The following is a 56,490-nucleotide window of genomic DNA, read 5'->3' on the forward strand; positions in this document are numbered from 1 at the left end:
GGCCCCGCCCGCCCGGGCCCCCCCCCGCCGGCGGGCCCCCCCCCCCCGGGGGGGGGGCCGCCCACCCCCCCCCCCCCCCCGGGGGGGGCGGGGGGGGGCCCCCGCCGGCCCCCCGCCCCGCTCCCGTCTGTCCGAACAAGATCCCGCTCCACTTTCGCTCGTCCTGAACAAAAGTAGCGGGGATTGATGGAAAACTTTTGGCGTCAAACTCTTCTCTTTGGTCGCGGGCGCAAATATCGTCTCGCGTAGAACCTGGCCAGGCTCTCGTCCCTTCCAGCGACCTCCTCAGCCTCCTCCCGAGGCTGGGGAGGACCCGCGTCCAGAAGAGAGGCAGTCAGGACATGAACAACACATCGCACGGCATGAGCCGTCGCCGGGTGCTCGGCACCATCGCCGGGGCGGCGGGCGCCGTCGCCACCGCCGGGCTCGCCCCGTCGGCCGCCTTCGCCGGCAACGGGGTGCTCGTCCCGACCGGCAAGCGGGGCATCATCCTCTACAGCGTCCGCGACCGGATCAGCGCCGCCCCGGACGCCACCGGCGTGCCGTACGGGTTCGAGCGGGTGCTCGCCCGGCTCGCCGAGATCGGCTACAAGGAGGTCGAGTTCGCCGGGTACACCCAGCACGCCTCGATCCTCGGCCGCCAGATCACCCCGGCGGAGATCCGCAAGATCCTGGACGACAACGGGCTGCGCGCCAACGGCTCGCACGCCTCCGTCCCGGGCACGATCACCCCGGACACCATCGCCGCGTTCGAGCAGACCCTCGACACCGCCGAGATCCTCGGCATGACGCACATCGGCACCGGCAGCGACCCGACCGGCAGCAACTACCAGGCCGACTGGGACGCCGCCGTGGACCGGTGGAACACCTTCGGCGAGATGGCCGCGGCACGTGGCCTGAAGCTCTACACGCACAACCACGACGCCGCGTACGACTTCCTGCGCGACAGCGGCCCGCTGGACGCGCAGGGCCGGCCGACCCGGTCCTCGGGTGTGCGCAAGCTGGAGTACTTCATCGCGCGGACCAACCCGGAGTGGGTCTGGTTCGAGATGGACATCTACTGGGCGCACGTGGCCCAGCACCGGTTCCGCAGCTACACCGACCCGGACGGGGTGACCCAGACCAGCGTCTTCGACCCGCTGGCCGTGGTCGCCGCGCAGACCAAGCGGTTCCCGCTGTTCCACGCCAAGGACGGCACGTACGACCCGGCCAGCGCGGCCGGGTACGAGATGGTGCCGCTCGGCCAGGGCGACATCGACTACGGCACCTTCTTCGCGAACATGGGCGCGAAGGGTTACCACAACCCGATGTGGGAGCAGGACAACGCACCGGGCGGCGCCGCCGACCCGGGCCGGTCGCTGCGCTACGCGGAGATCAGCTACCAGCACATGTCGGGTCTGCGGGGCTGACGGACTCGACACCGGATCGCAGGGGGCCGCACCGGGGAACCGGGGCGGCCTCTCGCGTCACACGGTCGTGACGGCGGTGTGGCACATTCGGGGGGAGGTGATCGTGATGACGATGGTCGGACCGGAGACCGCCGACCAGGCGCGGCTGCTGCGCCTGCTGCGTGACGACGGCCCGCGCTCGCGGGTCGAACTGGCCGACGCCCTGGGCCTGCCCCGGGCCCGGTTCACCGCCGAGGCGGACCGGCTGGCCGCGCAGGGCCTGGTGGAGACCGCCGGGCCGGCCGCGTCCCGGGGTGGCCGGCGCTCCTCGCTGCTGCGCGTCGGTGGGCAGGTGCGCTTCGGCGCGGTGCGGATCGGCGACGGGCGGCTGGCGGTGGCGCTCACCGACGGCGAGCTGACCCCGCTCGCCCGGCACGACGAGCCGGTCGACGTGCGGCTCGGCCCGGAGGTCGTGATCGGCCGGGCCGTCGAGCTGCTCGGCAAGCTGCGGGCCGAGGCCGGGCTGGCCCGGCTGACCGGCGTCGGCGTGGCGCTCCCCGCCCCCGTCGCGGTCCGCGAGGGCGCCCCGGTCGCCGCGCCCGCCCTGCCCGGCTGGCACCAGTTCCCGGTACGCGACACGATCGCCGCCGAGCTGGGCTGCCCGGTGCAGGTCGACAACGACGCCAACGTGATGGCCCTGGGCGAGCGGCACGCCGGAACCGGCCGGCCGTTCGACGACTTCCTCTACGTGAAGCTGGGCGACGCGGTGGGCTGCGGGCTGGTGCTCGGCGGGGCGCTGTACCGGGGCGCGGCCAGCGGCGCCGGGGACATCGGGCACCTCCAGCTCACCGAGGACGGGCCGCTCTGCGGGTGCGGCAACACCGGCTGCGTCGAGGCGTACTGCGGTGATGCCGCCCTGGTGCGGGAGGCGGTGGCGGCCGCGCGGGCCGGGCGCTCGACGGCGCTCGCCGACCGGCTGGCCGCCGCGGGCGCGCTCACGGTGGCCGACGTGGCCACTGCGGCGACCGCCGGGGACCCGGCCGCGCAGACGCTGGTCCGCGACGCCGCCCGCCGGCTCGGGCAGGTGCTGGTCGGCCTGGTCAGCTTCGTGAACCCGGCCATCGTGATCATCGGCGGCGCGGCCCCGGGCATCGGGCCGGTCCTGCTCGCCGAGATCCGGGGCGTGGTCTACCGGCGTTCCACCCCGCTGGCCACCGGCAGCATGCCGATCGTCCTCTCCGACCTCGGTGACCGGGCCGCCCTGGTCGGCGCGGCGCGGCTGGTCAGCGACCACATCTTCGCCGCCCGGTGAGGAGGGGCCCCCGGTCCGGCGGGGCCCCTCCTCGCCCGGGTCAGTCGCGGCTGCTGCTGAAGGCCGCGTCGAAGGCCGCGGACGGGGCGTCGAAGGCGAGCCGGCGGACGAACTGGAGCGCCTCGGGCGCGCCGACCAGGCGGTCCATGCCGGCGTCCTCCCACTCGATCGAGATCGGTCCGGTGTAGCCGATCGCGTTCAACGCGCGGAAGCAGTCCTCCCACGGCACGTCACCGTGGCCGGTGGAGACGAAGTCCCAGCCCCGCCGCAGGTCCGCCCAGGGCAGGTGGGACGAGAGCCGTCCCCGCCGGCCGTCCCCGGTGCGCACCTTCGCGTCCTTGCAGTCGACGTGGTAGATCCGGTCGGCGAAGTCGAAGATGAAGTTGACCGGGTCCAGCTCCTGCCAGACGAAGTGCGACGGGTCCCAGTTCAGCCCGAACGCGGGCCGGTGGCCGATCGCGTCCAGCGCCCGCTTGGTGGTCCAGTAGTCGTAGGCGATCTCGCTGGGATGCACCTCGTGGGCGAAACGCACGCCCACCTCGTCGAAGACGTCCAGGATCGGGTTCCACCGGTCGGCGAAGTCCTGGTAGCCGCGCTCGATCATGGCGGGTGGGACCGGCGGGAACATGGCCAGGGTGTGCCAGATCGACGAGCCCGTGAAGCCGACCACGGTCTTCACACCGAGCTTCGCCGCCGCCCGGGCGGTGTCCTTCATCTCCTCGGCGGCGCGGCGGCGTACGCCCTCCGGCTCGCCGTCGCCCCAGATCCGGGCGGGGAGGATGTCCTGGTGCCGCTCGTCGATCGGGTGGTCGCAGACCGCCTGCCCGACGAGGTGGTTGGAGATGGCGAAGACCTGGAGGTTGTGCTTGGCGAGGGTGGCCCGCTTGCGGTCCACGTACGACTCGTCGGCGAGCGCCTTGTCGACCTCGAAGTGGTCGCCCCAGCAGGCGATCTCCAGACCGTCGTACCCCCACTCGGCGGCCAGCCGGCAGACCTCGTCGAACGGAAGATCGGCCCACTGGCCGGTGAAGAGCGTGATGGGTCGCGCCATTGTCCTTCTCCCCTGTCGTGATGGGGGATTCCGTAGCGGACCGGGGCGAGGGCGACCGGCGTGCGGGCGACCTCGACGGGCACCGGTGGACGCGGTCGCGTCTGGGCCCGACGGGTTGCGCCTCCCACCGGGTCACCGGCCACCTCGCGGTCGCCGCCCTCACTCTAGGTCGGCCGGGGCCGGCGCGGAAGGCCCGGAACCGTCAGGCCGGCTCGGCCTCGTCCTCGGGAGCGGGCAGTTCGGCGCGGACCAGCCAGCCGCCCTCGGGGCACGGGCCGGCGTGGAAGGCCCCGCCGACCGACTGGGCCCGCGCCCGCAGGCCGGCCACCGGAAGGGCCGGCCCGTCGCCGCGTACCTCGATGCTGAGGCCGGCCGGGTTGTAGCGCAGCCGGACCGCGACGGCCGACCCCGGAGCGTGCCGGCGCGCGTCGGTCAGCGCCTCCTGGATGATCCGGTACGCGGCCGCGTCGACCGCGGCGGGCAGCGGGCGGGGCTGGCCGCCCACCCGCCAGCGCACCGGCTGGCCGGCGGCGAACTCGTCGATGAGCGCGTCCAGCCGGGTGAGGCTGGGCGCGGGCCCGGTGGACGGCGCCGGCGGCTCGGCGCGGCCCCGCACCCGGAACAGGGCGGCCCGCAGCACGTCACCGACGTTCGGGCCCGACCGGGCGACCCGACGCCACCGCTCCAGGCGTCCCACACGGTCACGGTACGGCAGCACCCCGGTGGCGGGCCGGGCGGATCCCGCAGGTCGCCCGGTCCGCCGCCGGTCCGCCGGTCAGGGCAGGGTCCACTTCTGGTTCGCCGCGCCGGTGCAGGTCCAGAGGTGTACGGGGGTGCTGTCGGCGGAGTTGTTGCCCGAGACGTCCAGGCACTTGCCGGACTGCGGGTTGCGCAGCGTGCCGTCGGCCTGCGCCGACCAGTTCTGCGCGCCGCTGCCGTTGCACGTCCACAGTTGGATCTTCGTGCCGTCCGCCGACCCGCCGCCGGACACGTCCAGGCACTTGCCGAGCGCCCGGACCGTCGAGTTCGGGGTCACCGTCCAGGTCTGCGCGGTGCTGCTGTTGCAGGTGTAGAGCTGGATCTGGGTGCCGTCGGCCGTCGCGCCGCCCCGTACGTCCAGGCACTTGCCGGCCAGGCCCCGGACCGGACCCGTGCCGCCGCCGCCCCCGCCGCCCCGGACCAGGGTGAAGTCGTCGACGTCGTACAGGCCGGTGCCGGTGCCGGCGAAGGTCAGCCAGACGGTCTGGCTGCCGGCCGGCACGCCGGTCAGCGCGGTGCTGACGTCGGCGAACGTGGTCCAGCCGCCGGTGTTGGGCACCGCCACCTGGCCGAGCACGGTGCCCGTCGGCGAGCCGGTGCGGAGCTGGAGGGTGCCGCCCGGCCCGCCGGAGACCACCCGCGCCCGCAGCGCGGTCACGCCGGTCAGGTCCAGCCCCTGGTACGCGGCCCAGTCGCCCGGGTCGACGTACCCGAGGGTCTGCCCGCCGTTGGCGCCGGCCTTGGTGAACGGGGTGACCCCGCTGGCCGAGCTGAACGCCTCGGCCTGCACGGTGGTGCTGCCGGTCGGCGGGTTGCCGCCCAGCTCCTTGATCCGGATGTTGCGGAACGAGACGTCGTCACCGGTGCCGTGGTTCTGGATGCCGATGTGGCCGGCGAGCGAGCGGGCCGGGTCGGTGTTGGTGAAGTCGTTGATCTTCACGCCGTTGAGGAAGACCTGGAGCCGCTCCCCCTCGACCAGCAGCTCGTAGGTGTTCCACTCCCCCGCCGGGTTGAGCGCCGCGTCCCGCGCGGGCAGGTCGGCGGATTTGAAGGTGTAGACCGCGCCGGTGGTCCGGTCGGGGCTGTCGGTCGGGTCGATCTGGATCTCGTAGCCGTTGTCCACGGCGGACCAGGGGTCGCTCGACGGCGGGAAGCCGATGAAGACGCCGGAGTTGTCGTCGCCGGCCAGCCGCCAGTCCAGCTTCAGCGAGTAGTTGGTGAACTGCCGGGCGCTGTACCAGTACAGGCCCATCCCGCCGACCGAGGTGAGGGTGGCGTCGGCGTTGGTGAAGCTGCCCGGGCCGGCCTGGGACCAGCCGGTGGTGGCGCCGTTGTAGAGCGCCGCGTAGCCGGTCTCCGGGCGGCAGTCGGCCTTGCTGCGGCCGGCCGCGTACCGGATGCCGCCGAGCAGGTGGGCGCGGAACGCCGGCTCGGCGTAGGACGCCTGGGTGTGGCCGCCGCCGGTGTAGAAGGACCGGCCGCCCGCGTACGTCTTGCACCAGGCGTGCGGGTGGTCGGCGCCCATCCCGCCGCCCGAGTACGACGACTCGTCGAGGGTGGCGAGCACGTGGGCGGTGGACCGGGCGTTCGTGCGGTAGTTGTACCACTCGTCGGTGCGGTTCCAGGTCTGCGGCAGGTGGGCGGTGGCGGCGTGCGCCCGGTCCTCCACCCGCACGGTGGCCGGCTGGATCGCCGGGTGGGAGGCGAACCAGGCGCCGACCAGGTTGCCGTAGAACGGCCAGTCGTACTCGGTGTCGGCGGCGGCGTGCACGCCCACGTAGCCCCCGCCCGCGCCGACGTACGCCTCGAAGGCGGCCTGCTGGGTGGGGTCGAGCACGTCGCCGGTGGTGTTGAGGAAGATCACCGCCTCGTACCGGGCGAGGTTGGCGGCGGTGAACTGGGCGGCGTCCTCGGTGGCGGTGACGGTGAAGTTGTTGGCCGCGCCGAGGTCGCGGACGGCCTGGATGCCGGCCGGGATGGCGTCGTGCCGGAAGCCGGCGGTCTTGGAGAAGACCAGCACGTCGTAGGGCGCGTCGGCGGCGGCCGCCGGGGTGGCCGGGGTGGTGCAGGCGAGGGTGGCGAGGACGGCGGTGGCCGCGCCGAGGACGGTGCGGAGGAGTCTCATGTCGCTCTCCAGTGCCGGACGGGGTGCGGGGCCGGCGGACCGGCCCCGCACCGTCGGATCAGGGCAGGGTCCACTTCTGGTTCGCCGCGCCGGTGCAGGTCCAGAGGTGTACGGGGGTGCTGTCGGCGGAGTTGTTGCCCGAGACGTCCAGGCACTTGCCGGACTGCGGGTTGCGCAGCGTGCCGTCGGCCTGCGCCGACCAGTTCTGGGCGCCGGTGCCGTTGCACGTCCACAGCTGGATCTTCGTGCCGTCGGCGGTCGCGCCGCCCGAGACGTCCAGGCACTTGCCGAGCGCCCGGACCGTCGAGTTCGGGGTCACCGTCCAGGTCTGCGCGGTGGTGCTGTTGCAGGTGTAGAGCTGGATCTGGGTGCCGTCGGCGGTCGCGGCGTTGCGCACGTCCAGGCACTTGCCGGCCAGCCCGCGGACCGGCCCGGTGCGCGCGCCGGAGGTGGTCAGCATGAACGAGTCGAGGTCGTAGAGCGCGCCGGCACCGCCCGCGAAGGTGAGGTAGAGCGTGGTGGTCCCGGCGGGCGGGTTGGCGACCGCGCCGGTCACCGTGGTGAACGTGTCCCACGCCCCGGTCACCGGAACGGTGGCCGAGCCGAGGACGGTGCCGGTCGCCGAGCCGGCCCGCACCTGGAGGGTGCCGCCCACCCCGGCGGAGGAGACCCGGGCGCTGAACCCGGTGACGTTGCCGAGCTGGTAGGGCTCGAACGCGATCCAGTCCCCGTTGTGGATGTCGCCGACGGTCTTGCCGCCCTCGGCGGTCGCCTTGTCGAAGGTGTTGATGCCGGCGGAGGTCTTGAAGTGCTCGGCCTGCCGGTGGCGGGGCTGGAGGGTGTGCTGGGTGTGCGTGGTGAGGCCGCCGGCGTCGGTGTACTCGGCGTCGAAGATCGCGAAGATGTTCGCCGCGTCGTCGTGTTCGCCGTCGACGGGGATGCTGATCGACCCGGTGCAGCCGGTGGCCGAGGTGATCTGGTGGCCGTGCTGGTCGTGGCCGAGCACGTAGGTCATCTTGACCTTCGTGCAGTCGATCGTGCCGTCCTCCGGGTCGGTGACGGTGATCTGGAAGGGCACGGCGTCGCCGAAGGAGAAGAGCTGGCCGTTGCCGGGGCTGTTCACGGTGACCGTCGGCGCGGTGTTGCCGACGGTGATCACCACGCTGGCGGTGCCGGTGGCGCCCTGCGGGTCCCGGACGGTCAGCGTGGCGGTGTAGCGGCCGTTGGCCGTGTAGGTGTGCGACGGGTTGGCCGCCGTGGAGGTGCCGCCGTCCCCGAACGCCCAGGCGTACGTCAGCGCGCCGCCCTCGGGGTCGGACGAGCCGGCCGAGGAGAAGGCGACGGCCAGCGGGGCCGCGCCGGACGTCCTGTCGGCGGCGGCGCGGGCCACCGGGGCGCGGTTGCCGCCGCCGAGGTAGTCGAAGCGGTACAGCGCCGAGTTGGCGTCGCCGTTGAAGTAGCCGGTGCCGTAGTCGAGCACGTAGTAGGCGCCGTCCGGCCCGAACGCGGAGTCCATCACCTGCTTGCCGGTCCACGGGAAGGAGTCGATGGTGCCGGGCGAGCCGTCGGCGTTGAGGTGGATCGGCTTGATCCAGCCGCGGCCGAACTCGGTGGCGAAGAACTGCCCGTCGAAGGACTGCGGGAACTTCGTGGTGGACGGGTTCGCGGCGTTGTAGCGGTAGACCGGGCCGGCCATCGGCGACTCGGAGCCGCCGCCGAACTCGGGCGGGCTGCCGGCGTCGCCCGCGTACCGGATCCAGGCCGGTTTCGCGGCCGGCAGGGTGCTCTGGCCGGTGTTGCGGAACGAGTTGTTGGTCGGGCCGCCCGCGCAGTTGAACTTCGCGCCCGCGGTGCCGGTGGCGAAGTCCCACTCGGCGTACGTCTCGGCCGCCGTGTTGGTGCCGGTGCAGTACGGCCAGCCGTAGTTGCCCGGCCCGGTGACCCGGTCGAACTCGACCTGCCCGGACGGGCCGCGGGCCGAGCTGGTGCCGGCGTCCGGACCGTAGTCGCCGACGTAGACGATGCCGGTGGCCTTGTCGACGCTCATCCGGAACGGGTTGCGGAAGCCCATGGCGTAGATCTCCGGCCGGGTCTTCGCGGTGCCGGCCGGGAAGAGGTTTCCGGACGGGATCGAGTACGACCCGTCGGCGTTCACCTTGATCCGCAGGATCTTGCCGCGCAGGTCGTTGGTGTTCCCGGCGCTGCGCTGCGCGTCGTACGCGGGGTTGCGCTCGGTCCGCTCGTCCAGGGGCGCGTAGCCGCCGGAGTCGAACGGGTTGGTGTCGTCGCCGGTGGAGAGGTAGAGGTTGCCGGCGGCGTCGAAGTCGATGTCGCCGCCGACGTGGCAGCACATGCCCCGGTCGGCCGGCACGTCGAGCACGTCGACCCGGCTCGTCTGGTTGAGCGTGAAGTCGGCGTTGAGGTTGAACCGGGAGAGCCGGTTGACGCCCCGCCACGCGGAGAAGTCGCTGCCGGTCGCGGGGGCGTCGCCGGCCGGGGTGGACAGCGGGGGCGCGTAGTAGAGGTAGATCTGCCGGTTGCTCGCGAAGCCGGGATCGACCCCGACGCCCTGGAGCCCCTCCTCGTCGTGGTTGTAGACGGGCAGGGTGCCGATCACGGTGGTGACGCCGGCGGCGTCGGTGCGCCGGAGCGTGCCGTTGCGGGCGGTGTGCAGGACCGAGCGGTCGGGCAGCACCGCGAGGGACATGGGTTCGCCGGTCTCGGCGACGCCGCGGGCGAGTTCCACCTGCTGGAAGTCGCTCGCCGGGATGGGGTGCGCGGACGCGGGGACGGGGGTCGCGGCCAGGCCGACCGCGCCGGCGGCCGCCGCGAGCAGCAGCGCCGATCCGGCGGGGAGCCATCGTCGGGTGGGGGTGTGGTGGGGGCTGGACATGCCTCTGCTGTCCCTTCCTGACGCGCGCAGCCTGGATCGGGCGCGCGTCGCGCCGGATGCCGTGCGGGGATGCTGCGCCGGGCCCGCCGGGTGCGGCCCGGCAGGCCGTGACCGCCGGTGGTTGCGGCCGGCAGGTCACCTCGACGAGGGTGCCGGGTGCGGGCGGTTCACCTCGACGAAACAGCTAGGTGCTTGCGGACGACATTAAGACCTTTCGATCCGCCTGTCCATAGCTTCCGCTGATTCCGGAACTACTTTCGTCAATGAGCGACAAAAGTGGGGTCAGCGGCGCCGGTCCACGGCCCGGGCCGCCAGCTCGGCCAGCGCCGCCCGGGCCGGCTCCGCCAGCGGCAACCCGTCCAGCGCGCTCAGGGCCTTGCCGGCCCGGGACCGGATCATCCGCTCCACCGCCGCCCGCGCCCCGGACGCCTCCACGATCGCCCGCACCTCGGCCGCCCCCGCCGGGCCCAGGGCCGGATCGCCGACCAGGGCGCCCAACCGCGCCACCCCCGCCGGGCCCGCGCCCGCCCGGGCCAGCGCCATGAGCACCGTCGGCTTGCCCTCCCGCAGGTCGTCCAGGTTGGACTTCCCGGTCACCGCCGGGTCGCCGAAGACACCGAGCAGGTCGTCGCGCAGCTGGAAGGCATCCCCCAACGGGTCGCCGAACCCGGCCAGCGAGGCCACCACGTCCGGATCCGCGCCGGCCAGGGCGGCCCCGAGCTGCACCGGCCGGGTCACCGTGTAGCGGGCCGTCTTGAGCCGCACCACCGCGAGGGCGCTCTCCACCGAGCCGTCGCCGGCCGCGGCCACCACGTCGAGGTACTCCCCCGCGATCACCTCGGCCCGCATCCGGGCGAACACGGCGTGGCCCCGGCGCAGCCGCTCGGTGTCCAGCCCGCAGCCGTGGAACATCTGGCCGGACCAGGCGGCGCAGAGGTCGCCGCAGAGCAGGGCCGCCTGCCGGCCGTACGCCTCCGGGTCGCCGTGCCAGCCGGACCGGGCGTGCCACTCGGCGAAGACCCGGTGCACGGTGGGCCGGCCGCGCCGGCGGTCGCTGCGGTCCAGGATGTCGTCGTGGATCAGCGCGAAGGCGTGGAACAGCTCCAGCGCCGCCGCGGCCACCACGATCGGGGTGCCGTCGGTGCCGCCGAAGCCCCGCCACCCCCAGTAGCAGAACAGGGGCCGCAGCCGCTTGCCGCCGGCCAGGACGAACCGGCGGAGCACTGCGTGGACGGCCGCCGTGCCGTCGTCGTCCGCCCGGCCCGGCCGGCGCTCGTGGAGGAACGCGGCGAGCGCGGCGTCGAAACGGCCCCGCAGCAGGGCCGTGTCGGTCGGTGCGACGGCAACTGTCACAGCGCCTCCCGGGGCGCCCCATCCGGGCAGATCCCGAGCTGGTCGGTATCCATGGCTGACAATACCGCGCGTGCCTGTCCCGCCGACTCCACCGGACAGCCGCTTCAGCCCCGAGGCCCGCCCAGGTCGGCGAGGTCCAGCCGGCCGGACTGGCCGTAGAACTCGACCGGGTTGCGCCACAGCACCCGGTCCACGTCGTCCTCGCTGAACCCGGCGAGCAGCATGGCCTCCCCGGTGGCCCGGGTGAGCAGCGGATCCGAGCGCCCCCAGTCGGCGGCCGAGTTGACGAGCATCCGCTCGGTCCCGTACGTCCGCAGCAGCTCGACCATCCGCGGCGGCGACATCTTCGTCTCCGGATAGATCGAGAAGCCGAGCCAGCAGCCGGTGTCCCGTACCAGCTCCACGGTGACCTCGTTGAGGTGGTCGACCAGCACCCGCCCGGGCTCGATGCCGGACTCGGCGACCACGGCCAGCGTGCGCGCGACGCCGCGCGCCTTGTCCCGGTGCGGGGTGTGCACGAGGGCGGGCAGGTCGTGCGCCACGGCCAGGGCGAGCTGACCGGCGAAGGCGGCGTCCTCGGCCAGGGTCATCGAGTCGTAGCCGATCTCGCCGACCGCCACCACGCCGTCCTTGTCCAGGTAGCGCGGGAGCACGTCGAGCACGGGGCGGCAGCGGGGGTCGTTGGCCTCCTTCGGGTTCAGCGCCACCGTGGCGTGGTGCCGGACGCCGAACTGGCCCGCCCGGAACGGCTCCCACCCGATCAGCGAGTCGAAGTAGTCCACAAAGGTGTCCACACTGGTCCGCGGCTGCCCCAGCCAGAACGCCGGCTCCACCACGGCCCGTACCCCGGCCGCCGCCATCCGCTCGTAGTCGTCGGTGGTCCGGGACGTCATGTGGATGTGCGGATCGAAGATGCGCATCACGCCTCCGGCGCGGTGGTCGACGGCGAGCGGGCGCCGAGCCGGTCGAGCAGGTCGGCGGCGTCGGCGGGCATGCTCCGGCCCGCCGCACGCCGCTCCGTGGCGAGCCCGGCCAGCATCACGGCCAGCTCGCCGTCGGCCCGGCCGGCCAGGTCGTCGACGACGGCCAGCGGCACGCCGATGAAGACGCACTTGAGCACCGCCTGGCGCCAGGCCGGCTGCTCCAGGTGCCGGGCGTACGGGCCCAACGCGGCGGCCACCAGCCGGGTGTCGTCGGTGCGGATCGCGTCGTGCAGCAGCGGCACGCACTCCGCGCCGATGGGCAGCAGGGCCAGGGCCCGCAGCACGGCCCGCTTCTCGGCGGCGTCGCCGTGCCGGTAGAGCGCCTCGGCGGCCGCCGCGTGGCCGGTGGGAAGCGCGGTGAGCAGCAGCGCGCGGGCGGCCTCGTCGACGGTCCAGCCGGGACCGCCGGGCAGCGGCCCCCGGCCGCACCTGCGGGCCGCTGTGGCGAACAGCCGCGGGATCGCCGCGGGATCGGTCGCGACGCGGCGCAGGGCCGCGTCCAGCCACCGCGGATCGGGTACGCCCCGCAGCGCGGTGCGCAGTCGGTCGGGTGTCATGCCGTCTCCCCTCCGAGCCGCGTGGCCGGGTGTCCGCCTCCCGTTCTCGGGCCGGTCGGCCGGTGCGGCCGGGGAATCCCGGTCCGGCCGCACCGGACGGCCGTGCTGGTTCGTGCCGGCCGCGGGTTCGGCGCGGCGGCACGCTCTCCGGGGCCGACCTCGTCCCCGCCGCGGGGCGCAACCGCGGCGGGCCCTCGCCGGTCGGCACCGGAAAGCCCTTCGGGTCGGCGCGCGGAGCGCCGCCGTGGTCCGGTCAGGTGGCCACTTCGGCCAGCGCGGGCTCCACCTCCGTCCACGCGGCCCGCTCGGCGGAGCGGGTCACCGCGTCGAGCACGAGCTGGACCTGCAACGCGTCGGCGAACGACGGCGTCGGGTCCACCCCGGTGGCGACCGCCTCGACGAAGTCACGCATCTGGTGGGTGAAGGAGTGCTCGTAGCCGATGATGTGGCCGGGCGGCCACCACGCCGCCAGGTACGGGTGCTCCGGCTCGGTCACCAGGATCCGGCTGAAGCCCTGCTCGGCGGCCGGCCGGGTGGCGTCGAGGAACTCCAGTTCGTTGAGGCGTTCCAGGTCGAACACCACGCTGCCCAGCGAGCCGTTGATCTCGACACGCAGGGCGTTCTTGCGGCCGGTGGCGAACCGGGTCGCCTCGTAGGTGGCGAGCGCGCCGCCGTCGAGCCGGGCCACGAAGACGGCGGCGTCGTCCACGGTGACCGGGCCGGTCGCCCGGCCGTTGCCGTCGGCCTGCGCGGCCAGGCCGCTCGACCCGGCCGGCAGCGGCCGCTCCTTGACGAACGTCTCGGTGATCGCGCTGACCCCGGTGATGAGCTGCCCGGTCACGTACTGGGTCAGGTCGATGATGTGCGCGCCGATGTCGCCGAGCGCGCCGGAGCCCGCCCTGTCCTTCTGCAACCGCCAGACCAGCGGGAACTGCGGATCCACGATCCAGTCCTGGAGGTAGACCGCCCGGACGTGCCGGATCTCGCCGAGCCGCCCGTCGGCGACGAGCTGCCGCATGAGGGCGACCGCGGGCACCCGGCGGTAGTTGAAGCCGCACATGGCGCGTACCCCGGCGGCCTGGGCCCGGGCGGCGGCGGCCGCCATCTCCCGGGCCTCCTCGACGGTGTTGGCCAGCGGCTTCTCGCACAGCACGTGCTTGCCCGCGGCCAGCGCGGCGAGGGCGATCTCGCAGTGGCTGTCCCCCGGTGTGCAGATGTCGACCACGTCGATCTCGTCGGACTCGACGAGCCGCCGCCAGTCCGTGGTGTGCCCGTCCCAGCCGAGCCGGCCGGCGGCCTCGGCCACCTTCGGCTCGTCCCGGCCGCAGACCAGCGCCATCCGCACCTGCGCCGGTAGGTCGTACACGCGGTTCACGGTGCGCCACGCCTGGGAGTGCGCGGCGCCCATGAACGCGTAGCCGACCATGCCGACGCGCATGAGGTTGTCGTGAGTGGACAAGGTGGGTCTCCCCCCGTGTGTCAGAACCCGAGCTTCAGGTAGCTGCTCGCGTTCTCCTTGGTGATCGTCTCGGAGGCGAGGACGATCTCCTTCGGTACCTGGAGTTCGACCAGGTCGGACATGCCCTTGCCCTGGCCGATCAGGCGGGCCAGGGTGATGGCCGAGGAGGCCATCGACGGGCTGTAGGTGACGGTGGCCTTGAGCACCGTGTTGTCGGCCGCGATGGCCTCCATGGCCTTCTTCGAGCCGGCGCCGCCGACCATGAAGAACTCCTTGCGGTTGGCCTGGTTGACCGCGGCGAGGACGCCGATGCCCTGGTCGTCGTCGTGGTTCCAGATCGCGTCGATCTTCGGCAGGGCCTGGAGGAGCCCGGTCGCCTCCTGCTGGCCGGAGTCGGCCGTGAACCGGGCCGCCCGCCGGTTCCGCACCTTGAACCCGGCCTGGGCCAGGGTGTCGGCGAAGCCCTTCGACCGCTCCTGGGTGAGCTCCAGCTCGTCCATGCCGGCGATCTCACCGATGACCGGGGCGCTGACGCCCTTGGCCTTGAACTGCTCGATCATGTACGTCGCCGCGGCGACGCCCATGCCGTAGTTGTCACCCTTGATCTGCAGCCGGTAGGCCTTGGCGTCCGGGAAGGCCCGGTCGAGGTTGACCACCGGGATGCCGGCCTTCATGGCCTCCAGGCCGAACGCGTTGAGCTCCTTGCCGTCGTGCGGCAGCAGCACGATCACGTCGGGCTTCTGGGAGATCAGGGTGGACAGCGCCGCGCGCTGGGCCGCCGCGTCCGCGCCGGCCTCCACGCTCTTCAGCTCCACGTCGGAGTACGCGCCGGCCTGCGCCTTGGCGTTGTTGGTGATTGCGGCGATCCAGCCGTGGTCGGCGGCCGGCGCGGAGAAGCCGATCGTCACCTTCTTGCCGGGTTCGCTGTTGCCACCGGCCGCCGCGTCCTTGGTCTGGGCGGCGGTGGGGGCCTGCTCGTTGCTGGTGCAGCCGGCGAGCAGCACGCCGGCGGAGAGCGCGGCCCCGCCGAAGAGCAGCCGGCGGCGTGACAGGTCACTTGTCATGACGGCCTCCTGAATGAGGTGGTGGGGTGTTTTCGGGTGCGGCGGGCCGGACCACCGTCGTGGGGACGGCGGTCTGGCGGGCGCGGTGGGATCAGGTGGTGGTGGCGCGGTTGCGGGCGAGGAACTGGGTGAGGCTGCGGAACTGCACCTGCTGGACCAGGACGGCGATGACGATGATGCCGCCCTTGACCATGTTCTGGGCCTCGGTGGAAAGGCCGTTGATGGCGAAGAGGTTGGTGATCGTCGAGAAGATGATCACGCCGAGCAGGGAGCCGATGATGGTGCCCCGCCCGCCGCTGAGCAGCGTGCCGCCGATGATCGCGGCGGCGATCGCGTCCAGCTCGTAGAGGTTGGCCATCGCCGCCTGGGCGGAGGTGGCCTGCGCGGTCAGCATGATCGCGGCGATGCCGCAGCAGAGGCCGGAGAGCGCGTAGAGCAGCACGGTGTGCCGGCGGACGTCGATGCCGGCGAGCCGGGCCGCCTCGGGGTTGCCGCCGACGGCCACCGTGCGGCGGCCGAAGGTGGTCCGGTTGAGCAGCACCCAGCCGGCCGCGACCACCGCGGCGAGGATGTAGACCAGCAGCGGGATGCCGAGCAGCTTCGTCGTGGCGATGCCGTTGATGAAGCTGTCGTTGGAGACCTGGGTCTGCTTGTCGGAGATCTCGGCGGCCAGGCCGCGCGCCGCGACCATCATGGCGAGGGTGGCGATGAACGGCACCAGCCGCCCGTACGAGATGAGCAGGCCGTTGACGACCCCGACGGCCAGGCCGACGGTGAGCGCGCTGAAGATCATGCCGCCGGCGCCGTAGCTCTGGGTGGCGAGCGTGGTGCACCAGACCCCGGCGAGCGCGACGATCGCGCCGACCGAGAGGTCGATGCCGCCCCCGATGATCACGAAGGTCATGCCGACGGTGACCACGCCGACCACCGAGGCGAGCTTGAGGATGGTGAGCGTGTTGTCCCACACCCAGCTCGCGTCGCCGTAGAGGTCGGGCCGGGTCAGTATCCCGATCACCACCAGCACGACAAGCGTCGCCACCAGGCCGAGGTTGCGCTTGGCGCCCTCGCCGCGGTCGCCGCGCCACCAGGAGAGCCGCGGCGCGGCGTCGGCCCTCGCGGTCTCGGCCGGGTCGACCGGCGGCGACTGGGCGGGCAGCCCGGCCGCCCGCTCCGGCGCCGCCGTGGGTGTCGTGTCGCTCATGCTGGCGCGCCTTCCATGAGGGACCCCGCCATGACGAGGTCGAGCACGGTGTTCTCGTCGAGTTCGCCGGCCGGGGCCTCGCGGACCACCCGGCCCTCCCGCATCACCAGCACCCGGTCGGCCAGGCCGAGCACCTCGGGTACCTCGCTGGAGACCAGCAGCACCCCGACGCCCCGCGCGGCGAGTTCCCGGATCACCTGGTAGAGCTCGGCCCGGGCGCCCACGTCCACGCCCCGGGTCGGCTCGTCGAGCAGCAGCAGCCGGGTGTCACCGAGCAGCCACCGGCCGACCACCACCTTCTGCTGGTTGCCGCCGGACAGGGTGCGCACCGGCCGGCGCACGTCCCGGGGGCGCAGCTCCAGGGAGGCGGCGATCCGGTCCGCGGCGGCCCGTTCCCGCCCGGCGTCGGTGAAGCCGAGGCGCGCGTACCGGCCGAAGGTGGCCAGCGTGACGTTGCGGTAGATCGGTTCGCCGAGCAGCAGCGCCTGGCTCTTGCGCTCCTCGGGGGCCATGCCCATGCCGGCCTTCACCGCCGCGCCGACGCTGCCCGGACGCAGCGTCCGGCCACCCATCCGGACCGTGCCGGCCTCCGCGCGGCGGGCCCCGAAGATCGTCTCCAGCAGCTCGGAGCGGCCCGAGCCGACCAGCCCGGCGATGCCGACGATCTCCCCGGCCCGCACGTCGAGCGAGACGTCGGCGAACTCGCCCTTGCGGGTCAGCCCCTCCACCCGCAGCAGTTCCTCGCCGGCGGTGTCGTCGGCGGGGCGGTCCGGGAAGACGTACTCGATGGTCCGGCCGGTCATCCGGGCGACCAGGTCGCGGGTCGGCGTCTCGCGGGCCGGCAGGTTCGCCGCGGTGGTCCGGCCGTCCTTGAGTACGGTGACCCGGTCGCCGATCTCGCGGATCTCCTCCAGCCGGTGGGAGATGTAGATGACCGCGATGCCCTGCGCGGTGAGTTCCCGGATGATGCGGAACAGGTTGCCCACCTCGTCGTGGGCGAGCACCGCGCTCGGTTCGTCCATGATGATCAGTCGGGCCTCGTGGGAGAGCGCCCGGGCCATGCTGACGATCTGCTTGCCGGCGGCCGGCAGGTGGCGGACCAGCCGGCCGGGCGGGATCTCCGGGTGGCCGAGCCGGGCCAGGATCTGCCGGGTCCGGCGGGCCATGTGCCCGCGCCGGACGAAGCCGAGCCGGCGCGGCTCGTGGCCGAGGAAGGCGTTCTCCGCCACCGACAGGTCCTCGACCAGGTCGAGTTCCTGGTAGATGGTGGCGATCCCGGCCCGCATGGCGGCCTGCGGGTTGGCGAAGGCCGCCGGCTCGCCGCGCCACACCGCCTCGCCGGAGTCCGGCCGGTGCACCCCGGCGAGCACCTTGATGAGGGTGGACTTGCCGGCGCCGTTCTGCCCGAGCAGGCAGTGCACCTCGCCGGCCCGCACCTCCAGCTGGACGCCGTCCAGCGCGCGTACGCCCGGGAAGGTCTTGACCACGTCGGTGAGGCGCAGCACCACCTCGCCCGCGACGGTGTCGGCGGGCGCCTCGACCAGCGGTTCGTTCGTCACCTGGGCCTCCTCGTTCATGCGGCTTCGCCGAAGGCGAGGTCGCTGGCGAGCACCGCGGCGCCGGCGACGCCGGCGCGGGGACCCAGCTCGGAGAGGACGACCGGCAGGTTGCCGGTGGCCAGCGGCAGCGAGCGGCGGTAGACCACGCTGCGGATCTCGGCGAGCAGGATGTGGCCGAGCTGGGCGAGCCCGCCACCGATCACGATCATCGACGGGTTGGTGAAGCTGACCAGGCCGGCCAGCACGCTGCCGACCCGCCGGCCCCCGTCGCGGATGAGCTGGATGCAGGTAACGTCCCCCTCGACGGCTCCCTGCGCGACGTCCAGCGCGGTCACCGCGCCGCGGGCGGCGAGCCGCTCGACCAGCGCGGGCGACACCTCGGTGCGGGCCGCGGTGGTGGCCGCCCGGGCCAGCGCGGCCCCGCTGAACACCGCCTCCAGGCAGCCGAGGTTGCCGCAGGAGCACATCGGACCGTTCGGGTCGACCTGGATGTGGCCGATGTCGCCGGCGCACCCGTCGGTTCCCCGGTAGACCTCGCCGTTGAGGTAGATGCCGCAGCCGACACCGGTGCCGATCTTGATGAACAGGAAGTCGTCCACCGAGTGGGCGACGCCGCCGTGCCGCTCGCCGATGGCCATGATGTTGACGTCGTTGTCGACCACCGCCGGGCAGCCGTGCTCGCGGGTGAGCAGCTCACGCACGGGGAAGCGGTCCCAGCCCGGCATGATCGGCGGCGAGACGGGCACGCCGTCCCGGAAGCTCACCGGACCGGGCACGCCGATGCCGATCGCGTCGAGCCGCTCGTACGCGCCGTCCACCCTGGCCTTGTGCAGCAGCTCGTTGACCCGCTGGAGGGTCACCTTGGGGCCGGAGCGGATGTCGGCGGGCTCGGCGTAGGCGGCCACCGGTTCCAGCCGGCCGTTCACCACCTCGACGTCGATCGAGCTGGCGCCCAGGTCGACCGCGGCGAAGCGCAGGTGCGGGCTCAGCTCGACCAGGGTGGACCGCCGGCCGCCCCGGGACGCGGCCAGCCCGGCCTCGGCCACGTAGCCGAGGTTGACCAGCCGCTCCAGCTCGGCGAGCAGGCGCGGGCGGGGCATCTGGAGCCGGTCGCCCAGCTCGGCGCGGGAGACCGCGCCGTCGTCCCGGAGCGTTCGCAGGAGCTGCACGTGCAGGGGGTCGACCGTCCGCACCGGGACTCACCTCCGCATCGGAGTCGTTCACATCGACGCAACGGCGACGTGTCGTGTCCGACACAGTAGGAGCGTTCGAGGTCACGTGTCCATAGCTTCGGCACATCCGGTCGAAAGTTTTGTCCATCTGAGCAAAAGCAGGGAGTGGATCATGAAAAGCGGCCGCCCCCGCCGCGTCGAGCGCGGTGGGGGCGGCCGGTGTCGCCCGCTGTTCAGCGCCGGGTGGCGGCGTTGCGCTTCTTCTTGAGCTTGCGGTCGTCGCGCAGCTCGACGTACGGCTCCTCGTCGGCCGGGTGCCCGGCCTCGATGGCCCGGCTGCGCTCCAACTCGGCGTCGAACTCCGCGCCGAGCAGGATGGCGATGTTGCTGAGCCAGAGCCACACCAGGAAGATGATCACGCCGGCCACGGCGCCGTAGGTCTTGTTGTACGAGCCGAAGTTGCTGACGTAGAGGGCGAACAGCCCGGAGACCACCAGCCAGATCACCACGGCCAGGATCCCCCCGGGGCTGACCCAGCGGAAGCCGCCGTGCCGGGCGTTGGGCGAGGCCCAGTAGAGGATCGCGAACATCAGGCTGACCAGCACGAGCAGCACCGGCCACTTCAGGATGTTCCACACCGTGACGGCCGTCGAGCCCAACCCGATGGCGTCGCCCACCTGCTCGGCGAGACCGCCCGTGAAGACCACGATCACCGCGCTGGCCAGCAGCATCACGCCGATCACCGCGGTCACGCCGAGCCGGATCGGCAGGGTCTTCCAGATCGGCCGGCCCTCCGGCACGTCGTAGATGCTGTTCGAGGCGCGCATGAAGGCGGCGATGTAACCGGAGGCCGACCAGAACGCGGCCAGCAGACCGATGATCGCCGCGATGCTGGCCAGCCCGCCGGAGGTCCCGGCCTGGTCGATGGCGTCCTCGATGATCTTCTGGATGTTGCCCTCGGGCACCGCCTGGCCCACGGTGTCCTTGACGCCCTTGGTGGCCCCTTCGCCGAGCAGGCCGAGCAGGGAGATCAGCACCAGCAGACCCGGGAAGATGGACAGCACCCCGTAGTAGGTGAGCGCGGCGGCCCAGTCGGTCAGGCTGTCGTCCTGGAACTCCCGCACGGTGCGCTTGAGCGTCGCCACCCACCCGGTGGCGGGCAGATCGGTGGGGCTGTCCGGCCCCTCGTCCGGGCCGACCGGCCCGGTGCGGTCCCGCCCGTGCCGGGCGGAAGACTCGTCGGCGGCCATGGCCCCTCCCTCGTCGTCGGTGCGTCACCACGACATGCCCCGGCGGGAGGGCCGGTTAACCCCCTCACTTGTACAGCAACCTGCTCATTCGCCGGGAGGCCAGCGCGAGCATCGCGACGGTCAGCACCACCAGGTAGGCCACGTCGACCAGCCAGGACCAGCCGGGCCCGCCCACGCAGACGCCCCGGATCAGGTGCACCGACCGGTAGAGCGGGGTCAGCTCGACGACCCAGCGCAGCACCGAGGGATAGGCCTCCGCCGGGACGAACGTGCCGGAGAAGAGGAACAGGGTGAACTGGGCCGAGCCCATGAGGTCGAAATCCTGCCAGCTGCGCATCAGCGTGGAGACGGTCATGCCGAGCGCGCCGAAGGCGAAGCCGACCAGCACCGCGGCCGGGAACGCGGCCAGCGCCCGGCCCGCCGTGGTCAGGTCCATCCCCACCATGAGGACCAGGAACGCGGCCGAGTAGAGCCCGCCCCGGACCATGGCCCAACCCAGCTCACCGAGGGCGATTTCGAACGGCTGCACCGGGGTTGCGATGACCCCGTCGTACAGCTTCATGTATTTCATCTTGCCGAAGAAGTTGAAGGTGGTCTCCGACAGCGCCCCGCTCATCGCCGACGAGGCCAGCATGGCCGGGGCCACGAACGCCGCGTACGAGACCACCTGACCGCCGGTCAGGGTCAGGTCGCCGACCAGCGCGCCCACCCCGACGCCGATCGAGAAGAGGTAGAGCACCGGCTCCAGGAAGCCGGAGAGCAGCACCAGCCAGTACGCGCTGCGCAGGGCCGTGAAGTTGCGCTCGGCGACCGAGGCCGAGCGGCGGGCCCCCGCCGTGTTGACCAGCCGGGGCAGGACGAGAGCGACCACGACACCCTTCCTAGACGACGAGCTGACGCTGGAACACGCGCCGGGCCAGCCACCAGCCGGCGCCGGCCCAGACCGCGAGGTAGAGCAGGTGGCCGGTCACCGACCACTGCGGAGCGACGCCGAGCGTGGCGGCCCGGCACAGGTCCACCCCGTGCCAGAGCGGGGTCGCGTAGGCGAACTGGCGCAGCCCGACCGGCAGCGACTCGACCGGGAAGAACACCCCGGCGAAGAGGGCCATCGGGATGATCGCGAAGCGGAACAGCAGCGCCAGGTAGCTGTCGCCGGGCACCACGGCGGCGTACGCGAACGTCGGCGCGGCCACCGCCAGGCCCAGCAGCACGCTCACCAGCGGGACGGTCACCGCCCAGGGCGAGCGCAGCGCCCCGAACAGCGCCGTCACCAGCAGGAACGCCACCGCGCTGGTGAGCACCCGGAACAGCACGAACGCGAGGTGCCCGGCCAGGATGTCGCCGGTGCGCAGCGGCGCCGCGACCTGCGCGTGGTAGGTGCGGATCCAGCGGAAGTTGCTGAGCACCGGCCAGGTCGACTCGCCGACCGCGACCTGGAAGGCGGTGGAGGCGATCAGGCCGGGCACCAGCCAGTCGAGGTAGGGCACCCCGCCCACACCCTGGTCGACATAGGCGCCGACCCCGACACCGAAGCCGAGCACGGTGAGCACCGGCAGCAGGAAGGACGAGAAGACCCCGGCCCGCCAGGTGCGCCGGTAGCCGACCAGGTGGTGGGAGAGCACCGCCAGGGCCGGCACCCGGGGCAGCGCCCGGCCGGACCGTTCCGCCACGGTCACGTGGACCACCCCCGATCTCCGCCCACGTCGCCCTTCCTACCGCTCGGGTACGACAAGGCCGCCGGTCACCCTACGGCGGGCGGCGGGCGGTGTCGCCACGGTTTCCGCCGCCGCGGGCGCGACCGGGGAATCGGGCCGCTACGGCCGGCCGGCGACCCGCGTGACGAACGCGCGCCACGCACCCGGGCCGAACGTCAGCACGGGACCGGACGGGTCCTTCGAATCGCGTACGGCGACCACGCCGGGAAGGTTCCCCGCCACCTCCACGCAGGCGCCGCCACTGCCGTTGCTGCGGGTGCTCTTGCGCCACTCGGCGCCGGTCAGGTCCATGTCTCCGCCACTTCCGAGATCAACTCCAGGGACTGCTGGTGCGACAGTGCCTCGCCGCGGACCGACTCCCACACCTCGACCATCTGCTGCACGAACTCGGTGCGGTCCACCACCTGGCCGTGGCGCTGGCCCTCCAGGTAGACGACATCTTCCCGGCCGGTCGAGGTGGCGATCACGAAGGGGCCGTCGAGCCCAGCGTAGGCCCCGGCGGAGAGCGGCACGACCTGGATTCGGACCCGGGTCAACGCGTGGCCGAGCTTGACCAGGTGCGCCAGTTGCTCGCGCATCACCTCCGGGCCGCCGACCCGGCGGCGCAGCACGTACTCGTCGAGGACGGCGGTGAGCAGCGGTGGCCGCTCGCGGGTCAGCACGCTCTGCCGGTCCAGCCGCGCCGTAACCTGCTGGTCGATCTCGTGGGACGCGAACAGCCCGGCCCCGGCCAGCACGGCACGGGCGTAGCCCTCCGTCTGCAGCAGGCCCGGCACGTAGAGCGGCTCAAACCACCGCAGCGCGGTGGCCTCCTGTTCGATGCCGGCCCAGTCGCGGAACCACGGCACCACCATCTCCCGGCTGATCCGCCGCTGGATCCGCTCGAACCGGCCGTCGGTGCCGAACACCGTGTCGCACCGGCGGGCGAAGTCGAGGCCCGGCCGGCGCTCGCAGGTCTCCACCTTGGCCACCAGCGCCCCCGAGTAGCTCAGGGCTTCGGCCAGCGCGCTCTGCGACATGCCGCTGCCGGCCCGGGCGAGGCGCAGCTCCTCGGCGAAGTGGTCCAGCATGGACGAACGGTCCACGGACAGCCTCCGTACATCCTCGTACCGCTGCGGGCCGCCCGCCGTACGCCCCGGTCGTCGGCGCGCGGGATCTCCCACCGTAGTCGGCCGGTAACCAGACTGTCACGCAGCGGAACCGCTCACGGGCACCGGACGGCGGGCGGAACCAGGCCGGGGGTGCCCGCGCACGACGAGGTGCGCGGGCACCCCCTTCCCACGACGGAGGCCCATCCCATGCGACTCAGGTTCTGGCGGCGCGCGACGGCGGCCGCCGGGGGCGTGCGCTGATGCCCCGCTACCGCCCCCACGTCGCGGCGCGGCCGTCCTGGCGCTGCCGGGCGTGCGGGGCCCCGTGGCCGTGCTCGCCGGCGCGGCTGGCGCTGCTCGGGGAGTATCGCGAGGACCGGATCGCCCTGCTCGTCCACCTCGGCACGCTCCTGTGCGAGGCGACGGCCGACCTCACCGACCCGGACGGGCGGGACACGCCGCAGCGGCTGGCGGACCGCTTCGTCAACTGGGCTCGGGCGCGGTGACGGCCCTCCGAGTGATCATCGGGGGCGCCTGTCCGCGCCGGGCGGTGTCCGGTGGCGCGAACGGGGCCGGGTCAGCCGGCCGGGGTGGGGCGGACGGGGAGCAGGTGGCGTTCCGCGAAGACCTTCTTGGCGACGAGGGTGGCGTTGACCGCGCGCGGCACCCCGCAGTAAACCACCGCCTGCAGCAGCGCCTCGACGATCTCGGAGGGCGTGAGGCCGGCGTTGAGCGCGCCGTTGACGTGCACCTCGAGCTGGGACCCGGCGTCACCCAGGGCGGTGAGGACGCCGAGGCACATCAGCTCGCGGTCGCGGCGCGCCAGTTCGGGCCGGACGTAGAGGTCGCCGTAGGACCAGGCGACGGACCGGTAGCTGAGTTCGGGCGAGACGTCGGCGAGGGCCTCCAGCAGTTTCTGCCCGGCCCCGCCGTCGGCCTCCCGCAGCGCCTCCAGACCTCGCTCGTACTGTTCGTCTCCGGTCATGGTCCTGCCCTACCTTCGAGCGCTCGTCCGGTCGGCTGGGCCGCGGTTACCCGCGGCGGTGCCGGACAAACGACCCACCTTCCGCGCCGGTGCGCCGCCGGGCGACGACCCGGTCCCGGCCGGTCAGGCGACCCGGCGGGTGCGCACCAGGGCGAGCGCCGCGTAGGCCAGGAGCAGGGTGCCCGCGCCGGCGCCAACCACCAGGCCGGCCGCGACCGCCGAGGCGAGGTCGACCACCAGGCCCGCGAGCGCGACAAGCGTGACGGCCACCCCGAGCGGCACGAGCAGCCGGTCGCGCAGCACCGGGGCCAGCGGCACGAAGTGGACGCCGACCACGGCGCAGATCAGCACCGGGACGTAGCCGCCGAGCCCGGCGGCGGCCAGGAGCAGGCCACCGACCAGGGCGACGGCGAACTCGGCGAGGACGATGAGCCCGTAGCGGCGGTCGGCGGACCGGTCGCGCTCGCCGGCCGGCCGGCGCCCGGCCCGCACCACGAGGACGGCGCCGGCGGCCGCGGCGAGCAGCGCGGCAACGCTGCCCACCACCAGCAACGACCGCAGGGGCGGATCGGCCTTCGGGACGCTGAACCAGACCGCGGCGAACACGCCGAGGTAGAGCGCCGTGAGCCCGGCCTGACGCCGCGGCAGAACCACCATGTCGGACACCCCCGTCAACCAGCGGGCCACCCGGACAGGCGGACCTGGACCGCCACCCTAGTCGATCAAGGTGCGGCCGGTGAGGTGGAGGAAGACGTCCTCCAGGCTGCTGCGCCGGACCAGGACGCTGGCCGGGACGAGGCCTCGCGCGGTCACCTCGGCCACCGCCGCGTCGCCGTCGGGCACGTAGAGCAGGATGCGGTCGGGCAGCACCTCGACGCGCTCCCCCAGCCCGCCGAGCTTGCCGGCGAACGCCTCCTGCGAATCGGCCGCGAAGCGCAGCTCGACGACCTCGCGGGTGGAGTGCCGCGCGATCAGCGCCCGGGGCGAGCCCTCGGCGACGATGCGGCCGCCGTCCATCACCACCAGCCGGTCGCAGAGCTGCTCGGCCTCGTCCATGTAGTGGGTGGTGAGGACCAGCGTGACGCCCTGCTGCTTGAGCCGGAACAGCCGCTCCCAGACCAGGTGGCGGGCCTGCGGGTCGAGACCGGTGGTGGGCTCGTCGAGCAGCACGATCTCGGGGTTGTTGACCAGGGCGCGGGCGATGGTCAGCCGCCGCTTCATGCCGCCCGAGAGCGGCTCCACCTTGCTCTCGGCCCGCTCGGTGAGCTGGACGAAGTCGAGCAGCTCGGCGGCCCGCTCGCGGGCCGTGCGGCGCGGGATGCCGAAATAGCGCGCGTAGGTGGTCAGATTCTCCCGGACGGTGAGCTCGGGGTCGAGGCTGTCCAGCTGCGGGCAGACCCCCAGCCGGGCCCGGATCGCCGGGCCGTCGCGGACCGGGTCCATGCCCAGGATGCGCAGTTCCCCGCCGGAGGGCGGCGAGATGCAGCCGATCATGCGCATGGTGGAGGACTTGCCGGCGCCGTTGGGCCCGAGGAAGCCGAACGCCTCGCCGGGGCGCACCTCGACGTCGATGCCGTCGACGGCGGTGAAGTCACCGAACCGCTTCACCAGCCCCCGCGCCTGGATGAGTGGTTGCGCGCTGGTCACCGGCCGACCCTAACCGCCGGGTCCGACAGGCTCGACCGGTTAACGCGGGGACGCGGGCGGACCGACACGGGGGGTGACGCCCGCTACGGAAGGTGATCATCCGGCCGGCGACCACAGAACCGGATCAAACTCGCCATAGTGGACGGATCACTGGGCCCGTCCCGGCGAATGCCGGAAAATTGTTGCGGCTTTCCGGCGACAATTGTGAAGGCCGTTCAGAATCGGTGTGCGGTGAGTGAGCAACCCTTCATTCCGATCACTCAACGCAATCATGCCGAGCAATGTTCCCATGGTGTAGACGATTCGCGTATCGTGCCCCCTCGTGCCGCCCGTTCGCTCTTCCGACGCGAATCTTCCGCCGCCGCGGCCCCCTGCGGCGCCATCCACGGCGTCCGACGTGGACACCGCAACCGTGCCGCTCCCACCCGACGACGGCGCGGTCGCCGATCCGGTACGGGCCGACGACGGGCCGGCGGAAACGCCCCACGACACCCGGGAACTGGCGGCCCGGTTCGAGGACGAGAAACCGGGGCGCGTGCTGACCGGACCGGTCGCGCTGCTGTTCACCGGCGGCACCCTCACCGTCGCCCTGCTCGCGCTCTGGCAGGTGTTCTTCCCGCTTCCGCAGGGCAGCAAGTACTACCTCATTCTTTTCCTCGCCGGCGTGCTGCCGATGGTGTTCCTGGCGTACCCCTCCGGGGTGCGGCTGCGGCGCCGGCCGGCCGGCGACGAGCCGGCCGAGCGGCGCGGCCCCCGCCCGGCCGACTGGCTGCTCGCCGCCGTCGCGCTCCTGGCCTGCCTCTACCCCGTGCTGCCGGTGACCCTCGGCGCGGGCGGTGGCGGCTACGACGCGTTCCTCGACCGGCAGGGCCTGCTCGTGCCGCTGGACGTGGTGCTGGGCACCGTGCTGCTGCTCCTGCTCCTGGAGGCGTGCCGGCGCACCACGGGCTGGATCCTCCCGGCCGTCTGCCTGCTGTTCCTCGCCTACGGCTACTACGGCGGGCTGCTGCCGCAGTCCTGGCCGGTGGCGCACGCCGGGCTCGACTTCGCGCAGCTCGTCGACGCGTTCTACAACTCCGACAGCGGCTTCTACGGCACCCCGCTGGACGTGGCCGCCTCGTACATCGTGCTGTTCACCATCTACGGCGCGGTGCTGGACCTCTCCGGAGCCGGCCGGTTCTTCGTCGAGCTCTCCGCCGCCGCGTTCCGCCGCTCCCGCACCGCCGCCGGGCGCACGGCCGTCGCCTCCGGCTTCCTGCTCGGCACGGTCTCCGGCTCGGGCGCCGCCACCACGGTCAGCATCGGGGCGGTGACCTGGCCGATCCTGCGCCGCGCCGGCTACCCGCCCGAGCGGGCCGGCGGCATGCTGGCCGCCGCGGGCGTCGGCGCGATCCTCTCCCCGCCCACGCTGGGCGCCGCGGCGTTCATCATCGCCGAGTACCTGGGGGTGTCCTACCTCCAGGTGCTCGGCTGGGCCACCGTGCCGACGATCCTCTACTACCTGGGCATCCTGCTCTCCGTCGAGATCGACGCCCGGCGCTCCGGGGTCCGCCCGGTGGTCATCGACACCGGCTCGGCCGGGCGGCTGCTGCTCCGCTTCGGCTACCACTTCCTGTCGCTGCTCGTGATCATCGTGGTGCTCGCGACGGGCGCCTCGGCGACCCGGGCCGTGGTGACCGCCACCGTGCTGGCCGCCGCGCTCTCCTTCCTGGACCGCCGGCACCGGCTCACCCCCGCCCGCCTCGTCCAGGCGCTCAGCGGCGGCGTCCGCGGGGTGCTCGCGGTGAGCGCGGTCTGCGCCGCGGCCGGCATCATCACCGCCACCACCACCAAGACCGGCCTCGGCCCGCAGGCCGCCGCGCTGCTGGTCAGCGGGGCGCAGACGGTCAGCTCCGAGCCCGCCGTGGTGCTCGCCCTCACCGCGCTGCTCGCCGCCGTCGCGCTCAGCCTGCTCGGGCTCGCCGTGCCGGTCACCGCCTCCTTCGTGATCGGCTGGGTGATCATCGGCCCGGCGCTGCTGCACCTCGGCGTCGCCGCCCCCGCCGCGGCCATGTTCGTCTTCTACTTCGCGGTGCTGTCCGAGGTCTCCCCACCCACCGCACTCGCCGCGGTCGCCGCCGCCGCGGTCACCGGCGGCCGGCTCGTGCCGACCATGTGGCAGACCCTGCGGTACGCGCTGCCCGCGTACCTCATCCCGATCGCCTTCGTGATCACGCCGACCGGCCTCGGCCTGCTCGGCATCGGCGGCGCCGGGCGGATCGCGGTGGCCGCGGTGGTCTCGGCGCTCGGCGTCACCGTGCTGGCCGTGGCGGCCGGCGGCTGGCTGCCCGGCGTCGGCCCGGCCGGCACGCCGGAGCGGATCCTCGGCGCGGTCGCCGGGCTGGTGCTGCTCTGGCTGGAACCCCTGCCCGTCGCGGTCGGCGCGGTGCTCGCCGCGCTGGCCGTCGCGGGCGTGCTCGTCCGACGTGGCTCCGCCGGTCGCGCCGGCGGCCCGTCGGTCCCTGAATTGGTGGACCACCGGGAGGAGAGAGAGTGAGACGGATCGACGTGCGGATCGCCGCGGGCGTCGGGGCGCTGGCCCTGGTCGCGGCCGGAGCCGCCGGATGCGGGGGCCGTCAGGACGGCGCGGCGAAGGACGACGCCGCCCGTGAGATCACCTGCGAGGTCACCAAGGACACCCGGGTCGGCATCGCCACCGGCAACGCCACCGGCGTCTACTACGTGGTCGGCAACGCGCTGGCCGGCCAGCTCTCGGCGGCCACCGGCGGCAGACTCACCGGCACCGCCGCCGAGACCGGCGCCTCGGTGCAGAACGTGGAACAGCTCGTGGCCGGCCAGTACGACGTGGCGTTCTCCCTCTTCGACACCGCGGTCAACGCGGTGCAGGGCAAGGACAGCTTCAGCTCCCCGCAGCCGGTCAAGGCGCTGGCCCGGATCTACGACAACTACACGCAGGTGGTCGTCCGGGCCGACTCCGGGATCACCTCGGTGGCCGGGATGAAGGGCAAGAAGATCTCCACCGGGTCGCCCAAGTCCGGCACCGAGGTCATCGCCAACCGGCTGCTCACCGCCGCCGGGCTGGACCCGGCCACGGACGTCCAGGCGCAGCGGCTCGACCTGACCAAGACCGTCGACGGGATGAAGGACGGCAGCATCGACGGCTTCTTCTGGTCCGGCGGCGTGCCCACGGGCGGGGTCACCGACCTGTTCACCACCGCCGGCGACAAGGTGAGGTTCCTCGACATCAGCCCGCTGCTGCCGAAGATGGCCGAGCTGAACCCGGCGTACCAGGCCGGCACCATCGGCAAGGACATCTACCGGACCGGCGCCGACGTGCCCACCATCGTGGTGCCCAACGTGCTGCTGGTCCGCGACAACCTCGACGCCGACGTGGCCTGCGTGATCACGAAGACGGTCTTCGAGAAGAAGGACACCCTGGCCCAGGCCAACCCCGCCGCCAAGGGCATCGACCTGGCCAATGCCCGCAAGACCGACCCGGTGGGGCTGCACCGCGGGGCGGACCGGGCGCTCAAGGACCTCGGCGCGAGCTGACCCCGACGAGCCGGGCCCGGACCACCCGTCCGGGCCCGGCCACCCGACGAACGACCCGGGAGACCCCCGTGCCGCTGCCCCACCCCGCCCGCGTACGCCGGCACCACCGGCCCGCGGACCGCACCGGGCACCTCCGCTCGGTCCGGGTCCAACTGCTCGCGCCGATCCTGGTGGCCACGGTCGGCCTGGTGGTGCTGGGCGCCGCCCAGACCGGCGCCGCGCTGGACGCCTCCGCCGACGCCGACCGGGCCCGCGTGCTCGCCGGCACCGCCACCGCCACCGTGCGGCTGGTGCACGAGCTGGAACGCGAACTGGGCGAGACGGCGGCACTTCGCCAGCGCGGCGGCGCCGCCGGCCGGCCGCTCGTCGACGCGCAGCGGCGCCGGGTGGACGCGGCGGTCACCCGCTACCGCGCCGCGAGCGGCGACGCCCGCCGGGCCGCACCCGACCTCACCCCGGTGCTCAACGACGCGGACGGGCGGCTCGGCCAGCTCGCGCCGACGCGGGACCTGGCGCTCGGCGGGGACCGGGCCGACCCGGCGTACGCCTCGCTTGTCGAATCCCTGCTCGCCGTCGCCGACGCGCTGCCCGCCCAGCTCCGCGACGCCGAGCTGGCCAACGAGGCGCGCGAGGTGGCCGCGGTGGCCGCCCAGGAGCACCTCTCGGCACTGGAACGCGACCTGCTGCGCGGGGTGTTCGTGCGGGGCGCGCTGGTCCGGGGCGAGCTGGCCCTGCTCGGCCGGCTCCGGGGCGCCCGGGAGCAGCGCCAGGCCGAGTTCCTCCGGATCGCCGCCGGCCCCGCCAACTCCGCCTGGTACCGGCTGGTCGGCGGCGCCGACGTGGAGACGGCCCGGCGGATGCGCGACGGCGTGCTGGACAGCGACGGCGGGCCGGAGTCGCTGAAGACCGACGGCGACGCCTGGTACGTGGCGCAGAGCGGCACCATCCGCCGCTACAACCTGCTCGGCCGGCAACTGTCCGACGGGCTGGACCGGGACGCCGCCGCGCTGGCCCGGACCGCCCGGCAGCGGGCCCTGCTCACCGCCGGGGCGACCAGCACCGTGGCGCTCGGCTCGCTGCTCACCGCCGTGCTGCTGGCGGTCCGGACCAGCCGGCGGCTGCGCCGGCTGCGGGTCGCGGCGCTCACGATGGCCAACCGGGAGCTGCCGGACCGGATCACCGCGATCGCGGCGGGCGAGGGCGCGCCCGGCGCGGGCACGGCCACCCGGCTGACCGACGGGATCCGCCGCGGCCGCGACGAGGTGGCCCAGGTGGCCGAGGCGTTCGACACGGTCAACAAGGCCGCCCTGCGGCTCGCCGGCGAGCAGGCCGAGCTGCGGCTGGACGTGACCCGGATGGCCGAGGCCCTCGCCCGCCGGATCCGCACGCTGATCACCCGCCAGCTCCGCCTGCTCGACGAGTTCGAACGCGAGGAGACCGACCCGGACGCGCTGGCCCGGCTCTTCGCCCTGGACCACCTGGCCGCCCGGCTGCGCCGCAACGGGGAGAACCTTCTGGTCCTCGCCGGCGGCGAACCCGGCCGGGGGCACGAGGGCGCGCTGCTCCTGGACGACGTCGTCCGGGCTGCCGCCTCCGAGATCGAGGACTACCCGCGGGTGGAGATCGACGTGCCGACCGCCGCCGTGCACGGCGCGGCGGCGGGCAACCTGGTGCACCTGCTGGCCGAGCTGCTGGAGAACGCCACCGTCTACTCGCCGCCGGACGCCCGGGTGCTGGTCGACGGGCGGCGCACCGTGGACGGGCTCACCCTGCGGGTGCACGACCAGGGCATCGGCATCAGCGAGACCCGGCTGGCCACCATCAACGAGCGGCTCGCCGCGCCGGCCACGCTGTCCAGCGCCGCGGCCGGCAGCATGGGCCTGCACGTGGTGGCCCACCTGGCCGCCCGGCACGGGATCCGGGTGCAGCTGCACCACACCGCCAGCGGCACGATCGCCCAGGTGGACGTGCCCGAGTCGGTGCTCACCCGGATCGAGTCGGTGACCCGGCGGCCGGCCGCCGAGCGCGGCCAACCGACCGGCCGCCCGGCGCCCTGGTTCCGGCCCCGCGCCACCGGCCCGGCCCCGCGGCGGCCGGCCACCGGCGCCCGCGACCTGGTCGCCACCGCCCCCGCGCCGGCCGTCGCCGGGCCGGTCGCCGCCGGGCCGCCGCTGCCCGCCGGCCCCGTCCGGGGCGTCGCCGCCGTACGCCCACCGGGCGCCGCCCTGCTGGCGCCGAGCGCCACCCGGATCCGGCCGGCGACTTCCCCGGCGCCCGCGGGGACCACCGGGGCCGGCCTGCCGCGCCGGACCCGCGGCGGGCAGCTCCCCGCGGCGCTGCCCACCGCCGCCCCGCCGCCCCGGCCCGCGGACGACCTGCTCGACCCCGAGGTGGTACGCGCCCGCCTGTCCGCCCTCGCCGAGGGGGTGGCCAGCGCGATGCGCCGTGCCCCGAACACCACACCCACCGGGAGAAATCCATGACCCCACCCGTGACCGCCGGGCTCGACTGGCTGCTGGCGAACTTCGCCGAGCAGGTGCCGGACGTGTCCCACGCCCTCGCGGTGTCCGAGGACGGCCTGCGGCTGGCCGCGTCCCCCGACCTCGCGCCCGACCAGGTGGACCAGCTCGCCGCGGTGATCAGCGGGTTGGCCAGCCTGACCGTGGGCGCGGCCCGGCTGATGTCCGCCGGCCGGGTACGCCAGCAGATCGTCGACATGGACGGCGGGGTGATGCTCGTGATGGCGGTCGGCGAGCGCGCGCTGCTCGGGGTGCTCGCCGCGCCCGGCTGCGACCTGGGCCAGATCGGCTACGAGACGGCGACGCTGGTCCAGCGGGTGGCGGAGGCGCTGGAACCGGCGGCCCGCCGGTGACCGGCCGCCCGCCGCGGCTGGTCGCCGCCCTCCTGCTGGCCGCCCTGCTGGCGGGCTGTGGCGGGGCGGCCACCGAGCCGAGGGCCTGGCACGACGGCCGGATCTTCCTGGCCACCGGCAACACCACAGGCGTCTACTACCAGCTCGGCGGCGGCTACGCCGACCTGATCAGCCGGCACCTGCCCGGGTACGAGGCGCGGGCCGAGCCGACCGGCGCCTCGGTGGAGAACATCACCCGGCTGGCCGGCGGCGACATGGAGATCGCGTTCAGCCTGGCCGACACGGCCGCCGACGCGGTCAGCGGCCGGGGCGGCTTCGAGGGCCAGCCGCAGCCGGTACGCGCGCTGGCCCGGGTCTACAGCAACTACACCCACCTGATCGTCCGCGCCGACGGGAAGATCGACAGCTTCGCCGACCTGCGCGGCAAGCGGATCTCCACCGGCTCGCCGAAGTCCGGCACCGACATCATCGCCGGCCGGCTGCTCACCGCCGGCGGGATCGACCCGGCCCGCGACATCCAGCGGCTCAACCTGTCGCTGCCGGAGACGGTGCAGCGGATGCGGGCCGGCAGCCTGGACGCCATGTTCTTCTCCGGCGGCCTGCCCACCCCCGGCGTCAAGGACCTGCTCTCCAGCGCGCCCGGGGCGTTCCGGCTGCTCCCGCTCACCGAGCTGATCGAACCGCTGTCCGCCCGCTTCGGCTCGGTCTACACGACGGCCATCCTGCCCAAGGACATCTACGGCACCCCGGCGGCCATCCCGACCATCACGGTGGCGAACGTGATCCTGGTGGCGGCGGACATGCCGGACCAGCTCGCGTACGACCTGACCCGGGTGCTCTTCACCTGGCAGGGCGAGCTGATCAGGGTGCACCCGGAGGCGGCGAACTTCACCCGGGACAGCGCCGCCGCCACCGATCCGATCCCGCTGCACCCGGGAGCCGCGCGCTTCTACCGCAGCGGCTGACCGCAGCCCGGCCCGGTGTTGCGTCCTCCCGGCATGCTGATCGCGTGATCATGCAGCGCCACTCGTCGGCCCTGGCGACCCTCGGCTGCGTGTTGCTGGTGCTGGCCGGCGGCGCGCTGCTGTGGCTGCCGTTCCACACCCAGTCCGCGCTCGACCACTGGGGGACCGAACTGCGGGAGACCGGAGTGCCCGCGCGGGCGCTCGTCTACGACCAGGTGACGAAGCGCGGCGGCAACCGGACCAGCTCGTCGACCACGATGCACCTCCGGTACGACCTGGCCGGCCGGACGTACGAGCAGGAGGTCGGCTGCGTCGAGGTGTGCCGGTCGATCGGCGAGGAGGTGCCGATCTGGGTGAACCCGGCCGACCCGGATGACTTCGTCACCGACTTCGACCAGCTCAGCGGGCACCGGGGCCGCATCCAGGGCGGGCTGGGCGTCGCCGGGTTCGCGATCCTGGTCGTGGCGGTTCCGCTGCTGCTGTCCCGCATCCCGCTCCGGCGCTGGTTCCCGCCCGGCACGCCGCGGCGCCGGCCTCGTCCTGGTGCGCCCGGCCACGGAGGCGCCGGGTTCAGGATCCGCGCCAAGCACAAGCGGGGCGACCGACGCTGAGCGCCGGCCGCGCTCGAGCACAGCTCAGAGGTTCGCGGGGGCGGTGGCCGCCCGGGCGGCGGCGACGAGCCGGTCGGTCTCGGCGGTCACCGCCTCGTCGTCGGTGGGCGTGCCCGGGTCGTAGCGCACCGTCCAGGTCAGCCCGTCCACGCCCGGGACCCGGCGGGCGGCGACGCGGCCGGCGCCGCCCGGCACCTGGTGGTGCGCCGTGTACGCGACCGAGCGGGTGACCCGGGCCCGCACCTGGTGGGGCAGATCGCCCGGGTCGAGCAGCAGGTAGGTCTCGGCCGGGCAGTCGGCCACCACGACGTAGCCGTCCCGCTCGGTGACCCGGTCGGCGGGGGTGACGGTGAGTTCCCGGCCGGACCAGACCGCCTTGAGGATGTCGTGCCAGCCGATCCGCTCCCCGCGGCCGGGCAGCCACAGCCCGAGGTTGCTGGCCACCACGACGCCGTCGCCCTCGCCGTTGCCGACGGCGGCCCAGGCGAGCACCCGCTCGTCACCGCGCAGCGGCGGGCGGTCGGCGGGCGGCAGCTTGGGCTTGCGGTTGAAGAGTCCCATCACAGCCCTCCGGCGGCCTGCTCGCGCAGCGCCCGCGCGTGCTGTTCCAGCGAGAGCAGCTCCCCGAAGAGGGCGAAGTATTCGTCCTTGTTGCTCACCGGGTTGATCCGCTGGATCTTCGACTTCAGGTCCTTGATCCGCCCGGTCACCGAGCCGAACTGGAGGCGGGCCATGGTGATCGAGACGTACCGGGGGTCGGGCTCGCCGTCGATGCGCAGCGGCTCCACCGCCAGCTCGCCGACGAGCGCCTGGCCGGCCAGGTCGTCGCAGGCGTCGCGGACCTGCTCGATCCAGACCGCGCCGCCGGTGGCCGTCGCCGCCCCGCCGGCCGCGGCGATGGCGGCGCGGAGGGCGGCGTGGACCGGGTGCCGGTAGGCGGCCGCCTCGACCGCGTCGAACATCGGCCCGGCCAGCACCGGCTCCTGGAGGGCCAGCTTCAGCGCCTCCCGCTCGACCATCGACTGCGGGCTGTCCACGCTGGGCGCGGCCGGGGCCGGGCGGGCGGGTGCGGCGACCGCGCCGGCGGGCTGCCCGTTGGCGGCGGCCAGCACCGCGCGCTGCACCGGCTCGATCTCCATGCCGAGGTCCCCGGCGAGCTTGCGGACGTACTCGGGGCGCTTCTCCCGGTCCTTGATCTTGGCGACCAGCGGGGCGGCCCGGCGCATCGCCTCCACCCGGCCGTCGACGGTGTCCAGGTCGTAGCGGTTGATCATGTGGCGGAGCGCGAAGTCGACAAGCGGCTCGCGGCGGGCGACCAGGTCGCGGACCGCGAGGTCGCCCTTGGCCAGGCGCAGCTCGCACGGGTCCATGTTGTCGGGGCTGACCGCGATGAAGGTGCGCCCGACGAAGCGCTGGTCGTCCTCGAAGGCGCGCAGGGCGGCCTTCTGGCCGGCGGCGTCCCCGTCGAAGGTGAAGATGATCTCGCCGGCGACCGCGTCGGTGTCCATCAGGAGCCGGCGCAGCACCCCGATGTGGTCGGCGCCGAACGCCGTGCCGCAGGTCGCCACGGCGGTCGGCACGCCGGCCAGGTGGCAGGCCATCACGTCGGTGTAGCCCTCGACCACCACCACCTTGCCCTGCTTGGCGATCTCCCGCTTGGCCTGGTCGATGCCGTAGAGGACGTGGGACTTCTTGTAAATCGGCGTCTCGGGGGTGTTCAGGTATTTCGGGCCGTCGTCGTCGTCGAAGAGCTTGCGGGCGCCGAAGCCGATGACGTCGCCGGTGAGGTCGCGGATCGGCCAGAGCAGCCGGCGCCGGAACCGGTCGATCAGGCTGCCCGAGCGGGACGGGCGGGACAGCCCCGCCGTGACCAGCTCGTCGTGGGTGAAGCCCTGCTGGCGCAGGTGCTTGGTGAGCAGGTCCCACGCGTCGGGGGCGAAGCCGCAGCCGTAGCGCTCGGCGGCCGCCCGGTCGAAGCCCCGCTGGGCGAGGAACTCCCGCGCCGCCCGGGCGCCGGGCGTGGTGAGCTGGCCCCGGTAGAACTCGGCGGCGGCCGCGTGCGCGGCCACCAGGCGCTGCCGCTGCCCCTGCTGGGGACGGGCGCGCGGGGCCGAGCGGTCGTCCTCGACGTAGCGCAGCTGGATGCCGGCGCGGTCGGCGAGCCGCTCGACGGACTCGACGAAGCTCAGGTGCTCGGCGTCCATCAGGAACTTGATCGCGTCGCCGCCGGCACCGCAGCCGAAGCAGTACCAGACGTTGCGGGCCGGCGAGACGTTGAACGACGGGCTCTTCTCGTCGTGGAACGGGCAGAGGCCCTTGAGGTTGCCTCCGCCGGCCGACTTGAGCGTCACCGTGTCGGAGATGACCTCGGCGATCGAGGTGCGCTCGCGGACCAGCGCGATGTCCTCGTCCCGGATCCGCCCCGCCATCTCCGCCACCTCCTCGGCGTACATCCTGCCCTGCCGGACCGACGATCCGGCGGTCGGGGGGACGGGCGTGTGGCGGACGCCGCCCGCCCCCGGGTCACGCCGTGCGGCCCGCCCCGGTGGCGGCGTCACCGATCCGCGGGAACGGCTCGATGGAGAAGACCACCTCGACCGGCACCTGGAAGTAGGCGGCGATCCGCAGCGCCAGGTGCAGGCTGGGCCGGAACTCGCCCCGCTCCAGGTAGCCGACCGTCTGGTAGTGCACGCCCAGCGCGTCGGCGAGCTGCCGCCGGGAGATCCCCCGTTCGGCACGCAGCACGGCGATCCGGTTGTGCACGACCTCGCTCATGGGCGCCCTCTCATCCGACCCGCTGCATGGCCCGCTCGCGACGGGCCGCCACCCGCGAGCCGGACTCGCGCCGGGCCATCCGCCGCAGCACCACGGGGGCCAGCACCAGCCCGAGCACCGCCCACGCTCCGAGCACCCCGAGGGTCTCCAGGTGGCGCCAGGAGCCGCCGAGCTCGACCGCGGCCAGGTCGTCGGGGAGCAGCGCCGAGCGCATGCCCAACCCTAGCCAGTAGATCGGGAAGACCTGCGCGACGCCCTGGAGCCACCCCGGGTAGCCGTTGATCGGGTAGAAGATGCCGGACAGGGCGATCAGGCCGATGTTCGGCAGCATGACCAGCCCGAGGTTGCGCGGGTTCTCGATCAGCGCGCCGAAGACCGCGCCGATCGGCAGGGTGGCGACGAGGCCGAGCACCGCCACCCAGAGCAGGGTGAACCAGGCCGACGCGCTGGCCAGCCGGAGCCCGTCGAGGTAGAACAGCGCCGGCACGAGCTGGAGGAGCATGCTCAGCAGCGCCACCGTCGACATCAGGGTGATCTTGCCGATGAGGTAGCCGAGCATCCCGTTCGGGGTGGCCTTGGCGCGCAGCAGGGTGCCCTCCTCGCGCTCCATGACCAGCTGCGAGGCGAGCACCAGCATGCCGCCGAAGGCCAGGCCCATGCCGAGCGCGCTGGGCAGCGTGCGGGCGCCGAGCGAGAAGGAGGTGCCGGGCACGGTGGAGCCGCGCATGAAGAACATCGTGATCAGCAGCGCCACCGTCGGGAAGAAGTAGTTCCACAAGTCCTGGCCGTTGCTGAACGTGTTGCGCAGCTCGATCCCGCCGCGCCGGAAGCCGGCCCGGACGGCCGCCATGGTCGGGTTCATCGGTCGCTCCCCTGCTGCCACACCCGGTCGGTCCGGCCGGTCCGGACCCCGGATTCCTCCTCGTAGACCAGAGCCATGTACGCGTCCTCCAGGCTGGCCCGGCGCACCTCCAGCTCCTGCACGCGGTCGCCGTGCTCGCGGAGCAGGTCGCGCAGGAAGCCGGTGGCGTCGGCCGTGGCGTGCACGAACCGCTCGCCGTCGCGGGTCCAGCGGATCTCCGCGTCGCCGGCGACCCGGCGGGACAGCTCGTCCGGCGAACCGTCGGCGATGATCCGGCCGCCGGCCAGGATGAGGATGCGGTCGGCCAGCTTCTCCGCCTCGTCCAGGTCGTGCGTGGTGAGCAGGATGGTGGTCTCGTCCAGGTCGGCCAGGCGGTGCACCAGCTCGTGGAACTCCCGCCGGGCGGCCGGGTCGAAGCCGACCGTCGGCTCGTCCAGGAACAGCAGCTCCGGGCGGCCCACGATGCCGACCGCCACGTCGAGCCGGCGGCGCTGGCCGCCGGAGAGCCGGGCCACCCGCTTGTCCGCCTGCGCCGTGAGGCCGACGGTCTCCAGCAGGTCGTCGACCGGCCACGGCCGGGCGATCCGGTCGGTGGCGTACGGCGCGTAGAAGTCGCCGAGGTGGGACAGCAGGTCCCGGACCCGCCACTTGCCGTGGTCGCGCCAGGACTGGAGCACCACGCCCAGCCGGGAACGCCAACGCTCGTCGCCCCTGCCGGGGTCGACGCCGAGCACCCGGACCGAACCGGCCGACCGCAGCCGGAAGCCCTCCAGGATCTCGACGGTGGTGGTCTTGCCGGCCCCGTTGGGCCCGAGCAGGGCGAGCACCTCACCCCGCCGGGCCGTGAGGTCGACCCCGTGCAGCACGTCGACGGTGCCGTACCGCATGCGCAGGTCGCGGACGTCGAGCACCAGGTCCTCGACGTCCGCGTGGGGAGCCGTGGCGACCCCCGACAGTTCGACCGCAGTCATACCGCGAAATGTAGCACCTCTACTACAACCTGGGGTACACCCACTTCCGGGTGTAAGGCGGCCGCCGACGGGGACAACCCGGCCATGTCGGGTACGCGCGGGGCCAGGATTCCGTACCAACCGGCCCTGGACGGGGTCCGGGCGCTCGCGGTCGCGGCCGTCCTCGCGTTCCACGGCGGGGTCGCCACCCTCCCGGGCGGCTTCCTCGGGGTGGACGCCTTCTTCGTGCTGTCCGGGTTCCTGATCACCTCGCTGCTGCTGGCCGAGCACCGCGACACCGGCCGCGTCGACCTCGTCGCGTTCTGGGGCCGGCGGGTGCGCCGGCTGCTGCCCGCGCTGCTGCTCGTGCTCCTCGTCGTGCTGCTGGTCTCCCGGAAGCTGATGCCGGGCACCGAACTCGGCGCGCTGCGCTGGGACGAGCTGGCCGCGCTCGGGTACGTCGCGAACTGGCGGATGGCGAACCGGGACGGGGACTACTTCGCCGCCACCGGCACCGCGTCCCCGCTGCAGCACACCTGGTCGCTCGGCATCGAGGAGCAGTTCTACCTGCTCTGGCCGCTGCTGCTGATCGCGCTGCTGGCCTGGGCGGCCCGGCGGGGCGCGAGCGCACCCGGCCGCCGGCCCGCCGCCGTGCTCCCGGTCGTCCTGCTCGGCGCGGCCGGCTCGGCGGTCGCCGCCGCCGCGCTGTTCACCCCCGGCGCCCCGGACCGCGTCTACTACGGCACCGACACCCGGGCGGTCGCCCTCCTGGTCGGCGCCGCGCTCGCCGCGCTGCTGGCGCTCCGGAGCGAGGCGGCGACCGGCCGGCCGGCACGGCACCCGGTCCTCGGGGGCCTGGCACTGGCCGGGGCCGCCCTCACCGGCTGGTGCTGGGCCACCGCCGACGGCGGCGACGCCTGGCTCTACCGGGGTGGCCTGACCGCGGCCGCCCTCGCGGTCGCGGCGGTCGTCGCCCACGCGGCGGTCAGCCCCGCCTCCCCCACCGCGCGGCTGCTCGCCCTGGCGCCGCTGGTCTGGCTCGGCCGGATCTCCTACGGCGTCTACCTCTGGCACTGGCCCCTGTTCCAGTGGCTCACCGCCGAGCGGACCGGGCTGACCGGGCCCGCCCTGCTCGCCGCCCGGTGCGCGGTGACGCTGGCCGCCGCCGGCGCGTCGTACCTGCTGGTGGAGCGCCCGATCCGGCGGGCCCGGCGGCTGCCCCGGCCGGCGCCCGCGCTGGCCGGTACGGCGGTGGCCGGCGTGGCCGCGGTCGCGGTGCTCGGCACCGTGCCACCCGCTCCGCCGCCGAAGCCGGCGATCGCCCTCGACGCCGCGCCCCCGACGGCCGGCGCCGCCGGCTCCCCCACCGCGGTGCCCCCGGCGCGCCGCCCGGGACGGCGGCCCGGACCGCCCCGGATCGCCTTCCTCGGCGACTCCGTCTCGTGGTCGCTCGGCACCTACCTGCCCGAGCAGCAGAAGTTCGCGGTCAGCGTGCGGGCCGTGCAGGGCTGCGGCATCGCCCGGCTCCCCGAGGTGCGCTACATCGGCGAGCCGCACCCGAACTACCCCGGCTGCGAGCACTGGGACGACCGCTGGCAGCGGGGCGTCCGCGCCGACGACCCGGACGTGGCGGTCATCCTGCTCGACCGCTGGGAGCTGATGGACCGCAGGCTCGACGGGCGCTGGCAGCACGTCGGCGAGCCGGCGTTCGACCGGTACCTCGCCGGCGAACTGGACCGGGCCGTCGGCATCGCGTCCAGCCGGGGAGCGCACGTGACCCTGCTGACCGCGCCGTACACCCGGCGGGCGGAACGGCCGGACGGCGGCCTCTGGCCGGAGGACGACCCGGCCCGGGTGGACGCGTGGAACCGGCTGCTGCGCGCGGCGGCGGACCGGCACCACGCCACCGTGCTGGACCTCAACCGGCGGGCCTGCCCGGACGGCCGGTTCACCTGGGACGCCGGCGGGGTCCGGGTGCGCAGCGACGGGCTGCACTTCACGCCGGAGGGCGTGCAGCGGTGGATCGCCCCGTGGCTGCTCCCGGAGCTCTACCGGCTGGCCGTCCGGGGGGCGTGACCGGTCAGGCGGCGACCACCGCCGACTCCTCGGCCTCGACCTGGGCGTTCCAGGCGGCCTTCGTGGAGCGCCAGCCCTCGTCGTCCATGCCGCGCCGCCAGTAGCCCGAGATCGACAGGTCGCCGCGCGGCACCCCGCGCTCGACCCGCAGCAACCGGCGCAGCTCCTTCACCGCGGTGGCCTCGCCGTGCACGAAGGCGTGCACCCGGCCGGGCGGGAAGTCCAGCGCCCGGAGCGCCTCGACCAGCGGCTCGCCCACCGGCCGGCCGGCGCGGTGCAGCCAGCGCAGCTCGACCGCGCCCGCGCTGGCCAGGGGCAGCTCGTCGGCGGGGCCACCCACCTCGACGTAGACCTTGGCGGGCGCGCCGGCGGGCAGCCGCTCCAGCGCGGCGGCGATCGCCGGCAGCGCACTCTCGTCCCCGGCCAGCAGGTGCCAGTCGGCCGCCGGGTCCGGCGCGTACGCACCGCCGGGGCCGGCGAACAGCACCTGGTCGCCGGGGCGCAGCCCGGCCGCCCACGGCCCGGCCAGCCCCTCGTCGCCGTGGTACACCACGTCCACGGTCAGCTCGCCGGCCGCCGCGTCCCAGGCTCGCACCGTGTACGCCCGCAGCCGCGGCCACTGCTCGGCCGGGAACTCGCGCTTGATGGTGGCCAGGTCGGTCGGGTGCGGGTAGCGCACCCCGGCGGGCGGGAAGACGAACTTCACGTAGTGGTCGGTGTAGGCGCCCACCGGCAGGCCGGCCAGCTCCGCACCGCCGAGCACGAGGCGGATCAGGTGCGGGGTGGGCCGCTCGGTCCGGACGACCGTGGCGGCGGTGAGCTTCTTCGGGCGCTGCTCCGTCATGCTGCTTAGGCTAACCTAAGTCGCCGATCCCTCCCACCGGGCTGTCCGGCTGCCGACCGCGGCAGGGCCGGTCAGCGCCCCGCCACCAGGCGGCCGTGCCAGGCCAGGGCGGCCGGGTCGGTGAGCGAGGCCACCTGGTCGACCACCACGCGCAGCCGGGCGGCGTCGTCCGGGGCGGCCCGCCACAGCGGCGCGAAGACCGGGTCGAGCACGTCCGGGGCCCGGTCGAGCAGGGCGGCGACCAGGTCGGCGAGGATCTCCCGCTGCTGCGCGTACCAGGGGCCGATCCCGGGGCGGCGCATCACGTAGCGCAGGGCGATGCCCTTGAGCAGCGCGCACTGGGCCCGGATGCGGCGCGGCACCACGAGGTCGGCGGCGTACCGGCGGTGCGGGCCGGGGCCGTGGCGCTCCTGGGTGGCGGCCACCACGGTCGACACGAAACGGCCGGTGAGCACGCTCGTGGTGGTCTTCAGCGCCGCGAGGGCGCGGTGGCTGCCGTCGTACGCGGCGAGCGGCGCGAGCACCGGGTCGGCGAGCAGTTCGGCCAGCACCTCGCCCAGGTCCTCCGGGGCCTCCCCGGAGTACTCGGCCGCCACGTCGGCGCAGAGCGCCCGACGCTCGTCCGCGTCCACCAGCAGCGGACGCAGGGTGACGTAGCCGCCGTGGATGCCGTCCTCGACGTCGTGCACCGAGTACGCCACGTCGTCGGCCCAGTCCATCACCTGCGCCTCCAGGCAGCGCCGGTCGCCGGGCGGGGCGCCCGCGCGCAGCCAGGCGAAGACCGGGCGGTCGTCGGCGTACACCCCGAACTTGCGCCGGCCGGGCCGGCGCTCCCACGGGTACTTGGCGACGGCGTCGAGCGAGGCGCGGGTCAGGTTCAGCCCGGCGGAGCCGCCGTCGGGGGCCAGCACCTTGGCCTCCAGCCGGGTGAGCACCCGCAGGGTCTGCGCGTTGCCCTCGAAGCCGCCGCAGTCGGCCGCGAGCGTGTCCAGGGCGTCCTCGCCGTTGTGCCCGAAGGGCGGGTGACCGAGGTCGTGCGCCAGCCCGGCGGTGTCCACCACGTCCGGGTCGCAGCCGAGCCGGGCGCCCATCTCCCGGGCGATCTGCGCCACCTCCAGCGAGTGGGTCAGCCGCGTACGCAGGAAGTCGTCGGTGCCCGCGGTGTGCACCTGGGTCTTCGCGGCGAGCCGGCGGAACGCCGCCGAGTGCAGCACCCGGGCCCGGTCCCGCTCGTACGGCGACCGCCCGTACCCGGTGTCCTTGGGCGCCTCGGTGACCCGGCGCGCCGCGTCGTCAGGGCCGGAACCCGCGGTCAACCGTCATCCCCGCTGCCGCAACACGCAGAACTCGTTGCCCTCGGGATCGGCCAGCACGGTCCACTCCACCTCGCCCTGCCCGATGTCGACGTGCCGGGCGCCCATGTCGACCAGGCGCTCCACCTCGGCCTCCAGGTCGGCCGGGCGCAGGTCGATGTGCAGCCGGTTCTTGCCCTCCTTGGGACCGCTGACCGGGACGAAGACGATGCCGGGCAGCGTGTCGGCGGTCCGGCGGATCTCCACCTCGTCCGGCTTGTCGCTGATCACCTGGTAGCCGAGCGCCTCCGCCCACCAGTGGGCGAGCCGCGACGGATCCTGGGCGTCGACCGTCAGGTTCTCCCAGACGCTGGTCATGCGGTCACCTTCCTGATCGACACGTGCGCGGGAGCCCAGGTTACGCCCGGCGGGCCGGAAAGGCGCGCCCGGACGCACGCGGGGCCGCCGACCTCAGCGTCGGCGGCCCCGGTGAACGTCACACCGTCAGCGGGAGTCCGAACCGGTGGTGGTGAGCACCGCGCGGCCGGCCTCCAGCCGGGCGACCGGCACCCGGAACGGCGAGCAGGAGACGTAGTCGAGACCGACCTCGTGGAAGAAGTGCACCGAGTCCGGGTCGCCGCCGTGCTCGCCGCACACGCCGAGCTTCAGCCCCGGGCGGGCCGCCCGGCCCTCCTCGGCGGCGATCCGGACCAGCCGGCCGACGCCCTCCCGGTCGATCGACTCGAACGGGGAGATGCCGAAGATGCCCAGCTCCAGGTAGCGCCAGAAGAACGCGCCCTCGACGTCGTCGCGGGAGAAGCCCCAGCCCATCTGGGTGAGGTCGTTGGTGCCGAAGGAGAAGAACTGCGCCGCCTCGGCGATCTGGCCGGCGGTCAGCGCCGCCCGGGGCACCTCGATCATGGTGCCGATCAGCACCTCGACGCCGCTGTCCCCGACCACCTCGGCGATGATCTTCTCGGCCTCGGCGCGTACCGTCTCCAGCTCCTGCACGGCGCCGACCAGCGGGACCATGATCTCCGGCTTGGCTACCGCGCCGTCGCGGGTGACCGCGACGGCGGCCTCGGCGATCGCGCGGACCTGCATGGCGAACAGGCCGGGGATGACCAGGCCCAGGCGTACGCCGCGCAGGCCCAGCATCGGGTTCTCCTCGTGCATCCGCCGGACGGCGGCGAGCAGCGCCTCCTCCTTGGCCACGTCCTCGCCGCGCTCCTGGGCGACCGCCACGTTGACCGCGAGCTGCTCCAGCGGGGGCAGGAACTCGTGCAGCGGCGGGTCGATGAGCCGCACGGTGACCGGCAGGCCGTCCATCGCACGGAAGATGTCCACGAAGTCGGCCCGCTGCAACGGCAGCAGGGCGGCCAGCGCGGACTCCCGCTCGTCGTCGGTGCGGGCCAGGATCAGCCGCTCGACCAGCTCCCGCCGGTCGCCGAGGAACATGTGCTCGGTGCGGCACAGGCCGATGCCCTCGGCGCCGAACCGCCGCGCCCGCGCCGCGTCCTCGCCGGTGTCGGCGTTCGTCCGGACCGCCAGCCGCCGCGTGGCGTCGGCGTGCGTCATGATCCGGTGTACGGCCCGGACCAGCGCGTTGTCGACGTGCTCCGGTTCGAGGCTGCCCTCGAAGTACTGCACCACCTCGGACGGCATGACCGGCACCTCGCCGAGGTAGACCTTGCCGGTGGTGCCGTCGATGGAGACCACGTCGCCCTCGTTGACGGTCTGCCCGGCGACGGTGAACCGCTTCGCCGGCACGTTGACGTCCAGCTCGTCCGCGCCGGAGACGCAGGTCTTGCCCATGCCCCGGGCCACCACCGCGGCGTGGCTGGTCTTGCCGCCCCGCGAGGTGAGAATGCCCTTGGCGGCGATCATGCCGTTGAGGTCGTCCGGGTTGGTCTCCCGGCGCACCAGGATCACCGACTCGCCCTCGGCGGCCAGCTCGACGGCCCGGGCGGAGGTGAAGACCACCTTGCCGGAGGCGGCGCCGGGCGAGGCCCCGATGCCCTTGGCCACCGGCTGGAACTCGTGGTCGAGCTGGAAGCGCGGGAACATCAGCTGGGCGAGCTGCGCGCCGTTGACCCGGTGCAGCGCCTCGTCCAGGTCGATCAGGCCCTCGTCGACGAGCTGGCCGGCGATGACGAACGCGGCGGCGGCGGTGCGCTTGCCGACCCGCGTCTGGAGCATCCAGAGCTTGCCGCGCTCGATGGTGAACTCGATGTCGCAGAGGTCCTTGTAGTGCTCCTCGAGCCGGGCCATGTAGTCCAGCAGCTCGTCGTAGGACTTCTTGTCGATCCGCTCCAGCTCCTGCAACGGCACGGTGTTGCGGATGCCGGCCACCACGTCCTCGCCCTGGGCGTTGGCCAGGTAGTCGCCGTAGATGCCCTGCGCGCCGCTGGCCGGGTCCCGGGTGAAGGCGACGCCGGTGCCGGAGTCGGCGCCGAGGTTGCCGAAGACCATGGCCACCACGTTGACCGCGGTGCCCAGGTCGGCCGGGATCCGCTCCTGCCGGCGGTAGACCACCGCGCGCTCGGCGTTCCACGACTCGAAGACCGCGCGGATGGCCAGGTCGAGCTGCTCGCGCGGCTCCTGCGGGAACTCCCGCCCGGTGTGCTTGACGAAGATCTTCTTGTACGCGTCGACAAGCCCGCGCAGGTCGTCGGCGTCCAGGTCGAGGTCGTTCGTGGTGCCCTTGGCGCGCTTGGCGTCGTCGAGCGCGTGCTCGAACTCCTCGCCCGGCACCTCGCAGACGGTCTTGCCGAACATCTGGATCAGGCGGCGGTAGGAGTCCCAGGCGAACCGGTCGTTCCCCCCGGCCTGTGCGCTGAGCCCGACCACGCTGCGGTCGTTGAGGCCCACGTTGAGGACGGTCTCCATCATGCCGGGCATGGAGAACTTGGCGCCGGAGCGGACCGAGACCAGCAGCGGGTCCTGCGGATCACCGAGCCTGCGGCCCATCTCCCGCTCCAGCGACTCCAGGTGCGCCTCGATCTGGGCGGCCAGCCCGTCCGGCTCCCGGCCGGTCGTCAGATACGCCTTGCAGGCCTCGGTGGTGATCGTGAAGCCGGGCGGGACCGGCAGGCCGAGATTGGTCATCTCGGCCAGGTTGGCCCCCTTGCCGCCGAGCAGGTCCTTGAGGTCCTTGTTGCCCTCGGCGAAGTCGTAGACGTACTTGTGCTCGACCGTCTCTTGCGCTGCCACCAGAGCCTCCCACGCGCGCCATTGACACTTAACGAAGGTTCAGTTCGGACATACCCCGGGAGCGACCACCGGTAATCCCGGCGTCGTCAGCGATCGGTGCGCGAAGGTTAAGCGAACTTCGGGTGGCCTGGGACCGTTCGGTGACTTTCGGCACAACGGTCACCACTATCCGCGTCCGTACCGGTTTTTGGGAACGCTTCCACGCGCACTATCACGCAATTCCGATTTCCCTCGTACTCTTGACGGCACTGGTTTTGCTGAACCTCACCTTTGCCATATCCCGGCCAAATACACCCCGGAGTCGTCGCCGTGCCGACCATCCCCACCACCCCCGCCGAGAGCGGCCCCGAGTCGCTCGACCGCCTCCCCGGCCGGCAGCCGGCCGCCGCCGAACTGGCCCGCACCGCCGCCCGGCGAGCCGGCGACCTGCTCGCCCCGCCCGCACCGGTCCGCCTCGGCGACGTGGTGCCCGCCCCGGAGCGGGTGCTCCCCGACCCGGCGGCGGACTTCACGCTGTCCGCCGGGACGACGATCCGGGTCGACCCCGGCGGCCGGGACGTCGCCGAGCAGCTGGCCGAGTGGCTCCGACCCGCCACCGGCTTCCCCCTGCCGGTCGCCGACGCCCCCGCTGCCGACGGGCTGCTCGTGCTGACGCTGTCGGAAACGGCGCTCGCCGACCCGCCGCCAGCCGGCGCGGTCGGAGCCGCAGGCGGGCTGGGTGACGAGGGCTACCGGCTCGACGTGACCGCGTCCGGCGTGCGGATCATCGCCGCCACCCCCGCCGGGCTGTTCCACGGCGCGCAGACGCTGCGCCAGCTCCTGCCCGCCGCCGTCGACGGCACCGCCCCGGTCACCGAGCGCTGGGCGGTGCCCGGCGGCAGCATCGTCGACCGGCCGCGCTTCCCCTACCGCGGGGCGATGCTCGACGTGGCCCGCCACTTCTTCCCCGTCGAGGACGTGCTGCGGGTCGTCGACCACCTGGCCCGGTACAAGCTCAACCACCTGCACCTGCACCTCACCGACGACCAGGGCTGGCGGATCGCCGTCGACTCCTGGCCCCGGCTCGCCGAGGTCGGCGGCGCCACCGAGGTGGGCGGCGGCCCCGGCGGCCACTACACGCAGGCCGACTACCGGCGCATCGTCGCGTACGCGGCCCGCCGCCACGTCACCGTGGTGCCGGAGATCGACCTGCCGGGGCACACCAACGCGGCCCTCGTCGCCTACCCGGAGCTGACGCCCGGCAAGGTCGCGCCCCCGCCGTACACCGGCACCGAGGTCGGGTTCAGCTACGTCGACCCCGCCGACGAGCGGACGTACGCCTTCGTCGCCGACGTGCTCGGTGAGGTGGCCGCCCTGACCCCCGGCCCCTGGCTGCACCTAGGCGGCGACGAGGCGTTCAAGGTGCCGGCCGACACCTACCGCGCCTTCGTCGAGCGGGCGCAGACCCTGGTCGCGGCGACCGGGAAGACCGTGGTCGGCTGGCACCAGCTCGCCCCGGCCGGGCACGTCGACGGGCGGGTCCTCCAGTGGTGGGGCACCAACGGCGACGACCCCGAGATGGCCGAGGCGGTACGCCGGGGCGCCCGCCTCATCCTGTCCCCCGGCAACCGCGTCTACCTGGACATGAAGTACGCCGCCGACACCCCGATCGGGCACGACTGGGCGGGCCTCATCGACGTGCGCCGCGCGTACGACTGGGATCCGGGGACGCACCTCACCGGCGTACCGGCCGAGGCGGTGCTGGGCGTCGAGGCGCCGCTCTGGACGGAGTCGGTCACCACCCTGGCCGAGGTGGAGTTCATGCTCTTCCCGCGTCTGCCCGCCGTCGCCGAACTCGGCTGGTCTCCGCGCTCGACGCACGACTGGGCCGGGTTCCGCGAGCGGCTCGCCGCACACGGCCCGCGCTGGGCCGCCGCCGGCATCACCTTCCATCCCTCCCCCGACGTCCCGTGGCCCACGCCGGCCACCATCCCCACCCAACCGACCCGCGACACGACCGCCGACACCCACTGAACCCGCCCTGCCGCGGCCGGCAGGGGTCGCGCCCGACCTTGCGCTCAACACCAAGGGGGCGGGCCAGCGCCGGGTGGTGGGCCGCTTCGGTGATCATGAGGTTGACCGGTTGATTCGTCCCGTTTCGGGCCGGCCAACTTCATGATCACCGGTGGGCGCATCGGGTGTGGGTGCGTTTGTTGCGCCTCTGGCGACAACAAACGCACCCGGAGGGTCGGTCAGGGGTTGGCGGTGGGGCTGGCAGGCATCTCGCGGTCGTGAGGGGCGCCGCCGCGCTGGCGGCGGGCCGGCGACGGGCAAGCGGACGACGGCCAAAACGGCGGACAACGGCGGAGCGACCCAATCGGCGGACAACGGCGAAGACAGCCAACGACGGCCGACCACCCCACGACGGCGGACACGGCGGAGGCCGCGCAAGCGGCGGACAACGGCGAAGGCAGCCAACGACGGCCGACCACCCCACGACGGCGCAGGTCAGGCGAGTCACCCACGTCATCAAGTTCGTAGCAGCTCCTGAGGCATGCCCGACCCGCCTCAGCGCCGTGAATAGCGTCTCGGCGTCGTAGGTCCGCCGGATCTTGGCAGTTGCTGTTCGCTGCTGACGGTGAGTCGCCGACAACGGCGGAGACGACCCAAGCGGCGGACGACGGTGGCAGAAGGCGGACGACGGCGAGTGAGCGGACGGCGGGGTGGTTCTGCACGGCGGCGTCCCGTATCCGCCATCCCCCGCAGATCTTGGACAGTTTCCGTTCGCTGCTAACGGAAACTGTCCAAGATTGCGGTTGGCCGTCGCCCGCCCGGTTGCGGCCGTCGACGTTCGTCGGATCCGCGCCCTGATGCTCGCCGGGGTCGGCCTGGCCGTGGGCCACGTGGCACACCGCCGCAGTGGCGAGCTTTGCGTAGATTGTGTAGCGGCACGGACAAGTTGGGGCTTGAGCCGGACATCGCCCCGAGCCACACCCCTCACGCACCGCACCGCACCGGACGATCCACGCCTGACAACCGAGGCCGGTCAAGCACTGGCCCAGCGGGCAGCGTCCAGTGGCCGCGTGCTGGTCGGTGTCGGCCTGGGGTGGATGTCTGGTTCGCGAACGGGGTCGCTGCATGCCCGGATGTCCGGTTCAGCGGGCGCCGTCGGGTGGTCGGCGCCACCGTGGCGGCGGAATCATGCCGGGGGTGGGGTCGTTGTACATGGCAGACCGCGCAGCACCCCGCCCCCGGGCGACGGCGACCGCCGGTCGGAATGACCGGCCCCCACCGGTCGTTACATCCCCGGACCCCGCACCACCGGTCCGAGCCGGCAAGCCAGGGAATCACCCCCGGCCCCCGGTCGTTACACCACCCGGACCGCGCACCACCGGTCCGCACCGGCCAGCCAGGGAATCATCCCCCGGCGCCGGTGGTTACATCCCCCGGGACATCGGGTCAGGGTCGAGGGAATCGCTTTCCCACCGCCGATGGTTACACCCCCGGACCGCCCGAGCAGGTCACCCCCGATCGCCGGGCACCCCAAAGCTTTCTTAGCGGCACCCGCACCCCCTGCGTGTGCTGCTCACCCCCGACAGAGAGGCACTCATCATGCGTACCGATCTGCTGCGTAAGACCGTTCTGACCGCTGCCGGCTTCGCCGCCACCGCCGGTGGGATCGCCGGCCCCGCGATCGCCGCGCAGGCCACGCCGGCCGAGAAGGCCGCCACCCAGGTCAGCACCGACCGTAAGGGTCACGGCGAGCGGGAGCTGGACGTCCGCTACGAGGCCCAGCCGAACTTCTACTACTGCGGCCCCGCCGCAGCCCGTAACGCCATCAGCGTGCTCGGCAAGAACATCGACGTCGACGCCATGGCCAAGGAGATGGGCACCACCGAGAACGGCACCAACAGCATCAACGACATCACCCCGGTGCTGAACAAGGAGACCGGCAAGCCGTACCGGTCGGTGGAGATCAAGGACGGCAAGGCCGACGACAAGCAGACTGACACCCTGCGCGCTGACATCGTGCGCACCGTCGACGACGGCCGCGCCGTGGTCGCCAACATCGCCGGCACCGCCACCGACACCGACGGCAACACCCACTCGTTCGAGGGTGGCCACTACATCAGCGTCGTGGGCTACCGCGACAACGGGAAGATCGTGACCATCGCGGACTCGGCCGACCCGAACATGGCCTCCTACCGGATGAGCGTGGACAACCTCGCCGACTGGATCGCCACCCGCGGTTACTCGGCCTCCTGACACACCGCCACACGCGAAAGGGCCCGACCCCACGAAGGGGTCGGGCCCTTTTCGCGCGTCAGCCGCCGGAGTCGTCCAGCTCGGCGCCGTCCGGCGGGGTGTCGTCGTCCCGGCTGGCCAGCCACCCGTCGGGGAGGGCGACCCTGCCCGGGGAGTTGGTCCGGCCGCGCGGCTGGCCCAGGGTCTCCACGGGGAACGGCACGGTCGGGTCGAGCTTGCCGAGCAGGTCGTCGAGCTGGGCCAGGCTGTCGATCATCGCGAGCGAGCGCCGCAGCTCGCTGCCGACCGGGAAGCCCTTGAGGTACCAGGCGACGTGCTTGCGGAAGTCGGTGCAGCCGTCGCGCTCGCCCCGGGCCGGGTTGCGGGCGCCGGCCACGAACTGGTCGACGAGCAGCTCGGCGTGCCGGCGCATGGTGGCCGCCACCTCGCCGAGGTTCGGCAGCCGCCGCTCGGCGCGGCCGTTGAAGGCGGCCTCCAGGTCGGCGAAGAGCCAGGGCCGGCCCAGGCAGCCCCGCCCGATCACCACGCCGTCGACGCCGGTGTGGGCGACCATCCGCAGGGCGTCGTCGGCCTCCCAGATGTCGCCGTTGCCGAGCACCGGCACGTCGAGCGCCTGCTTGAGGGTGGCGATGGCGTCCCAGTCGGCGGTGCCCGAGTAGCGCTGCGCGGCCGTACGCCCGTGCAGGGCGACCGCGGCGACGCCGGCGTCCTGGGCGGCGAGGCCGGCCTCGACGTACGTCAGGTGGTCGTCGTCGATGCCCTTGCGCATCTTGACGGTGACCGGCACCCCGGCGGGCGACGCGGCGGCCACCGCGGCCCGGACCAGCCGGGCGAAGAGCCGGCGCCGCCACGGCAGGGCCGACCCGCCGCCGCGTCGGGTGACCTTGGGGACGGGGCAGCCGAAGTTCAGGTCGATGTGGTCGGCGAGGTCCCGCTCGACCACGATCCGCACGGCGGCGGCGGTGATCTCCGGGTCGGTGCCGTAGAGCTGGAGGCTGCGCGGGTGCTCGTCCGCGCCGAAGGCGATCATGCGGAGCGTCTTCGGGTTGCGCTCGACGAGCGCCCGCGTGGTGATCATCTCGCAGACGTAGATGCCGCCGCCCTGCTCCCGGCAGAGCCGGCGGAAGCCGACGTTGGTGATCCCGGCCATCGGCGCGAGCACCACCGGCGGCCACACCTCGTGCGGGCCGAGGGTGAGCGGGCGCAGCGCGGGCAGGGTCGGAGCGGTCACCGGACAAGTGTACGGGGCCCCGACCGGCCGGTCGGGGCCCCGTGACCAGCGTCAGCAGCCGGGCAGGCGCTCGATCAGGTAGCGCTCGACCTGGTCCAGGGAGATGCGCTCCTGGCCCATGGTGTCCCGGTTCCGCACGGTCACCGCGTTGTCGTCGAGGGTGTCGAAGTCGACGGTGACGCAGAACGGGGTGCCGATCTCGTCCTGCCGGCGGTAGCGCCGGCCGATGGCCTGCGAGTCGTCGAACTCGACCACCCAGCGCTTGCGCAGGTCGGTGGCGAGCTGCTTGGCCTTCGGCGAGAGCGCCTCGTTGCGGGACAGCGGCAGCACCGCCACCTTGACCGGCGCGAGCCGCGGGTCGAAGCGCATGACGGTGCGCTTGTCCACGCCGCCCTTGGTGTTCGGCGCCTCGTCCTCGTCGTACGCCTCGAGCAGGAACGCCAGCACCGCGCGGGTGAGACCGGCGGCCGGCTCGATCACGTACGGCATCCAGCGCTCGCCCTTGGTCTGGTCGAAGTACGACAGGTCGACGCCGGAGTGCTTGCTGTGGGTCGACAGGTCGAAGTCGGTGCGGTTGGCGATGCCCTCCAGCTCGGCGAACTCGGTGCCGCCGAACTGGAACCGGTACTCGATGTCGACGGTGCGCTTCGAGTAGTGGGAGAGCTTCTCCTTGGGGTGCTCGTAGAAGCGCAGGTTGTCCTCGGACAGGCCCAGGTCGAGGTACCAGTTCCAGCGCTCGGAGAGCCAGTACTCGTGCCACTTCTCGTCGGTGCCCGGCTCGACGAAGAACTCCATCTCCATCTGCTCGAACTCGCGGGTCCGGAAGATGAAGTTGCCCGGCGTGATCTCGTTGCGGAACGACTTGCCGGTCTGCGCGATGCCGAACGGCGGCTTCTTGCGGGCGACCGTCTCCACGTTCTTGTAGTTCACGAAGATGCCCTGGGCGGTCTCCGGGCGCAGGTAGTGCAGGCCCTCGTCGCTCTCCACCGGGCCCAGGTAGGTCTTCATGAGGCCGTTGAACATCTTCGGCTCGGTGAAGGTGCCCTTGTTGCCGCAGTTCGGGCAGTTCAGCTCGGTCAGCGAAGTCAGCGGCTTGCCGTGCTTGGCCTCGTACGCCTCTTCGAGGTGGTCGGCGCGGAACCGCTTGTGGCAGGACTGGCACTCGGTGAGCGGGTCGACGAACTCGGCGATGTGGCCGCTGGCCTCCCAGACCTTGCGGGCCAGGATGACCGCGGAGTCCAGGCCGACGACGTCGTCGCGCTGCTGGACCATGGTCTTCCACCACTGCCGGCGGACGTTCTCCTTGAGCTCGACGCCGAGCGGACCGTAGTCCCAGGCCGACCGGGTGCCCCCGTAGATCTCGCTGGAGGGGAAGACGAAGCCTCGGCGCTTGGCGAGGCTGACGACGGCGTCGATACGGTCGGCTGGCATGTTTCCTCCTACGCCGGCTGGCGGTCGGCGGGGGCGATGTGAGTGGAACCGGACGGTTCGGGACAACGGTACGACCACCGCGGTCCCGAGCCCAGCAGAATACCGGGGGCCGGTCAGCTCACCCCGCACACCTCCATGCCGCCCGTCTGCTGGTCGGGCGCCAGCGTGACGGTCTGCGCCTCCCGCCGGCCGCCGGCCAGGGTCACGTCCACCGGCACGGTCAGCGTGGCGGTGTCGACCTCGCCCACCCGGTAGCCGGAGACCTGCGGCTCGGTGGCCACCCGCTGCTCGAACTCCGCCCGGGACTCGCGCCGCCGGGCGTCGTCGCAGAGCTGGTCGTACGCCTTCGACCAGTCCTTGACGACGAGCGCCTGGTAGTAGTCGTCGGTGACCGCCCGGCCCTGCTCCTCGACGGCCTGCACGTTGCTCACGGCGAGGCCGACCACGGCCGCGCCGCCCCCGCCGCAGCAGAGCAGCACGGCCAGCGCGCCGACGCCGAGGCCGAGCCAGAGCCGGGCCCGGCCGCCCTCGGTGGGCGGCGCGGCGAACGGCGGGGCGACACCGGGACCGGGCGGCGGCGCGGGGACGCCCGGCTCGCCCGGCGACGCCGGGGGCACGCCGGGCGGCGGCGCGGGAGCGCCGGGGTCGACCGGGGATCCCGGCACCGGCGGCGCGCCGGAGGGCACGGGCGGGGGTGGTGGGCCGGCCGGTCCGGGAGCGGTCATACGCGCCAGGGTAGTGCCCCCGACCTCAGCGGTAAGGACCTGCGGCCCGATCACTGGCCGCCACGACGATCTCGCCGTCCGGGGCGGCACTGGCGAGCGTCTCGTACGCCGAGGGCTCGTCCACCGACCGGGCGAGCAGCGGCACCGCGGTGACCTTGACGTCGAACCCGCCGAGCGCCCGGCGGTAGGCCCCGACCGACTCCCACTCGGTGAGCAGGCACCAGTGGGCGGGGTCGTCCAGCGCCCGGAGCAGGTCGCCGCGCAGGTAGCCCGGGCGGGCGGCGAGCGCGGTGAGCGCGTCGTGCGCCTGCCGGGTGAACTCGTCCGCCTCGTCGGCGTCCACCACGAACCGGTTGGTGACCAGCACCGGGTTCCTCCTCGTAGAGTCTGTGGCATGCAGCGTACGCAGACTCCCGTGCTGTCCCGGTTGGCCCGGCTCAACCCGACGACGGTGTTCCTGGCCGCGCTGGTCCTGGTGCTGGTGGGGCTCTTCGCGCCCGGCGCGGCGGGCGGGCTGCTGCTGCTGGCGCTGGCCGGCGGGCTGGTCTGGCTGATGACCGTCACCTGGCCGGTGCAGGCCCCGGCGACGCGGGTGCTGCGGCTGCTGATGCTCACGCTGCTGATCGCGATCGCGCTGGCGAAGCTGCTCTGACCGTTGACCTGCGCAGACATGCAATCATGCGTTTTTGACAATCAATTTCGTTATCGCGGACAGTAGTCACATGACCGTCCGCTCAGCCCCCCGCGTCCTCGCCGCCGCCACCGCTGCCCTGCTCACCGTGGGCGGCCTCGCCGCCTGCTCGGGCGGCGGGGGCGGCGGGAGCGACCCGGACCGGGTCGACGTGGTGGCCGCCTTCTACCCGCTCCAGTTCCTCGCCGAGAAGATCGGCGGTGACGCGGTCCGGGTGACCAGCCTGACCAAGCCGGGCGCCGAGCCGCACGACCTGGAACTCAACCCCCGGCAGGTGGGCCAGGTGGTCGACGCCGAGCTGATCGTCTACCTCACCGGGTTCCAGCCGGCCGTGGACGAGGCGGTCGAGCAGAACGGCGGCGACCGGGCGTTCGACGTGGCCGGCGTGCAACCGCTGCTCGACGCCGCCGCGGGCGGCCACCAGCACGAGGGTGAGGCCGGTCACGAGGAGGAGTCCGGTGGGAAGGACCCGCACCTCTGGCTGGACCCGACGCGGCTGGCCACCGTCGGCGACCGGCTCGCCCAGCGGCTCGGCGCGGTCGACCCGGACCGGGCCGCCGACTTCACCGCCCGGGCGGCGGCGCTGCGCACCGAGCTGACCGGCCTCGACGCCGACTACACCCGGGGCCTGGCCACCTGCCCGCGCCGGGAGATCGTGACCAGTCACACCGCCTTCGGCTACCTGGCCGAGCACTACCGGCTCGAACAGGTCGGCATCACCGGCCTCAGCCCGGACGCCGAGCCCTCCCCGCAGCGCCTCGCCGAGGTGGCGGAGGAGGCCCGGGAGCACGGTGCCACCACCATCTTCTTCGAGACGCTGGTCAGCCCGAAGGTCGCCGAGACCGTGGCCCGGGAGGTCGGGGCCAGGACCGCCGTGCTCGACCCGATCGAGGGCCCGCCCGCCGACGGTGACTACCTCTCGGCGATGCGCGCCAACCTCCAGACCCTGCGGACCGCCTTGGACTGCTCATGACCGAACCCGTGATCCAGATCGCACACGCCGCCGTCGGCTACGACGGCCGGGCCGTGCTGCGCGACGTCTCCCTGACCGTCACCGCCGGCGAGGTGGTCGCCGTGCTCGGCGCCAACGGCTCCGGCAAGTCGACCCTGATCCGCGCCGTGCTCGGCCTGGTGCCGCTGGGCGCCGGGTCGGTCACCCTCTTCGGCACGCCGCAGCGCCGCTTCCGGCAGTGGCACCGCATCGGGTACGTCCCGCAGCGGCTCGGCGCGGGCAGCGGCGTACCCGCCACGGTCGGCGAGGTGGTGGCCTCCGGGCGGCTGGCCCGGCGGGGCGTGCTGCGCCCGTCGGGGCGGGCCGACCGGGAGGCGGTCGCCGAGGCGCTGCGCGCGGTCGGGCTCGCCGACCGGGCCGGCGACCCGGTCGCCACGCTCTCCGGCGGCCAGCAGCAGCGCACCCTGATCGCCCGGGCCCTGGCCGGCCGGCCGGAGCTGCTGGTGCTCGACGAGCCGACCGCCGGGGTGGACGCGGCCAGCCAGGAGGCGTTCGCCGACGCGCTGCGGGCCTTCCGCGACGGCGGCGGCACCGTGCTGCTGGTCGCCCACGAGCTGGGGCCGCTGCGCCCGCTGATCGGCCGGGCCGTCGTCGTCCACCAGGGCGGCATCTGCCACGACGGTGCGGTGCCGGAGCCGGCCGGGCACCACGCCGAGCCGGGCCACGACCACGTGCACCCGCACTGCGACGAGGAGCCCGCCGGGCTGTGGAGCATGTGATGGACCTTCTCTTCCACTACGACTTCATGCTGCGCGCCCTGGTCGGCGCGCTGGTCATCGGGCTGGCCGCCCCGGCGCTCGGCATCTACCTGGTGCAGCGCCGGCTGGCGCTGATCGGCGACGGCATCGGCCACGTGGCGCTCACCGGCGTCGGGGCGGGGCTGCTGCTCAACCGCTCCCCCGTGCTGGTCGCGGTCGTGGCGGCCACGCTGGGCGCGATCGTGATCGAGCTGGTCCGCTCGCGCGGGCGCACGTCCGGGGACCTGGCCCTGGCGCTGCTGTTCTACGGCGGCATCGCCGGGGGCGTGATGCTGGTCGGGCTCTCCGACGCCAGCAGCGGGTCGCTCAACGCGTACCTCTTCGGGTCGCTGACCACGACGTCGCCGGCCGACCTGGTCACCATCCTGGTGCTCGGCGCGGCGATCCTGGTGACCATGCTGGTGCTGCGCCCGGCGCTCTTCGCGGTCTGCCACGACGAGGAGTACGCCCGGGTCTCCGGCCTGCCGGTGCGGGCGTTGAACCTGCTCCTCGCGGTCGGGACCGCGGTGACCGTGACCATCGCCATGCGGGCGGTCGGGGTGCTGCTGATCAGCGCGCTCATGGTGGTGCCGGTGGCCACCGCGCAGCAGGTGACCCGGGGCTTCCGGTCCACCATGACGGCGGCCATGGCGCTGGGGCTGTTCGCGGCCGGGGCCGGCGTCTGGGTGGCCGCCACCGCGGACACCGCGCCCGGCGCCTCGGTGGTGCTGCTGGCGATCGGCTCGTTCCTCGTGGTGGCGCTGCTCGCGGCCGGCCGGCGGGCGCTGCGCCGGCGGACCCGCCCGGTTGCCGTGCCGGTGGTGGAGCCGCCGGAGCACGAG

49 protein-coding genes (1 of these 49 only partly in view) are annotated in these 56,490 nt (G+C 73.7%); 16 read left to right on the top strand and 33 right to left on the bottom strand.

What is annotated here, in order from left to right:
* Nucleotides 1-341 precede the first annotated feature (341 nt).
* Nucleotides 342-1,409 (top strand): sugar phosphate isomerase/epimerase family protein, encoded by a 1,068-nt coding sequence (locus tag ACZ6PY_RS08770; RefSeq protein WP_466070523.1) that lies wholly within the window; start codon nt 342-344, stop codon nt 1,407-1,409.
* Between the two features lie 106 nt (nt 1,410-1,515).
* A complete protein-coding gene (locus tag ACZ6PY_RS08775; RefSeq protein ID WP_466070525.1) occupies nt 1,516-2,700 on the top strand; it encodes an ROK family transcriptional regulator in 1,185 nt (394 codons plus the stop codon).
* Between the two features lie 40 nt (nt 2,701-2,740).
* Here ACZ6PY_RS08775 and ACZ6PY_RS08780 read toward each other — a convergent pair whose 3' ends face one another.
* The 17 genes from ACZ6PY_RS08780 to ACZ6PY_RS08860 form a co-directional block, all read right to left on the bottom strand.
* The gene (locus tag ACZ6PY_RS08780; RefSeq protein ID WP_313718781.1) at nt 2,741-3,751 is read right to left on the bottom strand and encodes a sugar phosphate isomerase/epimerase family protein; all 1,011 of its coding nucleotides are present in this window, start codon (nt 3,749-3,751) and stop codon (nt 2,741-2,743) included.
* A 202-nt stretch (nt 3,752-3,953) separates the two neighbouring features.
* The gene (locus ACZ6PY_RS08785; RefSeq protein WP_466070527.1) at nt 3,954-4,448 is read right to left on the bottom strand and encodes a sensor histidine kinase; all 495 of its coding nucleotides are present in this window, start codon (nt 4,446-4,448) and stop codon (nt 3,954-3,956) included.
* 78 nt (nt 4,449-4,526) lie between these two features.
* Nucleotides 4,527-6,635, bottom strand: a complete 2,109-nt coding sequence (locus ACZ6PY_RS08790; RefSeq protein WP_466070529.1) for a ThuA domain-containing protein — start codon at nt 6,633-6,635, stop codon at nt 4,527-4,529.
* Between the two features lie 58 nt (nt 6,636-6,693).
* Nucleotides 6,694-9,528 (bottom strand): RICIN domain-containing protein, encoded by a 2,835-nt coding sequence (locus tag ACZ6PY_RS08795; RefSeq protein WP_466070531.1) that lies wholly within the window; start codon nt 9,526-9,528, stop codon nt 6,694-6,696.
* A gap of 282 nt (nt 9,529-9,810) precedes the next feature.
* On the bottom strand, nt 9,811-10,881 hold the full coding sequence (locus ACZ6PY_RS08800; protein ID WP_466070533.1) for a polyprenyl synthetase family protein: 1,071 nt from the start codon (nt 10,879-10,881) through the stop codon (nt 9,811-9,813).
* A gap of 104 nt (nt 10,882-10,985) precedes the next feature.
* Nucleotides 10,986-11,801 carry a TatD family hydrolase gene (locus ACZ6PY_RS08805; protein WP_466070535.1) on the bottom strand — a complete coding sequence of 272 codons (816 nt, stop codon included), beginning with the start codon at nt 11,799-11,801 and terminating at the stop codon, nt 10,986-10,988.
* Nucleotides 11,801-12,421, bottom strand: coding sequence for an EboA domain-containing protein (locus ACZ6PY_RS08810; RefSeq protein ID WP_466070537.1), 621 nt, complete (start codon nt 12,419-12,421; stop codon nt 11,801-11,803). Before ACZ6PY_RS08810 ends, ACZ6PY_RS08805 begins: the two co-directional genes overlap by 1 nt.
* A 253-nt stretch (nt 12,422-12,674) precedes the next feature.
* Nucleotides 12,675-13,880: a Gfo/Idh/MocA family protein gene (locus ACZ6PY_RS08815; protein WP_466070539.1), complete on the bottom strand. Its 1,206-nt coding sequence runs from the start codon at nt 13,878-13,880 to the stop codon at nt 12,675-12,677.
* Nucleotides 13,881-13,900: 20 nt separating this feature from the next.
* On the bottom strand, nt 13,901-14,944 hold the full coding sequence (locus ACZ6PY_RS08820) for a substrate-binding domain-containing protein (RefSeq protein WP_466070541.1): 1,044 nt from the start codon (nt 14,942-14,944) through the stop codon (nt 13,901-13,903).
* A 91-nt stretch (nt 14,945-15,035) separates the two neighbouring features.
* Nucleotides 15,036-16,145 (bottom strand): ABC transporter permease, encoded by a 1,110-nt coding sequence (locus ACZ6PY_RS08825; protein WP_466070543.1) that lies wholly within the window; start codon nt 16,143-16,145, stop codon nt 15,036-15,038.
* A complete protein-coding gene (locus ACZ6PY_RS08830; protein WP_466070545.1) occupies nt 16,142-17,704 on the bottom strand; it encodes a sugar ABC transporter ATP-binding protein in 1,563 nt (520 codons plus the stop codon). The genes ACZ6PY_RS08825 and ACZ6PY_RS08830 overlap by 4 nt, the downstream gene beginning before the upstream one ends.
* Before the next feature lie 14 nt (nt 17,705-17,718).
* On the bottom strand, nt 17,719-18,897 hold the full coding sequence (locus tag ACZ6PY_RS08835; RefSeq protein WP_262282113.1) for an ROK family transcriptional regulator: 1,179 nt from the start codon (nt 18,895-18,897) through the stop codon (nt 17,719-17,721).
* A 212-nt stretch (nt 18,898-19,109) separates the two neighbouring features.
* Complete coding sequence (locus tag ACZ6PY_RS08840) at nt 19,110-20,126, bottom strand: YihY/virulence factor BrkB family protein (protein WP_466070547.1); 1,017 nt, start codon at nt 20,124-20,126, stop codon at nt 19,110-19,112.
* 64 nt (nt 20,127-20,190) lie between these two features.
* Nucleotides 20,191-20,997 (bottom strand): ABC transporter permease, encoded by an 807-nt coding sequence (locus tag ACZ6PY_RS08845; RefSeq protein WP_466070549.1) that lies wholly within the window; start codon nt 20,995-20,997, stop codon nt 20,191-20,193.
* A 10-nt stretch (nt 20,998-21,007) separates the two neighbouring features.
* Nucleotides 21,008-21,802: an ABC transporter permease gene (locus ACZ6PY_RS08850; RefSeq protein WP_262282110.1), complete on the bottom strand. Its 795-nt coding sequence runs from the start codon at nt 21,800-21,802 to the stop codon at nt 21,008-21,010.
* 138 nt (nt 21,803-21,940) lie between these two features.
* Nucleotides 21,941-22,132 carry a DUF397 domain-containing protein gene (locus ACZ6PY_RS08855; RefSeq protein WP_466070551.1) on the bottom strand — a complete coding sequence of 64 codons (192 nt, stop codon included), beginning with the start codon at nt 22,130-22,132 and terminating at the stop codon, nt 21,941-21,943.
* Nucleotides 22,123-22,926 (bottom strand): helix-turn-helix domain-containing protein, encoded by an 804-nt coding sequence (locus ACZ6PY_RS08860; RefSeq protein ID WP_466070553.1) that lies wholly within the window; start codon nt 22,924-22,926, stop codon nt 22,123-22,125. The genes ACZ6PY_RS08855 and ACZ6PY_RS08860 overlap by 10 nt, the downstream gene beginning before the upstream one ends.
* Before the next feature lie 266 nt (nt 22,927-23,192).
* Between ACZ6PY_RS08860 and ACZ6PY_RS08865 the strand changes: the two genes are divergently transcribed.
* Complete coding sequence (locus ACZ6PY_RS08865) at nt 23,193-23,438, top strand: flavin reductase (RefSeq protein WP_466070555.1); 246 nt, start codon at nt 23,193-23,195, stop codon at nt 23,436-23,438.
* Nucleotides 23,439-23,509: 71 nt separating this feature from the next.
* Here the strand turns inward: ACZ6PY_RS08865 and ACZ6PY_RS08870 are convergent, their stop codons facing one another.
* From ACZ6PY_RS08870 to ACZ6PY_RS08880, 3 genes are all read right to left on the bottom strand, one after another.
* A complete protein-coding gene (locus tag ACZ6PY_RS08870) occupies nt 23,510-23,917 on the bottom strand; it encodes a carboxymuconolactone decarboxylase family protein (protein ID WP_466070557.1) in 408 nt (135 codons plus the stop codon).
* 123 nt (nt 23,918-24,040) lie between these two features.
* Entirely contained in the window at nt 24,041-24,574 is a 534-nt protein-coding gene (locus ACZ6PY_RS08875; RefSeq protein WP_466070559.1) for a hypothetical protein, read from the bottom strand.
* Nucleotides 24,575-24,631: 57 nt separating this feature from the next.
* On the bottom strand, nt 24,632-25,564 hold the full coding sequence (locus ACZ6PY_RS08880) for an ABC transporter ATP-binding protein (RefSeq protein WP_466070561.1): 933 nt from the start codon (nt 25,562-25,564) through the stop codon (nt 24,632-24,634).
* Nucleotides 25,565-25,961: 397 nt separating this feature from the next.
* Here ACZ6PY_RS08880 and ACZ6PY_RS08885 point away from each other — a divergent pair, with 397 nt between their 5' ends.
* The 6 genes from ACZ6PY_RS08885 to ACZ6PY_RS08910 all read left to right on the top strand — a co-directional run bounded on the left by ACZ6PY_RS08885 (nt 25,962) and on the right by ACZ6PY_RS08910 (nt 33,564).
* On the top strand, nt 25,962-28,100 hold the full coding sequence (locus tag ACZ6PY_RS08885) for a TRAP transporter permease (RefSeq protein WP_466070563.1): 2,139 nt from the start codon (nt 25,962-25,964) through the stop codon (nt 28,098-28,100).
* A complete protein-coding gene (locus ACZ6PY_RS08890) occupies nt 28,097-29,116 on the top strand; it encodes a TAXI family TRAP transporter solute-binding subunit (protein ID WP_466070565.1) in 1,020 nt (339 codons plus the stop codon). The genes ACZ6PY_RS08885 and ACZ6PY_RS08890 overlap by 4 nt, the downstream gene beginning before the upstream one ends.
* Before the next feature lie 68 nt (nt 29,117-29,184).
* Nucleotides 29,185-31,599 carry a sensor histidine kinase gene (locus tag ACZ6PY_RS08895; protein WP_466070567.1) on the top strand — a complete coding sequence of 805 codons (2,415 nt, stop codon included), beginning with the start codon at nt 29,185-29,187 and terminating at the stop codon, nt 31,597-31,599.
* On the top strand, nt 31,596-31,988 hold the full coding sequence (locus ACZ6PY_RS08900) for a roadblock/LC7 domain-containing protein (RefSeq protein ID WP_091319365.1): 393 nt from the start codon (nt 31,596-31,598) through the stop codon (nt 31,986-31,988). Before ACZ6PY_RS08895 ends, ACZ6PY_RS08900 begins: the two co-directional genes overlap by 4 nt.
* A complete protein-coding gene (locus ACZ6PY_RS08905; RefSeq protein WP_466070569.1) occupies nt 31,985-32,953 on the top strand; it encodes a TAXI family TRAP transporter solute-binding subunit in 969 nt (322 codons plus the stop codon). Before ACZ6PY_RS08900 ends, ACZ6PY_RS08905 begins: the two co-directional genes overlap by 4 nt.
* A gap of 50 nt (nt 32,954-33,003) precedes the next feature.
* On the top strand, nt 33,004-33,564 hold the full coding sequence (locus tag ACZ6PY_RS08910) for a DUF3592 domain-containing protein (RefSeq protein ID WP_466070796.1): 561 nt from the start codon (nt 33,004-33,006) through the stop codon (nt 33,562-33,564).
* A gap of 24 nt (nt 33,565-33,588) precedes the next feature.
* On the opposite strand, the gene ACZ6PY_RS08915 is transcribed toward ACZ6PY_RS08910, so the two are convergent.
* The 5 genes from ACZ6PY_RS08915 to ACZ6PY_RS08935 all read right to left on the bottom strand — a co-directional run bounded on the left by ACZ6PY_RS08915 (nt 33,589) and on the right by ACZ6PY_RS08935 (nt 38,172).
* A complete protein-coding gene (locus ACZ6PY_RS08915; RefSeq protein WP_466070571.1) occupies nt 33,589-34,125 on the bottom strand; it encodes a hypothetical protein in 537 nt (178 codons plus the stop codon).
* A complete protein-coding gene (gene dnaG, locus ACZ6PY_RS08920; protein ID WP_466070573.1) occupies nt 34,125-36,017 on the bottom strand; it encodes a DNA primase in 1,893 nt (630 codons plus the stop codon). The genes ACZ6PY_RS08915 and dnaG overlap by 1 nt, the downstream gene beginning before the upstream one ends.
* 70 nt (nt 36,018-36,087) lie before the next feature.
* A complete protein-coding gene (locus tag ACZ6PY_RS08925; RefSeq protein ID WP_091269251.1) occupies nt 36,088-36,339 on the bottom strand; it encodes a helix-turn-helix transcriptional regulator in 252 nt (83 codons plus the stop codon).
* Between the two features lie 10 nt (nt 36,340-36,349).
* Nucleotides 36,350-37,201 (bottom strand): ABC transporter permease, encoded by an 852-nt coding sequence (locus ACZ6PY_RS08930; protein WP_466070575.1) that lies wholly within the window; start codon nt 37,199-37,201, stop codon nt 36,350-36,352.
* Complete coding sequence (locus ACZ6PY_RS08935) at nt 37,198-38,172, bottom strand: ABC transporter ATP-binding protein (protein WP_466070577.1); 975 nt, start codon at nt 38,170-38,172, stop codon at nt 37,198-37,200. The genes ACZ6PY_RS08930 and ACZ6PY_RS08935 overlap by 4 nt, the downstream gene beginning before the upstream one ends.
* An 84-nt stretch (nt 38,173-38,256) precedes the next feature.
* Here ACZ6PY_RS08935 and ACZ6PY_RS08940 point away from each other — a divergent pair, with 84 nt between their 5' ends.
* Nucleotides 38,257-40,227: a DUF459 domain-containing protein gene (locus ACZ6PY_RS08940; protein WP_466070579.1), complete on the top strand. Its 1,971-nt coding sequence runs from the start codon at nt 38,257-38,259 to the stop codon at nt 40,225-40,227.
* A 4-nt stretch (nt 40,228-40,231) separates the two neighbouring features.
* Here the strand turns inward: ACZ6PY_RS08940 and ACZ6PY_RS08945 are convergent, their stop codons facing one another.
* The 4 genes from ACZ6PY_RS08945 to ppdK form a co-directional block, all read right to left on the bottom strand.
* Nucleotides 40,232-41,071, bottom strand: a complete 840-nt coding sequence (locus ACZ6PY_RS08945) for a siderophore-interacting protein (protein WP_466070581.1) — start codon at nt 41,069-41,071, stop codon at nt 40,232-40,234.
* A 71-nt stretch (nt 41,072-41,142) separates the two neighbouring features.
* Complete coding sequence (locus ACZ6PY_RS08950; protein ID WP_466070582.1) at nt 41,143-42,387, bottom strand: deoxyguanosinetriphosphate triphosphohydrolase; 1,245 nt, start codon at nt 42,385-42,387, stop codon at nt 41,143-41,145.
* Between the two features lie 3 nt (nt 42,388-42,390).
* Nucleotides 42,391-42,741, bottom strand: coding sequence for a VOC family protein (locus ACZ6PY_RS08955; RefSeq protein WP_262282089.1), 351 nt, complete (start codon nt 42,739-42,741; stop codon nt 42,391-42,393).
* A 126-nt stretch (nt 42,742-42,867) separates the two neighbouring features.
* Nucleotides 42,868-45,576 carry a pyruvate, phosphate dikinase gene (gene ppdK, locus ACZ6PY_RS08960; RefSeq protein WP_466070585.1) on the bottom strand — a complete coding sequence of 903 codons (2,709 nt, stop codon included), beginning with the start codon at nt 45,574-45,576 and terminating at the stop codon, nt 42,868-42,870.
* A 309-nt stretch (nt 45,577-45,885) separates the two neighbouring features.
* On the opposite strand from ppdK, the gene ACZ6PY_RS08965 reads away from it, so the two are divergent.
* Both ACZ6PY_RS08965 and ACZ6PY_RS08970 read left to right on the top strand, forming a co-directional pair.
* Nucleotides 45,886-47,589, top strand: coding sequence for a beta-N-acetylhexosaminidase (locus ACZ6PY_RS08965; protein ID WP_466070587.1), 1,704 nt, complete (start codon nt 45,886-45,888; stop codon nt 47,587-47,589).
* Between the two features lie 1,578 nt (nt 47,590-49,167).
* Nucleotides 49,168-49,821 carry a C39 family peptidase gene (locus tag ACZ6PY_RS08970; RefSeq protein WP_466070589.1) on the top strand — a complete coding sequence of 218 codons (654 nt, stop codon included), beginning with the start codon at nt 49,168-49,170 and terminating at the stop codon, nt 49,819-49,821.
* A 58-nt stretch (nt 49,822-49,879) separates the two neighbouring features.
* Here ACZ6PY_RS08970 and dusB read toward each other — a convergent pair whose 3' ends face one another.
* The 4 genes from dusB to ACZ6PY_RS08990 form a co-directional block, all read right to left on the bottom strand.
* Entirely contained in the window at nt 49,880-51,052 is a 1,173-nt protein-coding gene (gene dusB, locus ACZ6PY_RS08975; protein ID WP_466070591.1) for a tRNA dihydrouridine synthase DusB, read from the bottom strand.
* A 51-nt stretch (nt 51,053-51,103) separates the two neighbouring features.
* Nucleotides 51,104-52,483 (bottom strand): glycine--tRNA ligase, encoded by a 1,380-nt coding sequence (locus ACZ6PY_RS08980; protein ID WP_466070592.1) that lies wholly within the window; start codon nt 52,481-52,483, stop codon nt 51,104-51,106.
* Between the two features lie 113 nt (nt 52,484-52,596).
* On the bottom strand, nt 52,597-53,100 hold the full coding sequence (locus tag ACZ6PY_RS08985; protein WP_466070798.1) for an Rv0361 family membrane protein: 504 nt from the start codon (nt 53,098-53,100) through the stop codon (nt 52,597-52,599).
* 133 nt (nt 53,101-53,233) lie between these two features.
* Nucleotides 53,234-53,575 carry an antibiotic biosynthesis monooxygenase family protein gene (locus ACZ6PY_RS08990; RefSeq protein ID WP_466070594.1) on the bottom strand — a complete coding sequence of 114 codons (342 nt, stop codon included), beginning with the start codon at nt 53,573-53,575 and terminating at the stop codon, nt 53,234-53,236.
* A 27-nt stretch (nt 53,576-53,602) separates the two neighbouring features.
* Here ACZ6PY_RS08990 and ACZ6PY_RS08995 point away from each other — a divergent pair, with 27 nt between their 5' ends.
* From ACZ6PY_RS08995 to ACZ6PY_RS09010, 4 genes are all read left to right on the top strand, one after another.
* Nucleotides 53,603-53,860: a DUF6703 family protein gene (locus ACZ6PY_RS08995; protein WP_355352867.1), complete on the top strand. Its 258-nt coding sequence runs from the start codon at nt 53,603-53,605 to the stop codon at nt 53,858-53,860.
* Between the two features lie 70 nt (nt 53,861-53,930).
* Entirely contained in the window at nt 53,931-54,872 is a 942-nt protein-coding gene (locus ACZ6PY_RS09000; RefSeq protein ID WP_466070596.1) for a metal ABC transporter substrate-binding protein, read from the top strand.
* Nucleotides 54,869-55,630 carry a metal ABC transporter ATP-binding protein gene (locus ACZ6PY_RS09005; protein ID WP_466070598.1) on the top strand — a complete coding sequence of 254 codons (762 nt, stop codon included), beginning with the start codon at nt 54,869-54,871 and terminating at the stop codon, nt 55,628-55,630. The genes ACZ6PY_RS09000 and ACZ6PY_RS09005 overlap by 4 nt, the downstream gene beginning before the upstream one ends.
* Nucleotides 55,630-56,490, top strand: partial view of a metal ABC transporter permease gene (locus ACZ6PY_RS09010; protein WP_466070600.1) — the 5' portion only. It continues 15 nt past the right edge of the window; the window shows 861 of its 876 coding nt (coding positions 1-861); the start codon lies at nt 55,630-55,632; its stop codon lies off the right edge, out of view. Before ACZ6PY_RS09005 ends, ACZ6PY_RS09010 begins: the two co-directional genes overlap by 1 nt.

It is taken from the genome of Micromonospora sp. NPDC048907 (assembly GCF_055586885.1).

What these genes read in the sequence shown, in the direction of transcription:
- ACZ6PY_RS08770 (WP_466070523.1), top strand. Translation starts at nt 342, where the DNA reads ATGAACAACACATCGCACGGCATGAGCCGTCGCCGGGTGCTCGGCACC.
- ACZ6PY_RS08775 (WP_466070525.1), top strand. Translation starts at nt 1,516, where the DNA reads ATGACGATGGTCGGACCGGAGACCGCCGACCAGGCGCGGCTGCTGCGC.
- ACZ6PY_RS08780 (WP_313718781.1), bottom strand. Translation starts at nt 3,751, where the DNA reads ATGGCGCGACCCATCACGCTCTTCACCGGCCAGTGGGCCGATCTTCCG.
- ACZ6PY_RS08790 (WP_466070529.1), bottom strand. Translation starts at nt 6,635, where the DNA reads ATGAGACTCCTCCGCACCGTCCTCGGCGCGGCCACCGCCGTCCTCGCC.
- ACZ6PY_RS08795 (WP_466070531.1), bottom strand. Translation starts at nt 9,528, where the DNA reads ATGTCCAGCCCCCACCACACCCCCACCCGACGATGGCTCCCCGCCGGA.
- ACZ6PY_RS08805 (WP_466070535.1), bottom strand. Translation starts at nt 11,801, where the DNA reads ATGCGCATCTTCGATCCGCACATCCACATGACGTCCCGGACCACCGAC.
- ACZ6PY_RS08810 (WP_466070537.1), bottom strand. Translation starts at nt 12,421, where the DNA reads ATGACACCCGACCGACTGCGCACCGCGCTGCGGGGCGTACCCGATCCG.
- ACZ6PY_RS08820 (WP_466070541.1), bottom strand. Translation starts at nt 14,944, where the DNA reads ATGACAAGTGACCTGTCACGCCGCCGGCTGCTCTTCGGCGGGGCCGCG.
- ACZ6PY_RS08825 (WP_466070543.1), bottom strand. Translation starts at nt 16,145, where the DNA reads ATGAGCGACACGACACCCACGGCGGCGCCGGAGCGGGCGGCCGGGCTG.
- ACZ6PY_RS08840 (WP_466070547.1), bottom strand. Translation starts at nt 20,126, where the DNA reads ATGGCCGCCGACGAGTCTTCCGCCCGGCACGGGCGGGACCGCACCGGG.
- ACZ6PY_RS08855 (WP_466070551.1), bottom strand. Translation starts at nt 22,132, where the DNA reads ATGGACCTGACCGGCGCCGAGTGGCGCAAGAGCACCCGCAGCAACGGC.
- ACZ6PY_RS08865 (WP_466070555.1), top strand. Translation starts at nt 23,193, where the DNA reads ATGCCCCGCTACCGCCCCCACGTCGCGGCGCGGCCGTCCTGGCGCTGC.
- ACZ6PY_RS08870 (WP_466070557.1), bottom strand. Translation starts at nt 23,917, where the DNA reads ATGACCGGAGACGAACAGTACGAGCGAGGTCTGGAGGCGCTGCGGGAG.
- ACZ6PY_RS08875 (WP_466070559.1), bottom strand. Translation starts at nt 24,574, where the DNA reads ATGGTGGTTCTGCCGCGGCGTCAGGCCGGGCTCACGGCGCTCTACCTC.
- ACZ6PY_RS08900 (WP_091319365.1), top strand. Translation starts at nt 31,596, where the DNA reads ATGACCCCACCCGTGACCGCCGGGCTCGACTGGCTGCTGGCGAACTTC.
- ACZ6PY_RS08910 (WP_466070796.1), top strand. Translation starts at nt 33,004, where the DNA reads ATGCAGCGCCACTCGTCGGCCCTGGCGACCCTCGGCTGCGTGTTGCTG.
- ACZ6PY_RS08915 (WP_466070571.1), bottom strand. Translation starts at nt 34,125, where the DNA reads ATGGGACTCTTCAACCGCAAGCCCAAGCTGCCGCCCGCCGACCGCCCG.
- dnaG (WP_466070573.1), bottom strand. Translation starts at nt 36,017, where the DNA reads ATGTACGCCGAGGAGGTGGCGGAGATGGCGGGGCGGATCCGGGACGAG.
- ACZ6PY_RS08925 (WP_091269251.1), bottom strand. Translation starts at nt 36,339, where the DNA reads ATGAGCGAGGTCGTGCACAACCGGATCGCCGTGCTGCGTGCCGAACGG.
- ACZ6PY_RS08930 (WP_466070575.1), bottom strand. Translation starts at nt 37,201, where the DNA reads ATGAACCCGACCATGGCGGCCGTCCGGGCCGGCTTCCGGCGCGGCGGG.
- ACZ6PY_RS08935 (WP_466070577.1), bottom strand. Translation starts at nt 38,172, where the DNA reads ATGACTGCGGTCGAACTGTCGGGGGTCGCCACGGCTCCCCACGCGGAC.
- ACZ6PY_RS08940 (WP_466070579.1), top strand. Translation starts at nt 38,257, where the DNA reads ATGTCGGGTACGCGCGGGGCCAGGATTCCGTACCAACCGGCCCTGGAC.
- ACZ6PY_RS08945 (WP_466070581.1), bottom strand. Translation starts at nt 41,071, where the DNA reads ATGACGGAGCAGCGCCCGAAGAAGCTCACCGCCGCCACGGTCGTCCGG.
- ACZ6PY_RS08955 (WP_262282089.1), bottom strand. Translation starts at nt 42,741, where the DNA reads ATGACCAGCGTCTGGGAGAACCTGACGGTCGACGCCCAGGATCCGTCG.
- ACZ6PY_RS08970 (WP_466070589.1), top strand. Translation starts at nt 49,168, where the DNA reads ATGCGTACCGATCTGCTGCGTAAGACCGTTCTGACCGCTGCCGGCTTC.
- ACZ6PY_RS08980 (WP_466070592.1), bottom strand. Translation starts at nt 52,483, where the DNA reads ATGCCAGCCGACCGTATCGACGCCGTCGTCAGCCTCGCCAAGCGCCGA.
- ACZ6PY_RS08995 (WP_355352867.1), top strand. Translation starts at nt 53,603, where the DNA reads ATGCAGCGTACGCAGACTCCCGTGCTGTCCCGGTTGGCCCGGCTCAAC.
- ACZ6PY_RS09000 (WP_466070596.1), top strand. Translation starts at nt 53,931, where the DNA reads ATGACCGTCCGCTCAGCCCCCCGCGTCCTCGCCGCCGCCACCGCTGCC.
- ACZ6PY_RS09005 (WP_466070598.1), top strand. Translation starts at nt 54,869, where the DNA reads ATGACCGAACCCGTGATCCAGATCGCACACGCCGCCGTCGGCTACGAC.